Below are 57,671 nucleotides of genomic sequence, written 5' to 3' on the forward strand. Positions count from 1 at the left end.
AGGCACCAGACCCGGTCACGGCCGACAGATCAACGCAAGGACACGCCGGCGATGAGGCCGGCTGTCAATCCCAACACGGGTCAAGCCGCGACCTGGCCTGATGGGTTGATCGTCTCACAGTCCCAACACACGCCCGTGCGACCCATCGAAGAACGCATTCCCAAGCTGGTCACTAGCGCTCGAAACTCAGTCGATGTGTAAACGCTTCCGCGGTCGGAGTGCCAGATCGCGTCTGGCTCGATCAGGGTCGTCGCCGCGGCGTTGCAGAGGGCCTCGGCGACGGGTTCGGTGCGCATTTGATCGGCGATGGACCAGCCGACGACCTTCTTCGAATAGCAGTCGATGACGGTGGCCAAGTAGATGAATCCCTGCCAGGTATGAATGTAGGTGATGTCGCCGACGAACTTCACGCCAGGACGGCTCGCGGTGAAGTCACGTTTGACGAGGTCGGGCATGCTCGCAGCTGCGTCGGCATCGGCCTCGGTTGTGACGCGGAATGGCCGTGGTTGGCAGGCCACGAGGCCGATCTGCCGCATGATCTGCCGTACCAGCTCGGGCGAGCACTCGGTCTGTTCCGCGGCGAGGTCGGCGTGGACTCGGCGGTAGCCGTAGGTGCCGTCGGACTCCTCGAAGAAGTGCTGAATCCGCGCGATCAGGGCCTTTCTGCGGGCAGCGGTCGCTGACTGCGGCCGGAACGCCCAGTGGTAAAAACCGGACGTGGACACCGCCAACCACAAACACATTTTCACCACCGAATTCCGGTTGGTGGGGTCAGATTTTTGGGAGTCGATGTATTCGTACTTGCTCACTACCGCTGCTCCCGCGCGAAGTAAGCGCTGGCTTTTTTCAAGAAGGCGGTCTCCGCCCGCAGCTCGTGAACTTCCCGCTCGAGTGCCTTCAGACGAGCTCGTTCCGGCACCGTCAAGTTTGCTTCCGTGCTGCCATGAGTCTCGCGGTATTTGCCCAGCCAGTTCCGGAGCTTCTCGGGGCCGACGCCGTACGCGGTGGCGAGGTCCTTGATCGGTTTGGACGTGTCGATCACCTCGCGGCTGGCTATGTCAACCCAAATGGGACCCACTGGGGCAATCTAAGCCGGACCCACATGAGGCTGTGAAGGAGGCGTCTACGACCTAACCCTGAAAAATCGCATCGGCCTCAGTTGGCTCGAGATCTGAGAGCGGGGTCACGACTACATCCTCGACTCTGGAGAGCCGCAGGACCCTGATGAGCACTTGAAGTGTGGCTTTCGTTACTGACCCAATGCGGTGATGCGGAGGCGTCGTGAACATTTGTCGTAGACAGCGTGCCGAAGTCCGTGCGTGGTTCCGGGGCACCAACTCGGTGATGAGTTTTCGAACGGTTCAAGGGGCTGTCGGCGACAGGGAGATTTCATGAATCTGTTCTCGCTTAGTAACCGGCGCCCACGGCTGAAGCGTGCGTTCCTTGCGGTGCTTGCCGCGGGTGGCCTGGTTCTAGGAACAGCGCTCCCTGCCCAGGCCACTTACTACTCAGGTGGGTTCGGCACGGGTCTCCTAAACATCAACAACTACAGCTACAACACGACATATCAGCCTGCCATGAACCTGGCCGTGGCGAACTGGAACGCGACGCCGACGCCTGCCGATATCCAGAAGATCGGCGGTGGGAATGTCGTCGCAGCAGGGGCCAATTCCGCTAGCTGGTACGGGTATTATACGCGTTATTCCACAAGCTTCAGGATTGATCTGAACGCTACGAAGATCTCGAGTTCTTGCTCAAATGCTTCGAACTGCATTACTGCGGTCTTGGTGCATGAGTTCGGGCACGCTTTCTACAATGCTGACCAGCCGCCGGTTTGCAGCTCCTGCTCAATCATGCGTGAGGACCGCGATCGGAATTCGACGATTATGCGGTCTCCGCGGACCTACGACATCAACGAGACGAACAACTACCTCTGAGGCAGGTCATTATGCAAAGGATCGCTCCGGTTTTGATGATCATGTGTGCCGCAGTGGGGCTGACGGCTTGCAGCAGTACCGATACTCCAGAAGTTGTGGAGTATGCGGGTGATTACCCGTCTTACTCGAGCGTGGAGGATCTGTGCAATGAGGCGGAGATCGTGGCTCTCGTGTCGCCGCTCGGCAGCGACGTCCGGGAGGTCGATGTCGCGGGACCCGCTGGGGACACGGAGGCGGATAACCCCAGTTTGGGCGTTGATGACTCAGCTGAGGGAGGTAAACCGACGCCCGTGCTTATCGTTCAAACGATCACTACCGTCCGCGTGGATGCAGTGTTCAAGGGGGACATCAAACCTGGATCAGAGCTTGAGGTCGGGCAGCCCGGAGGCGTCCTGGAAGATGTGATCTATGAGGCGGACTCTTTCGATTTTGGCCGCAGTAGCCAAAGTGTTGTCTTCCTCGACGTGTGGCCGAATGACGTACCAGCCAGCCCGCTAAATCCGACCCAAGCGGCTTATAGCGTCTCGGACGGCGGTGCTCTCGTTTCGGATGGATCGATTACTGGGTTGAAGGAATTGGTCGCGACCTCTACCAATTCCAACATCTGTAAATAGTCTCGTTACTGATGTACCCGCCAACTTCTTCTCAGATCAGAGGCTGTTGCTCCGCTGCTGGCGGGTGTGGGCGAGTCGGTAGGAGTCGGTCCCGGTTTCGATGATGGTGCCGTTGAACGTGAGGCGGTCCACGATCGCAGCACACAGTCTGGGGTCGGTGAAGGTCTTCGTCCAGCCGGAGAAGGACTCGTTCGAGGCGATCGCGATGGAGTTGTTCTCCTCCCTCTCAGTCAAAACCTGGAAGAGCAGCTCGGCGCCGCGGCGGTCCAATTCCATATATCCGAGCTCGTCGATCATGAGGAGGTCGACGCGGCCGTAGCGGGCGATGGTGCGAGCGAGGTTCTTTTTTGAACCTACTCACCGCCGCGATCACCCTCTGGAACAACCCCCCGCCAACCCAACGCCGGAAAACTCCGTCCCCTGCGCCGACCCCGAAACCCTCAGCATGTTATTTATTCCGTTTCGTGAGCTGCCCCCTTCTACCGGCCGTCAGCGGGGAATTCTGCGGCCGCCTATGGGCAGCTTCTCATGTCCGCCGACACTCGACGACCACGCCTGTCCCAGGCGCCGCGGCCGCAATCAGCTGGGCACTGCTGACAGGTTGAACAACAATACCGACCTCCCTATAGGGAGATCGGTATTGGACATGCCGCGCGCTCAGCGAGCGAACAGGCCCCGGTAGTACTCGTAGACCCAGCCGGTGAGGGCAATAAGGCCGAGTCCCAGTCCGATGAAGCAGATCCAGATGCCCACGGCCAGACCGAGGAAGAGCAGCGCTGCTGATGCGGCCAGAAAGATCGGCCACCAGCTCCACGGGCTGAAGAACCCCATCTCGGGATCGCCATCGTCAATGTTGCCATCGAGGCGATCTTCTGGGAGCTCACCGCCCTGTGCGGCGTGCACCCTACCGAGGTAGAAGGCAACGAATGCCATGAGCACGGTGGTCAGACCGAGCATGAACGTACCCGCCCATTCGACCCTGCCATGGCTCGTATCCAGCAGGCTCCACACGACGTACACGACCGTGATAAATGCAAAGAATACGGTCAGAACCCAGAGCAGCCTTGCATTGGTCTTCATTTACTTAACCTGATTCGAGTCGATGTCGTAAACCGCCGCGTCGGGAGCATCCTTACCCGGGCCGATACCGACAGGCAAGCCGGCTTCGGGGTGGTTGAGGTCGAAGGCCGGACGCTCCGAGCGGATTCGCGGAATGGACGTGAAGTTGTGGCGTGGCGGCGGGCAGGAGGTTGCCCACTCGAGCGAGGAGCCATAACCCCACGGGTCATTGACCGTGACCTGTGGTGCCTTGCGCGCGGTGACGTAGACGTTGAGGAAGAACGGGATCATCGACACGGCGAGAACCATGGCACCGATGGTGGACACCTGGTTCATCCAGGTGAAGCCATCGTCGGGCGAGTATGTCGCGTAGCGACGAGGCATACCCATTACGCCGAGCCAGTGCTGGATCAAGAAGGTCGTGTGGAAGCCGATGAACAGCAACCAGAAGTGCCACTTACCGAGGCTCTCATTGAGCATCTTGCCGGTCCACTTGGGCCACCAGAAGTAGAACCCGCTGAACATCGCGAAGACGACGGTACCGAACACCACATAGTGGAAGTGCGCTACGACGAAATAGGTGTCCGACACGTGAAAGTCGAGCGGCGGTGACGCCAGGATGACACCGGTGAGTCCACCGAACGTGAACGTGACGAGGAAGCCGATGGCCCAGATCATGGGTGTCTCGAAGGTGATGGACCCACGCCACATGGTGCCGATCCAGTTGAAGATCTTGACCCCGGTCGGCACTGCGATGAGCATGGTCATGAGGGAGAAGAACGGCAGGAGCACCGATCCGGTGACGTACATGTGGTGCGCCCAGACCGAGACCGACAGCGCCGCGATGGAAATGGTCGCGTAAATGAGTGTCTTATACCCGAACATCGGCTTGCGGCTGAACACGGGGAACACCTCGGAGACGATGCCGAAGAACGGCAGCGCGATGATGTACACCTCGGGGTGACCGAAGAACCAGAACAGGTGTTGCCAGAGGATGGCACCACCGTTGGCGGGGTCGTAGATGTGCGAGCCGAAGATGCGGTCGGACGCGGCAGCAAGCATGGCAGCCGCGAGAACCGGGAAAACCATGAGTGCGAGCAGGGACGTGATGAGCGAGTTCCAAGTGAAGACCGGCATCCGCCACATCGTCATGCCCGGAGCGCGCATGGTGATGATGGTCGTGATGAAGTTCACGGATCCCAGAATGGTACCGAATCCGGAAAGTCCGAGGCCGACCATCCAAAGATTTCCACCGACTCCGGGTGAGAACGTCGTGCTGGCCAGCGGCTGGTAAGCGAACCAACCGAAGGATGCCGCGCCCTGCGGGGTAAGGAATCCGGCGACGGCGATCAGGCTGCCGAAGTTGAAGAACCAGTAGGCGAGGGCGTTGAGCCGCGGGAACGCGACGTCGGGAGCACCGATTTGAAGCGGAACCAGGAAGTTCGCAAAGCCGAAGAACAGCGGCGTAGCGAACATCAGGAGCATGATCGTGCCGTGCATTGTAAAGAGCTGGTTGTACTGCTCCTTGGTCTGCACTACGTCGAGCCCCGGAGCGAACAGCTGGGCACGAATGATCAACGCCATGACTCCGCCGAGGCAGAAGTAGATGAACGAGGTGATCAGGTACATGTACCCGATGACCTTGTGGTCGGTGGAGGTGATCCACCGGACGAGTACGTTGCCCTTGCGTTCGGCCGAGTCAGAAACCGGTGCGGCCGGGCGTGACTCAACGGGTGAGATGGTCGTGGTCATGGCTTAGTTGCCCTCCGGTGCCGTCGGGGCACTCGTGCCCGGCTGATTCTGATTGCGGTCAAACTGGTTGTCGAGCTGCCCGACGTTACCCGCGGTGCGCAGGGACTGGATGTACGTCTCATAGTCAGCCTGAGAGACGACCTCGACATTGAACAGCATGAGGGAGTGGTATTCCCCGCACAGCTCGGCACACTTGCCCGCGTATGTTCCGATGCGCTGAGGAGTGACCGACATGTAGTTGGTCTTGCCCGGGATGACATCTTTTTTATAGAGGAAGTCGATGACCCAGAAAGAGTGGATGACGTCGCGAGATTCCAGCGCGATCTCAATCGTCTTGTCGACGGGGAGCACGAGAACAGGAAGTTTGGATTCGATTCGTGAGCCGGGGGCGCCATTGGGGTCATCCTGAGCCTGGATGCCAGGTGAGAAAACGTCTTCGTTGACATAGTTGAAGTCCCAGGCCCACTGCTTGGCCTGTACCTCAATAGTCACGTCAGGGGTGGCGTATCGACTTTCAATCTCGATCTGGTCGCGCACGGTGAAGGCGAAGAAGCCGACGACGAGGATGAGTGGCACGACCGTGTAGAAGATCTCGATCGGCATGTTGTACCGCAGCTGGACTGGAAGTCCGGTCTGGCCCTTGCGGCGCCGATACACGACGATCGTCCAGATGATGAGGCCCCAAGTGATGAGGCCGACGATGAGGAGCACGATCCAGGAGGTGGTCCACAGTCCGGCGATGCGATCGGTCTGGTTGGTCACCGCCGTTTCGCCCTCGTTTTCAAAACCGGGCAGGAAACCGTGGAGCTGGGCTTGCGTGCATCCGGCCAGTACAACGGCTAACGTTGCTGCGAGCGGAACAGCAGCCCAACGAAGGCGGTGATTATTGCGCACCGGGGACCTTTCGGGAGATTCGAGGACACTTCTCAGGAAGCGTTTTGATCGATTTCTAGCTTACTCCGCGACAGCGCACGCGAAGTGCACTCCGGGTCGGGTCGAACATAATTTGTTTGCGGCCAGCCCTGTTGACGGGGGTTGACGGGGTTGATTGGCTCAAATTAGGCACGATCGGGTAGAAAAAAAGCAGGGGCACCATCGAAGAGATGATGTCCCTGCCATTCAGCAGTACACAGAACGGGACTGGTTAGTGGAACGAATCTCCACAGGCGCAGCTCCCGCCAGCGTTCGGGTTGTCAATGGTGAAGCCCTGCTTCTCGATCGTGTCCTCGAAGTTGATCGAGGCACCGTCGAGATAGGGAACACTCATCTTGTCGACGACGACCTCGACGCCGTCAAAATCGACGAGGGCATCGCCATCCAGCACCCGTTCGTCGAAGTAGAGCTGGTAGATGAGGCCAGAGCAGCCGCCCGGCTGCACAGCCACGCGCAGACGGAGGTCCTCGCGGCCTTCCTGGGTCAACAGGCTGCGGACCTTGAGCGCTGCGGCCTCGGTGAGGCCGACGCCATGGGCAGCTGCCGGGGCGTGTGCGGTGTCAGCAGCGCTGACGGTTTCGGTCATGGTGTCGGTCATGCTTCTCCTCGGTTCACGCAGTCACGCTCAATTGCGATGTCATAGATTGCGAACTCATAAAATTCTAACAGCGACAACCAGAAAGTCGATGGGGGCATTCCCCACGATCGCATATTTCCTTGGCTGTGGACTGTTGATGTGGCTGTTTCAGTGGTCGGCGCGCTCGTTCAGACTGCCCAGTAGGAAGGCCTCGCTCAGGACAGCGCGTTTGAAGACTCCGAGGTGCAGGGACTCATTCGGGCTGTGCGCCCGGGAATCCGGGTCTTCCACTCCGGTGACAAGGATTTGAGCGGACGGGAATGTGCGTACCAGGTCGGCGATGAAGGGGATGGACCCACCGACACCGATATCGACCGGCGGCACGCCCCAGGCGGCCGTCATGGCGGCGCGAGCCTCGGTCACGGCCCAGCCGCTGGTGTCAACGAGGAAGGGTTCCCCGGTATCCACATCGTCGATGTCGAGGACCGCTCCAAACGGTGCGTTCTCGCGCAGATGTGCTTCGATCGCGGCGGCGGCTTCGACAGCGGACTGTCCGGGGGCGATGCGGGTGCTGATCCGTACTGTCACCGTCGGGGTGAGCGTGTTGGAGGCGTTGTCGACGGTAGGCGCGTCGATGCCCGTCACGGTCAGGGCGGGCTGCGACCAGATGCGGCTCAGAATGGAGCCGTGGCCGATCGGGGTGACGCCGGGCAGCAGCCCGGTCTCCGCTCGCAATTGCTCCTCGGAATAGTCGGGGGTGGGCATGTCGATGCTGGTGAGACCGGCTACGGCGACGGAGCCGTCGTCGTGATACAGCGTGGACAACAGCTTGACGGTGGCGAGCATGGCGTCGGGGATCGCTCCGCCGAACATGCCCGAATGGGAGGCATGCGCGAGTGTGCGCACTGTCAGTCGCAGGGTGACATTGCCGCGGAGGGCCGTCGTGATGGCCGGCGTGTTGATGTCCCAGTTGTTCGAATCGGCCACGACGATCACGTCGCCGCGCAGGGCCTCCCGGTTCTCTTCGAGGAAGGTCTCGAAGGAGCGGCTGCCGAATTCCTCCTCGCCCTCGATAAACAGGGCCAGTCCCAGGTCAAAGTCGGGGCCGACCGCTACGACGAGGGCGCGGATGGAGGCGATGTGCGCCATGACCCCGGCCTTGTCGTCGGCAGCACCGCGGCCGTAGAGCCGATCGCCGCGCACGGTCGGCGTGAACGGGTCGGATTCCCAGTCCTCGTCCTTGCCGGGGGGTTGTACGTCGTGGTGGGCATACAGCAAGACGGTGGGGCGGCCGTTGCGGGCCGGACGCGAAGCCAGGATCGCAGGCTGGCCCAATTCGGTGCCGCCGGGAATGCCGGCATGCACGATCTCGACCGACTCGAACACGTCGAGGCCCTGCACCAGTGCGGCGACGGCGGCGGCGCTGGCCGCGACCTGCGCACGATCGAACGCTGCCCAGGACACCGAGGGGATGCGCACCAGCGCGCAGAGGTCAGCGATCGTGGTGGGGAGGCCTGATTCGACAGCGCTGCGGAGGGCAGCCCGTGTCTGTGAATTGGCAGTCGAATCGGCGGCCGAGTCGGGCTTCCGGCCATCGGCACGGGAATTTGTCTGTGGGGTACCAGTCATACGGGTAATCTTAAGGCACCCGATTGCAAGGATTTGATGTGGCCAAGCCTCCCGTAAGCCCCGACGCCCAGCCGTCGATCGAAAATTCCGACGAGACCGCAGCGCGCCTCGGAATCACGCCCAACGCGGGCAAGGGTCAGGCGACCCCCACCCGTAAGAAGCAGGAAGCGGCCAACAAACGCCCGTTGGTTCCCGATGACCGCAAGCTGGCCGCGAAGCAGGCGCGCGCCAAGTCGACCGCCGCGCGCGACGTAGCCAGGGCCGGCATGGCTGCGGGTATCGACAAGTACCTGCCCCTCCGTGAACGTGGGCTCCAGAAGCGCTACGCGCGCGACTATGTCGACGCACGCTTCAACGTCGGCGAGCTGATGATTCCGATCATGTTCCTCGTCATCCTGCTCACCACCATTCCCAGCGTCGACGTGTACGCCATCTTCGCGCTTTGGGCCTTCTTCATCCTCGCCATCATCGACTGCGTCGTGCTCGGCTTCATCCTCACCAAGAAGATCAACGCCAAGTTCGGCGCCGATAACGCCGAACGCATCCGCTGGTATGCGGCCATGCGCGCGCTGCAGCTACGGCCGATGCGTCTGCCCAAGCCGCAGGTGAAACGCCGCCAGTACCCGGTCTAGTCGCCGCGGTGACGTTTCGCTCTTCCGGCGCTGATTCAGCGCCGGAAGGGGACAACTATCTCTCGAAGCTGCCCGCGCGGATTAGAGGCACACGCACTTCCTCATCGGTGAGGGAGCCGTGCTGCCCGATCATGCCGCGGGCGTTTTGGTTCACCGGTCGGGAGTCGTAGTACGCGATTGACTTGCGAGCGGCCACGAGCACATCGCCGATGCGGGGCAGAACCTCCTCAGCCACCCGGCCGTACAGACCGGCTGCAACGGCTTCGGCGCGGGTATAGACCCAGGCGCGGTCTCCCTGCGACGCCCGCCAGGCATAGGCCAGCGTGTCAGCGGTCACCGCGGACTGCAGCGGCTCGAGATAGAGCTGCACGCACCGCGGGTCCCCCGCGACATGGCGCACGCCGGTGACGAGGGCGGGTTCGGTGTCGAACAGTACGTGTCGATTGCTCGGTACGTCGATCACACCGTGATCGGCGGTGAGAAGCAGGCCCTCGTCGGAGCGCAGCGTCGCCGCGAAGCGGGTCACTTCGGAATCAAGGTTCTCAAGCTGGGCCAGCCACCGGTCGGACTCCCAACCGTGCGCGTGCGCAGCGACGTCGAGTTCGGCCACATACAGGTAAATCAGCGCGGTCGGGTTCTCGTTCAGGATGCTGCGCGCGGCCGCGAATCGATCGGCCACCTTATCGGCGGGAACATACCGGGCGCCGCGCAGCACCGCCTGCGTGAAGCCGGAGCCCACGAATCGCTTGGGGCCGATGGCGAAGCTCGGCACCCGCTCGTCGGCAGCACGGTCGAACACGGTGCGGGCGCGCTGCCAGGTCGCCGGCTGCATATTGTCGTCCCAGCCGGTGAGCTGGTTCACCACGCGATCGTGGGCCCCATCGACCACCTGGTAACCGACCAGGCCGTGCTGGCCCGGCTCCACCCCGGTGGTGAGCGTCGCGATTCCCGCCGCCGTCGTTGCGGGGAAAACACCGTCAATGATGCTGGATTTATTGAGACGGGAAGACAAGAATCGGGCGTGTCCGGCTCGAGCGCGGATCGAGCTGACGCCGAGCCCATCGGCCAGGATCACCACCGCCCTGCGCACTGCGGGAAGGCCTAGTGGATTCGGCCGGCCGCATATGGCATCGAGGGAACTGGTGAGAACATCGGCCAGGCGCAGGGCACTGAATTGGCGGGCCGGTAGCATGGTGGGCATCGGGTCTTATTCTTTCACAGGCGAAAACCCGAACCTTCCGGTGCTCCCAGGAGCGCTCCCTCCGTAGTGCAGCGACGGCCAGTTCGATCGGTGGCCGCGGCACGCTCGAAGCAGAATTCACCAATGAGCCGCTCAGACAGCACCCCCCCAGCCGCCAGCACAGCCAGCACCGAGCGCATCGAAGATGTCGATGTATCGGTGGAGATGCAGGGGTCCTTCCTCGAGTACGCCTATTCGGTGATCTACTCCCGGGCCCTGCCCGACGCCAGGGACGGCTTGAAACCCGTGCAGCGCCGCATCCTGTACCAGATGAGCGAAATGGGGCTGCGCCCCGACAAGGGCCACGTCAAGAGCGCCCGCGTCGTCGGTGAGGTGATGGGTAAACTGCACCCGCACGGCGACACCGCCATCTATGACGCCCTCGTGCGCATGGCCCAGTCATTTTCGCTTCGGGTGCCGCTTATCGACGGGCACGGAAACTTCGGTTCTCTCGACGACGGACCGGCTGCGCCACGCTACACGGAAGCCCGACTGGCGGCTGCGGCACTGGCAATGACCGAGAATCTCGACGAAGACGTCGTCGATTTCGTGCCCAACTACGACAATCAGCTCACCCAGCCCGACGTGTTGCCGGCCGCCTACCCCAACCTGCTCGTCAACGGCACCAGCGGCATCGCCGTCGGCATGGCGACCAATATGGCCCCGCACAACCTGATCGAGGTCGTCGGGGCCGCCCGGCACCTGCTAGCCCACCCCAATGCGGCGCTCGACGACATCATGGAGTTCGTGCCCGGCCCCGACCTGCCCACCGGCGGCACCATCGTCGGCCTGGCCGGTATCAAAGATGCCTACAGCACCGGCCGCGGCAGCTTCAAGACCCGCGCCCGAGTCTCGGTTGAGGCGATCAGCGCCCGCAAGACCGGACTCGTCGTGACTGAACTCCCCTATCTGGTCGGACCGGAAAAAGTGATCGAGAAGATCAAGGACGGCGTCAACTCCAAGAAACTCAATGGCATCTCAGACGTCACCGATCTCACCGACCGCACCAAGGGGCTGCGCCTGGTGATTGGCATCAAGACCGGGTTTAGCCCCGACGCCGTGCTCGAGCAGCTCTACCGCTACACCCCCCTTGAAGATTCCTTCAACATCAACGCGGTCGCCCTGGTCAATGGTGCCCCGCAGACCCTTGGCCTGCTCGAACTGCTGCACGTGTACGTCAACCATCGCATCGAGGTCGTCACCCGTCGTTCTGCCTACCGACTCGCCCGGCGCAGGGAGCGCTTGCACCTCGTGCTCGGTCTGCTCGTGGCAATCCTTGACATCGACGAGGTCATCCAGGTCATTCGCGCAAGCGACGACACCGAACAAGCCAGGGCCAAACTCATCGATGTGTTCGACCTCAGCCAGATCCAGGCCGAGTACATTCTCGAACTGCGGTTGCGGCGCCTGACCAAGTTCTCTCGTATTGAACTCGAAGCCGAACGCGACCAGCTGCTCGCCGAAATCGCGAAGCTCGAGAAACTGCTCGCGTCCAAGGCCGCCATCCGTTCCCTGGTCTCCGAGGAGTTGGGCGCGGTGGCCGAGAAGTTCGGCACCCCGCGCCGCACGGTGCTGACCGAGGCCAAGCCGAGCATCGCGGGACTGTCGGCGGCCGCCGCCAAACGCCAGGCCGCAGTCCTCGAAGTGCAGGACATCCCCACCCGGGTCTTCCTGAGCGTGACCGGGCGCATTGCCCGTGTCGATCTGGTCGCGGTCGACGACGCCATGCCTCCTCGGATCCAACCGCCGCAGCGCCGCAGCAAGCACGATGCCGTGCTGTCGACGCTCGACACGACGAGCCGCACCGAGGTGGGCGCGGTGACCAGCCGGGGCCGGCTCATCCGCTTCTCCCCCGTCGACCTTCCGGTGATGCCGCCGACGTCCATTCAGTTGGCGGCCGGCGTGCGGATCAGCGAGTACCTCGTGCTGCCCGATAAAAAGGAACATGTGCTGGCCATCGTCTCGCTCGACTCTGATCGGGCAATCGCGCTTGGCACGCGGCAAGGCGTCGTCAAGCGGGTCACTCCCGGCGACTGGGCCAACAAACCCGACTTCGAGATCATCGCGCTCAAGCTGAAGGACGACGTGGTCGGTGCCGTGCAGGGCGCCGAGGACGACGACCTCGTCTTCATCTCATCGGATGCGCAGCTGCTGCGGTTCGCCGCGTCGGGTGTGCGCCCCCAAGGCCGAGCTGCCGGAGGCATGGCCGGAATCAAACTGACGCCGGGCGAAACCGTCGTGTTCTTCACCAGCCTTTCGACTGAGGACGTCACCACCGCCGTCGTGGCCACAGTGGCATCGAGCAGTCAGACGTTGCCAGGCACCGACCCCGGCAGCGCAAAGCAGAGCGATTTCTCGGAATATCCGGCCAAGGGACGCGCCACCGGCGGCGTGCGTGCCCAACGCTTCCTGAAGGGCGAAGACACCCTCGCGGTGGCTTGGGTCGGCCGCTCCCCCGCCCGCGCCGTCGCACCGGACGGTATCCCGCGTACCCTGCCGGAGTCCGGATCCCGCCGCGACGCGTCCGGGGTCATGCTCGACGCCATCATTGGCGCCATCGGGGCCGAAATCTAGCCTTCCGTGGTCGCAAAAGCGACTGGTTAGACGTCGATACGGTCGCGGGAGAGTTTGTCGGAGCTTTCGATGATGAACTCCTTGCGTGGGGCAACGTCGTTGCCCATGAGCAACTCGAACACCCGTCCCGCGGCCTCTGCGTCGTCCACGCGCACGCGCCGCAGGGTGCGGTGGGCGCGTTCCATGGTCGTGGTCGCGAGCTGGTCGGCATCCATCTCACCGAGACCCTTGTAGCGCTGGATCGGGTCCTGATATCGGCGGTTCTTCTTCTCGAGTGCGCGCAACACCGAGTGCAGTTCGCTCTCGGAGTAGGTGTAGATGGTCTCGTTGGGCTTGCTGCCGGGATTCATGACGACGACCCGGTGGAGCGGCGGTACGGCGGCGAAAACGCGGCCCTCGGTAATCATGGGTCGCATGTAACGGAAGAACAGTGTGAGCAGCAGGGTGCGAATGTGTGCACCGTCAACGTCGGCGTCGCTCATGATGATCACCTTGCCGTAGCGCGCCGCTGACAGGTCAAAGCTTCGACCGGAACCGGCGCCGATCACCTGGATGATGGAGGCACACTCGGTGTTGGAGAGCATGTCGGCAACGGAGGCCTTCTGCACGTTGAGGATTTTACCGCGGATGGGCAGCAGTGCCTGGTGCTCGCTGTCGCGGGCGAGTTTCGCGGTGCCGAGAGCCGAGTCGCCCTCCACGATGAACAGTTCGCTCGTGGACACATCGTTGCTGCGGCAGTCGACCAGCTTGGCCGGCAGGGAGGAACTTTCCAGGGCGTTCTTACGTCGCTGGGTCTCCTTGTGCGCCCGGGCCGAGATGCGCGATTTCATCTCGGCGACGATCTTGTCGAGCAGCAACGCTGACTGTGTCTTGTCGTCGCGTTTGGGCGAGGCGTACCGCTCAGCCATGGCCTTCGCGACGACGTTCGCGACGATTGCTCGCACCGCGGGGGTGCCGAGCACTTCCTTGGTCTGACCCTCGAACTGCGGTTCGGGCAGGCGCACGGTGAGCACGGCGGTGAGGCCGGCCATCACGTCGTCCTTGTCGAGTTTGTCGCTGCCGACCTTGAGACGGCGGGCGTTCAGGTCGACCTGCGCTCGAAGAAACTTCAGCAGTCCCAGGTCGAAGCCGGCCTGGTGGGTGCCGCCCTTGGGGGTGGCGATGATGTTGACGAAGCTCTGCACGATCGTGTCGTAGCCGGTGCCCCAGCGCAGCGCGATGTCCACCTCGCAGTCTCGCACGAGCTCGGTCGGGACCATGGCTCCCTTGTCGGTGAGAACGGGGACGGTCTCGCTGAAGGTTCCGCTCCCGGTCAGCCGCCAGGTGTCGGTGATGGGGGCATCCGGTGCGAGGTGTTCGACGAATTCGGAGATGCCGCCGTCGAATTGGAACAGGCTGATCACCGGCTCATCGGTGCGCCGGTCGGCGACCTCGATGGCGAGCCCTGGCACCAGGAAAGCGGTCTGGCGGGCACGATTGAGGACCTCGTCGGTCTGGAACATGGCCCCCTTGGTGAAGATCTGACGGTCGGCCCAGTAGCGGATGCGGGTTCCCGTGACACCGCGCTTGACCTTGCCGATCACCCGCAGTTCGCTTTGATTCTCGAACGGGGTGAACGGGGTGAACGGGGCATCGGGGCTTTTCTCTCCGAGGTCGGCAAACAAGCCCGGTTCGCCGCGGTGGAACGACATCGCCCAGGTCTTCCCGTCGCGGTCAACCTCGACATCGAGACGCTCGGAGAGCGCGTTGACGACGGATGCGCCAACGCCGTGCAGCCCGCCCGACGCGGCATATGACCCACTGCCGAACTTCCCGCCCGCGTGCAGCTTGGTGAAGACGACCTCGACGCCGCTCAGGCCGGTCTTGGGTTCGATATCGACCGGGATGCCGCGGGCCGTGTCGCGCACTTCGACGCTCTGGTCCGGGTGCAGCTCGATATTGATGCTGGCGCCGTGCCCGCCCAGGGCCTCATCGACGGAGTTGTCGATGATCTCCCACAGGCAGTGCATCAGTCCGCGCGAGTCGGTAGAACCGATATACATGCCGGGGCGTTTGCGCACTGCCTCCAGTCCCTCGAGGACTGAAAGATGGCGCGCGGAATAGTCAGAGCTCACAACAACCAAGAATACCGGCCGCAACCGGCAATCTTTCGCGCCGGACTGGTCGGTCCTTACCGAGCGCCGCCCAGTGCACGTCTACGCGGTAAGCGAAATACCGGCCGTTCATCTCGTCATCTGCCCCACGGCGTGTTTACATTAGTTCAGAGGGTTCATGCATTTCAGTTTGGAGGAGGAGAATATGTCCCAAGACGTCACCGAAAATGGTGCGGTAAACAACCAGGGCGGCCCCCACCAGCTCACGGCAGCAGACCGCTGCGACGCGTGCGGCGCCCAGGCTTACATTCGTGTCGTCGTGAAGAACAGCGAACTGCTGTTCTGCGCGCACCACGGCCGGAAGCACCAAGAGAAGCTCGCGAGCATCGCCGAGAGCTGGCACGACGAATCAAGTCGTCTGCTCGAGGATCAGCGCTCCTAGCCGCTTACGACGGTCACGCAGTGACCGCAAAATGATACCGCGCAGGCGGCTGGCCTCGGCCAGCTGGCTGCGCGGTTCTTTCGTATCCGGGATCGTGATCCGGATTCGACATTCATTATGTGTTATTCGGGGCTGTGGCCCACCCGCACGGCGACCTGATTGCGGGCGGCCTGCGCGGTCTCATCGACTGATTCCGCCGCTGTGCCACGTAAATACTCAAGTCCGTGGCGGGTGAACACCGCCCGCAGCAGGTGGTCCGCAAGTGCGGGGTTCCGCGCGAGCACGGGGCCGTGCAGGTGGGTGCAGAACACCTCCCCCATCGTCAGCCCTTCGATCCGTGGGCCGGATGTCCGATCGCCGTTGCCGGTACCGTAGACCACCCGGCCGAGCGGACTGGCTTCGGCGCCGACATAATCGCGCGCGTGGTTTTCGAACCCGATCAGACGCCCGTATTTCGATGCGACGATGATGTCATCGGTGGCGCGGGTCGCCCGGGGCACGGCCTGACCGGCCACAAGACCCAGACCCTCCAGAACGGTGCCGTCGGCCAGGTCGATCCCCCAGCTGAGCAATTCCCAGCCGGTACCGACGGCCAGGATGGGCACGCCGGAGTTGGACCAGACGCGCAGATCCTCAACCAGGGTTCGTAGCGCGTCTCGGGCTGGCACGAGCGCAGCATCCGTTCCGGAACCGATCGACACGGCGTCCACGTGTTCGGGAAGGTCGGCGCGGGAGTGCACGTCGACGACCTGCGCGTCGTGACCGCTCCAGCGAATCCGCTGCGCAAGCACCCGGGCGTTGCCGGCATCACCGTTGGTGTCGAGCAGGCGCGGCAACAACGAAACGACCGTGAACGGACGCTGAAGCGAAGTGACGGTCATTTACGATTCTCCAGCATTCGAGACGAGGCCGAGGTGCGCGCGGGTGCGCCGCATGCCGTCGGCGGAGAAAATAATGGTTTTCACCCCGGATGCGGGATCGGGTAGCGCCAGGAACGCATCGAGTGCGGTCGGGACATCGGGTTCGATGCGGTCCACCGTGACGTTGTCGTAGGCCAGCTGCAGGGCGATGTCGTGTGCCTTGAGCCCGGAGGCAATGAGCACGTGGCCGAGGCCTGAGGTGTCCACCGGCCAAAAATAGGACGGGTCACGGACGTCGGATCCGATGATCACGAGAATCTGCTCGGTGCCGGATTCGAGACTGTCGACGTTCAGCTGAAAGCTCGATGGGTTTTGTACGAGCACGAACTCGATGGTCTTGCCGCCAACGGTGACGACCTCGCCGCGACCGAAGACGGCCGGCATGGCTGACAGTGCGGCGCACGCTCTGGCCGGATCGAAATGCTGCCCCAGCGTTGCCTGTGCCGTGCTCAATGCTGTCAGGGCGTCGACGGCATAGTGGATGCCGCGGGCCGGCAAGCGAATGCTGTGGGCAACAGAGTCGAATTCCACGTCAGCGTCCCGACCGAGAACGCGGGTGAGCTGCATTCCGGTGCCGGGCGGCAGGCGGGTCGATGCGGTCTCGGCATAGCCCAGGCCGCGAGGATACTGGGCGAGAACCTCGGCGGAAACCCCGTACCGGGCCACCGGCACAGTGGGTTCGAGGGCGTCGCCAAGGTCGGCGAGGTATCGGTCATCGGCGTTGATCACGACGGTGTCCGCCGCGCGAGCGGCGATTTTCGCGAGCAGGGCGGCGACCATTTCGGAGTCGTGAAAACGGTCGATCTGGTCGACCATGACATTGGTGAGGGCGACAACTCGCGGAGTCAGTGACGCGGCAATGAACGCCCCGTGTCCTTCGTCCATTTCCAGCACGGCGACATCACCGGTGATTCGCCCGGACAGGGAGACCCGTTCCAGGAGAGCGCTGGTTAGACCTTGGCTGATGTTGGCCGTCGACTGATTGGTGAATACGGCCAGGCCGTGGGCACGCAGGACAGCGACGAGCATCTTGGTCGTCGTCGATTTACCACTGGACCCGGTCACGATAACAAGCCCGAGGGGAAATCCGTTGAGCGTTGTGGTTAGGAAGCCCGGGGCAATGCGGTTGACGACGACCCCGGGAATGGCTGAGCCACCGCCCGGTTTGCGCCAGCGAGCCAGAACCCGTACGCCACGACCGATGAGAATCGCGGGAGCGTACCGCAGGGACCGCACGAACCCGGTGTTGCGATGGGTTGGCCCTGTCACTGTCACGTTTACTCGAGGTAGTCGCGCAGGGACTGCGACCGGGATGGGTGACGAAGCTTGGCCATCGTCTTGGATTCGATCTGGCGGATACGCTCGCGGGTGACACCGAAGGTGTCGCCGATCTGGTCGAGTGTCTTCGGCATGCCGTCGCCGAGGCCGAAGCGCATGCGGATCACGCCGGCTTCGCGCTCAGACAGCGAGTCGAGCAGGCTTTCCAGCTGTTTCTGCAGCATGGTGAAGCCAACGGCATCCGCCGGCACCACGGCTTCAGTGTCTTCGATGAGGTCACCGAATTCGCTGTCGCCATCTTCACCGAGTGGCGTGTGCAGGGAGATCGGTTCGCGTCCGTACTTCTGTACCTCGACGACCTTTTCGGGTGTCATGTCGAGTTCGCGGCTGAGCTCTTCTGGGGTGGGTTCGCGACCAAGGTCCTGCAGCATCTGGCGCTGCACCCGGGCCAGCTTGTTGATGACCTCGACCATGTGCACCGGAATGCGGATGGTGCGCGCCTGGTCGGCCATGGCGCGAGTGATCGCCTGACGAATCCACCAGGTGGCATAGGTGCTGAACTTGAAACCCTTGGTGTAGTCGAACTTCTCCACTGCACGAATGAGGCCGAGGTTGCCCTCCTGGATCAGGTCGAGGAACTGCATTCCACGTCCGGTGTAGCGCTTGGCGAGCGAGACGACGAGACGCAGGTTGGCGCCGAGGAGGTGACTCTTGGCTCGGGCGCCGTCCTTGGCGACCCACTGCAGCTCGCGTCCGAGGGCGTTCTTCTTCTCGGCGTCGGTCATCTCCGACAGCTTGTCTTCGGCGAACAGGCCTGCTTCGATGCGCATCGCCAGCTCGACCTCTTCGGCAGCGTTAAGCAGGGCGACCTTACCGATCTGCTTCAGGTAGTCCTTGACCGGGTCGGCCGTGGCCCCGGTGATGGCGCTGGAATAGACCGGGACTTCGTCGTCGTCGTCGACGAGCGAGAGCACGAGGGCTCCCTTGGGCAGCGGTTCCGTGGACGCCGATCGCTTGGTGCTGTCATCGTCAGAATCGTCGTCGTCGGGTTCAGAGCCGCCCTCGACGTCGGCCTCGTCGTCCCTCTTGACGACCTTGGCCTTGGTAGCGCGCTTCTTCGGTGCCGCCTTCTCGGCGACCACACCGCCAGCTGCAGTCTCCTTCGTCGCGGCGGCCTCGGCCTTTGCCGCTGCGGCCTTTGTGACGGCCTTCTTGGCCGCCGGTACGACGGAAGTCGTGACGGACTCGTCGGTCACCTCGGTCTTGACGGTGGTTACCATTCGAACACCTCTCATGCGGAGTCTTACCTGCTTCTGATACCCGACGGGAGGCAGAAGCGTTTTCGGGCAGAACTTGGACCCATGTCAAGTCCGGGGATGCTCACACCGAAATAAATTCAGCGTTCCCCAGACCAGAACGGGTCCTAGATCTAATTATTGCACGGTTTGTCTGGACGACAAGCCACGTCGCGTACTACTATTGAGGACCTCGCCGTTTCCAGATGCGTGATAGTGCAACCCAGACCGGTGCGACTTCTATTCCCTCGTCGCGGGAGAGTTGGCGCCGGGTTCGCCGCCGGGCCTGCACTAAGAAGCCGACGCCGATTCCGACGACGACGTATTGAACCGAGAACGCCACCCGGAACGCATCGAGCGTATACAGGTCACTCGCCGCTCCCCCCGCGACGCGCCATCCGTTTTGCAGGTCGAGCAGCAACCCGATCAGGTACATCATGACGAAGCTCGCGGTGAAGCCGCCGACATTGACGACGCCATTGGCCGAGCCCTGGCTGCGCTGTGGGTTGAAGGTGCGCGCGAAGTCGAAACCGATGAGGGAGCCGGGGCCGCCGATACCCAGTACCACCAGCAAGAGCACGATCGTCCAGAGAGGTGGAACTCCAGGCCAGAGCAGCACGACCGCCCAGGCGGCGCCGATACCCGTCACGATGCCGAGCACGATGTTGCTGCGGCGCAGCGGGTAGCGCGCCGTCAGCAGGCCCAGGATCGGGCCGAAGACCAGGCCGGCTCCGACCAGCACCGTGAGCATTCCGGCCGCGAACGTCGGTTCATAGCCCAGGCCGAAGACCATGAATGGATAGCCCCAGAGCAGCGTGAAGACGGTACCGGAGGATTGGCTCACGTAGTGGGACCAGAATCCGAGTTGGGTACCGGGGCGTTTGAAACTGTGCCGCAGCTGGGTCAGCGCGATGCCGAGGCTGTTGGCGTGCACCTGCTCGGTGACATTTTTCGGCCGGTCCTGCACAAAAATGATCACCACGATCAGGGCGATCACCGCCACGGATGCCGCCGACAGGAAGGCCGGCGTCCAGCCGCTCGTGTGGAGCAACCAGGCGAGGGGAATCGCGGAGAGCACCTGGCCCAGTTGGCCGATGTTGCCCATCCACTGGGACAAGAGTGGAACGATGCGACCGCTGAACCAGGAGCTGATGAGGCGGATCATCGAGATGAAGATGGTCGCGTCGCCTGCGCCGACCAGAATGCGGCCGATGACGGCGACGGTGATGTCCGGAGCCAGTGCCAGGGCGATCTGACCGGCGACCATCAGCGCTGTGCCGGTGATCATGAGAACCCTCGGACCGTACCGGTCGATCAACACGCCCACTGGAATCTGCGCGGCGGCGTAGACGATGAGTTGGACGACGGCCAAGCTCGAGAGAATGGCGGCCGAGCCCCCGAATTTTTCTGTGGCGGCCACCCCCGCGATGCCCATTGACGTGCGCTGCAGCACGGCCGAGAGGTACGCGAAGGACCCGATGATAAAGATCAGGGTGGAGCGACGAGAGTTCACTCGATCCAACCTATCGCGTCCACCCGACGGGGAACTGGCTGCGCGGCCGCTGGCGATGGACAGCGGGCCTAGCTCGGGGCCCCATCGTCACGGCTGCGACGCAGGGCGAGAAAATTCTCGAGTTCCGCGGCGATCTCGTCGGCCGACGGAAGTTCACCGTCTTCGTCTGTGAGTGGCGACCGTAGCTGACTGCCTTCCATATAGGCGTCGTAGCGTTGTTCGAGGGTGCCGACGAGTTTTGCCAGCTCCGGATTACTCTGCACCTGGTCGTCGATGCGTGCGACGAATTCTCGATTGGCTTCACGCAGGCGATCGGTCGGAAAGATCAACCCGGTCGAAGCACTCGTGCTCTCCAGTGCGCTCAGGGCCGCCGCGGGGAATTCAGTATCGCCCAGATAGTGCGGAATGAGCAGCACGTACCCGACGGTGGAGGCACCACGTTCCTGCAGCCGGAATTCCAGCAGGTGCAGGGCGTTGGCCGCGACTTGGGTGTGCGGCCGCCAAACCGAGCGATTCTCGATGAGATCGGAGCGGTTGCCGCTGACCGTCACGCCGATCGGACGGGTATGAGGAACAGGCATAGGAATAGCATGCACCCAGGTCGTCGAGGCGACCGTAAACCGATCGACGAGCTGCAGCACGGCCGCTGTGAACTGTTCCCAGCGGAAGTCGGGTTCGAACCCGGTCAGGAACAGGAACGGTTGCCCGATCTCGTCGTGGGCCAGGTACAGCTGCAGTGTTGGCGGCTGGTAATCGGTCAGGTGATCCTGATCGAAGTAGATGATCGGGCGCCTGGCGCGATAGTCGAGCAGGGTGTCGGTATCGAACGTCGCCACCACGGTGTGATCCAGTGTGGTCAAGAGGTAGTCGGTGAACTGCGCGACCGCGCCACCGGCATCCGCGAAGCCGGTGAGTCCAGCAATCAGGTGTAGTCCTTCCGGCACGCCATCGGCGTCGGCGGTGAGTGCGTACAGCTCCTCGGGGTCTAACATTCTTTAACTCTAATCCGGGGGCCTCGTTTGTGCTGTGTTCAGGGGCTTTGAATATCGTGCCTAGAGCGAACAGCCGCGACCACGTGCGGGCTGCGGCCATGGTTACCATCGAGACATGACTGTTCCCACGTTGTCCCTGTCCACCGAATCCGCGCGTGACTCTGCCGCCGACATTCTCATCCTCGCTTCACTCCAAACGGATGATGGGGCGCAGCTGCTCGCGGACGTCACGCTCGGCGACGCCCTGATCGCGTCGGTGACAGCTCAACTGCCGTTCTTGAATGTGACCGGAGCGCGTGACGAGGTGGTGCGCCTGGTGGCCGCTGTCGGTACGCCGCGCAGCATCGCCATCGTTGGGCTCGGACGCCGAGTCAGCACCGATTCCCTCCGACACGCGGCCGGTTCGGCCGTACGCCAGCTGACCGGTGCGGTCTCGGTGGCCTTCGCGCTCCCTCTGCCCGACGCAGACCAGGTCGAAGCTGTATTGGAAGGTGCAGCCCTCGGCGGCTACTCATACACGGCGTATCGGCACAATTCGTTGGCCGCAGCCAAGCTGCCAGCCCAGAACGTCGTGGTGCACACCGCGACACCGGCAGCATCCGCTGTAGAACGCGCCCGGATCAGCGCCGAGGCCATTCGTCTGGTCAAGGACCTGGTGAACATGCCGCCGCTCGACCTGTACCCGGCCTCGCTCGCCGACCTGGCAGTCGAGGCCGCGAGCGGCCTGCCGCTCACTGTGACGGTGTGGGATGAGCAGCAGCTCGCTGCCGACGGGTTCGGCGGCATTGCGGGCGTTGGGGCCGGGTCAACCCGCCCTCCGCGCCTGGTCAAACTCAGCTATACCCCGGCCGAAGCCAGCAAGCACCTCGCCCTCGTCGGCAAGGGAATCACGTTTGACACCGGCGGGCTCTCGCTGAAGTCGCCGGCCTCGATGGTTGGAATGAAGTACGACATGACCGGTGCCGCCACGGTGCTCGCGGTTGTGGTTGCCGCTGCCAGGCTCCAGCTGCCGGTGCGCATCACCGCGTGGATGTGCATCGCTGAGAATATGCCGTCGGGGTCAGCCATTCGTCCTAACGACGTGCTGCGCCTGCGCGGCGGACGCACGGTCGAAGTGCTCAATACAGATGCCGAGGGTCGCCTTGTGCTTGCCGACGGTCTCGTCGCTGCGGCTGAAGAACACCCGGACGCCATCATCGACGTCGCCACCCTCACCGGCGCCGCTGTCGTCGCGCTGGGAAACCGGTATTTCGGCACGATGGGTGATGACGCTCTCGTACAACACGTGCTCGCCGCCAGCGCCGCGGTCGGCGAGACTGCTTGGCCGATGCCGTTCCCCGAGGAGTTGCGCGCCACTCTCAATTCCGACGTTGCCGACATCGCCAACGCCAAAATTGGCAGCTCGGCCGGAGGCATGCTGCTCGCCGGGGTTTTTCTTCAGGAATTCATCGGAACGGATGCGGCCGGCCAGAGGATACCGTGGGCCCATCTCGACATCGCCGGACCGGCGCAGAACTCCGGATCCAGCTGGGGATTCACTGCCGCCGGACCGACCGGGGTATCTGTTCGGGCACTTCTGCGACTGGCCGAGGACTTTTCACGCCCGTAGTACAGTCGAAGGGGCAAGAAAAGCTTGTCAAACCACGCGGCCGATCAGCACAATATTGTCGGCCAGCGTGGCGAAGCGTAAAGCGCGAGGGAGTAGCTGAGTGTCGGATCAGAATTTTGACATTGTCGTTCTCGGTGGCGGAAGCGGTGGATACGCAGCGGCGCTGCGATCCGTGCAGCTGGGATTCACCGTCGGTCTGATCGAGAAGGGCAAACTCGGCGGCACCTGCCTGCACGTCGGTTGCATTCCGACCAAGGCCCTCCTGCACTCGGCTGAGGTCGCCGACGTCAGCCGCGAAGCCGCGAAGTACGGCGTCAAGACCGCGTTCGACGGTATCGACATGGCCGCCGTCACCGCGTTCCGCGAGGGCATCGTGGCGAGCAAGTTCAAGGGACTGCAGGGCCTGGTCAAGGCGCGCGGGATCACCGTCATCGAGGGCGAAGGCCGCTTGGTCTCTCCCACCACCGTTCAGGTTGGCGACGACATGATCGTCGGCAAGAACGTGATTCTGGCTACCGGTTCCTACACCCGTTCACTGCCCGGCCTTGAGCTCGGCGGCCGTGTGATCACCAGTGAGACCGCACTCGCCCTGGACTACGTCCCCAAGAAGGTCGCCGTGCTCGGCGGTGGCGTCATCGGCGTCGAATTCGCGAGTGTCTGGAAGTCCTTCGGCGCCGACGTCACGATCATTGAAGCCCTGCCGCACCTGGTTCCCAATGAAGAGGAGTCAATCTCCAAGCAGCTGGAGCGCGCGTTCCGCAAGCGCGGTATTGAATATTCTCTCGGTATCCGCTTTCAGAGCGTCACTCAGTCCGACGCTGGTGTGGTCGTCACCCTGGAGAACGGGGCGACCGTCGAAGCCGACCTGCTGCTCGTGGCCGTCGGCCGTGGACCGGTCACTGCGGGGCTCGGCTACGACGAAGTCGGCGTCACCATGGACCGCGGGTTCGTCATTACCGACGAGCGCCTGGCCACGAACATCCCCGGCGTCTATGCCGTGGGCGATATCGTTCCCGGCCTGCAGCTGGCACACCGCGGTTTCCAGCAGGGCATCTTTGTCGCCGAGGAAATTGCCGGGTTAAACCCGATCATCGTCGAGGACCTGAATATCCCCAAGGTCACCTACTCGGATCCCGAAGTGGCCTCCGTCGGCTACAGCGAAGCCAAGGCCGCTGACAAATTCGGTGCCGACCAGATCTCCACCTACGAGTACAACCTCGGCGGAAACGGCAAGAGCTCCATTCTTGGCACCGCCGGTTCGGTCAAGCTCGTGCGGGTCAAGGACGGCCCCATCGTGGGCATTCACATGATCGGCGCCCGCGTCGGCGAACTCATCGGCGAAGGCCAGCTCGTGGTGAATTGGGAAGCGTACCCGGAGGACATCGCTCCGTTCCTGCACGCGCACCCGACGCAGAACGAAGCGCTGGGCGAGGCTTTCCTAGCTATTGCCGGCAAACCGCTTCACGCGATGTAGACGGTTCCCACAATTTTTATCCAATTTTCAGACAAGCAAACGGTTTTAAAGGAGACATACGCATGAGCGAATCCGTCAGCCTCCCCGCACTCGGAGAGAGTGTCACAGAGGGCACGGTCACCCGCTGGCTCAAGAGCGTGGGCGACCGCGTGGAGGTCGACGAGCCGTTGCTCGAGGTATCGACCGACAAGGTGGACACAGAAATTCCGTCGCCGGTCGCCGGCATCATCGAAGCCATCCTGGTGCAGGAAGACGAAACCGTCGAGGTCGGCACCCCTCTTGTCACGATCGGCGATGGATCCGCCGCCGCCGCTCCCGCGGCTGAGGCGCCCGTTGCTGAAGCGCCGGCGGCTGAGGCTCCGGCCCCGGTCGCAGCGCCGGAGCCCGTTGCGGTCCCGGTCGCAGCGGCCCCCGCACCCGTTGCCGTTCCCGAGCCCGTCGCTGCCGCACCGGCACCGGTCGTTGCCGCACCAGCACCGGCCGCACCAGCACCGGCCGCACCGGCACCCGTCGCGGCTGCACCGGCGCCGGTCGTTGCCGCACCAGCACCCGTTGCCGCACCGGCACCCGCTGCCGCCTCCCCCGCGGTTCGTGGCTCACACGCCGGAACCAGCGGGTACGTCACCCCGATCGTGCGCAAGCTTGCGAATGAAGCCGGCGTTGACCTGTCGAAGATCAGCGGCACCGGAGTGGGCGGACGCATCCGCAAGGAAGATATCGTGCTCGCCGCCTCGGCTGTTGGAACGGCCCCGTCCGCCCCGGTTGTCGAGGTATCGCCGCTGCGAGGAACCACCCAGCCGATGTCCCGCCTGCGCAAGGTTGTCGCCGAGCGCGCCGTCATCTCAATGCAATCGTCCGCTCAGCTCACGACCGTGGTCGAGGTGGACGTCACGCGGGTAGCGATGCTCCGCGACCGGGTCAAGGGCGCGTTTGCCGAAAAGACCGGCAACAAGCTCTCGTTCCTGCCGTTCTTCGCCCTCGCGGCAGCCGAGGCCCTTCGTGCCATCCCGATCGTGAACGCCACCATCGATGGCGACACGATCGTGTACCCGTCCCAGGAGAACATCAGCATTGCCGTCGACACCGAACGTGGCCTGCTGACTCCGGTTGTGCGCAACGCCGGAGAACTCGATCTGGCCGGTTTCGCCGCCCAGATCGCTGACCTCGCCGCCCGCACCCGGGACAACAAGCTCAAGCCCGACGAGCTGAGCGGCGGAACATTCACGCTGACCAACACCGGTTCGCGCGGCGCTCTGTTCGACACGCCCGTCGTGTTCCTGCCGCAGAGCGCCATTCTCGGCACAGGGATCGTCTACAAGAAGCCTCTCGTTGTCACCAATGATGGTCTTGACTCGATCGCGATCCGATCGAGCGTCTATCTCGCACTGTCCTACGATCACCGCATCATCGACGGTGCGGATGCAGCCCGCTTTCTCACCACGATGAAGTCACGGCTTGAAGCCGGCGCGTTCGAGGGCAACCTCGGCATCTAACGGCACTGCATCATCGACACCGAGATCGCTCAGTAGTCGAAAATCTCACGAAGACGCCAGCCGCCCTCGCCCTTGACCACAAGGACCGAGGCCGGCTGGCTTTTTTCTTGTCCGGGTGCCGGGGTCAGGGCAACAACGGCCACATCCCCGCTTCGTTCAGCGAGGGACGGCACGTAGCCCGCATAGTCGATGAGGGTCCGTCCGGATCCGCCTTGCTGACGCTCGCGTGCGGCGTAGCTGTCTGATGCCAGCATGGCCGACCCGGTCTGATCCACGTCGACCAGGCAGACGAGTGACGCAGAGGCCAGGCAGGTCGCTCGACGGGCGAGCAGAGCCAGCACGGCCGACACCGGGTCATCCCCCGCTATCGCCGTAGTGTCGGTGTCCGCGGCGGAACCGCCGCGGACAGGCTGATCGCCCAGGATCGCTGAGCCGGCGGCGTCCACTGGTACGTCGGCCGGAACTCGTGCTGCGGCTGTCGGCTCGTCTGTAGCCCCCTCGTTGACACTGAGTCCTGATTCACCGGCGAGTCCTGATTCACCGGCGCGCCCTGATCCACCAGCAGGTCCAGACCCCGGCAGCAGGGTCAGTGCAAGCACGAGAAGGCTCACGCCGCCGATAATTGCGACCAGAACGGGCCGCTGATGATCGTGCAACCGTTGGCGTAGAGCGTGCCCGGCAGCTTTGATCGGATGCGAGTCGACCACGGCTGCGAGTGCTCGACCAAGCTTCACCAGCGGGTACGGTCCCCGCGCGAGGTCAGTGTCCCGCCCGGGGAGTCCACGCATCGCGTCACTCCCGTGGCCGAAGCGCCCGCGGGGCAACCCGACGGCGAGGTCAGCGGCGAGGTCAGCGTCGAAGTCAGCGTCGAAGTCAGCGTCGAAGTCAGCGTTCAATCGATCGGTAGAACCATCGGCAACGTCATCGTCGGAATGCTTCACGCTGGCCGCCACCACGGGCGCGAACGGATCTGGTTCCCACGCGGTGGGCAGTTCTACTGGGCCGATCAGCCCGTGGCGGAGCCGAGCACCGCTCACGTGCCGAGCTCCCGTCTCAACCGCTTTTTCGGCCTGGTCGTGGGCATCCGGCCGGGTAGCGGGGTAAAAGCCTCGAAGGGGCTCGGCGTCGGCCCAGTCGAAGAGGTCGTGCTCCAGTGTGCCAAGAACGGAACCGACGTGCGCTCCGGCATCGGCCTTTCCTGAGCCTGATCGCTCCACCGTCGGGTTCAGGGCCGCCTGGAATCGACGAAGCAGGGCTGTCCCGCCAGCGTAGAGCGCGTGCGTTGCATCGACCGCGTCGACGAGACTCTCCAGCACCATGCCGAGGCGTTCGTAGTCGGCCCGCAACAGGCGCATCCGTTCTCGGGGCTCGTCCCTAAACTGTCGAACGGCGCCGAGACCAGCCAGCACGGCACGGCCATTACCGTCGAGCAAAATTGTGGCCTGGGTCACGTTCCCATGCGCGAAGCCCGCCGCGTGCATAGCGTCAAGGCCCACGGTGACGGGTGCAAGGAGGGTCACGGCCTCACCGGGCGACAGATTCGGATGGTCGACCAGATACCTGGCCAGTGATCCCCCGGTCAACCGTTCCTGAACCAGGCAGATGCGTCCATCACCGAGCTGCGCAACATCGAGCAGACGCACGAGTCCGAGCGCTGCCGCCGACGAGAGCACGGCGATATCGAGTTCGATGCTCGCCGGCTCGGTGTCGGCGTGGAAAACCTTGAGGGCCACCGGGCTCCCCGTACCGGAATGACCCAGGTACACCACGGCTCGATCCCCCGTGCCAAGCAATCGGATCACGTGGTGTCCGGCGATGACCCTATCGGTGTGCACCATTGGCGCACCTCCGACCTCGTCGGGAACACGGCGTGGAGCCTGCCGGCGGCGGCGGGCCAGCGAGGCCGTTTCGTCGACCGAATTCGAGGTGGGTCCAGTGCGTCGTTTCACGCGACCATGATCGAGCGGGCGCTCAACGGACTGACCCGCGGGCCCCTCATTCGTGCAGTGGCGGAGACGGGCGCCACTGTGGAGGAGAACTCGCCGCGCCCTGACACTCGCTGCGCCCCGAGCAGCTCCCGTGCCCCCTAGACTGAGCAGATGCTCGACTTTGTCGTCGCGGGGCTAAGCGCCAACTCCGTGCCGTATGTTGAGGGCCTTGAGCTCCAACGCGCAGTCCATCGCTCCGTCGTCGCACTGGAGCGACCGGACACCGTCCTCCTTCTGGAGCATCCGGCCGTTTACACCGCCGGAAAACGCACCCTGCCCGACGAACGGCCCGTGGATGCCACGCCGGTCATCGACGTCGACCGGGGTGGCAAAATCACCTGGCACGGCCCGGGACAGCTGGTCGGTTATCCGATCCTGCACCTGCAGGAACCCGTCGACGTCGTTGGCTACGTTCGGTCAATCGAAGGCATCCTGATCGAGGTGTTGATCGAATTCGGTATCGCTGCCATCCGCGTCGCCGGACGCTCCGGGGTGTGGGTCGGTTCAGCCGGCCACGAAGATAAGATCGCCGCCATCGGAATCCGCGTCGCCCAAGGCGTCACCATGCACGGCTTCGCGCTTAATTGCAGCAACTCGCTCGAGCCATACTCTCGCATCATCGCCTGCGGAATTCGCGATGCCGGCGTGACCACAATGTCACGCGTGCTCGGGCGCACCATCGACCCGGGTGAATTAGTCGACCCGATCACGGCCGCCTTCCGCCGCAACACGAGCATGAACCCCGCCAGCATGACCCCCGCCAGCCTCGACACCGTCAGGACGAACGCATGAGCGCAGTACCCGAAGGCCGCAAACTCTTGCGCTTGGAAATTCGTAACGCCGAAACGCCGATTGAACGCAAGCCAGCCTGGATCAAAACGGTTGCCAAAATGGGGCCGGAGTATCAAAAACTACAGGGCCTGGTCAAGAGCGAAAATCTGCACACCGTCTGCCAGGAGGCGGGCTGCCCGAACATTTTTGAATGTTGGGAAGACCGCGAAGCGACCTTCCTGATCGGTGGCTCACAGTGCACCAGACGGTGTGACTTCTGCCAGATCGATACCGGCAAACCCGCCGACTATGACACCGACGAACCGCGCCGCGTGGGCGAATCCGTTGTGACGATGAACCTGCGCTATGCAACCGTGACCGGCGTCGCCCGCGACGACCTGCCGGATGAGGGAGCCTGGCTCTATGCGGAAACGATTCGTCAAATTCACCAGCAAAGCCCCGGCACCGGTGTCGAGATTCTCGTGCCGGACTTCTCCGGTAATCCGGAGCACCTCGCCCAGGTGTTTGACGCCAAACCGGAGGTTTTCGCCCACAACGTTGAAACCGTGCCACGCATCTTCAAGCGCATCCGCCCGGCATTCCGGTATGACCGTTCACTCGACGTGCTCACTCAGGGTCGCAACGCCGGGCTGATCACCAAGTCCAACCTCATCCTCGGCATGGGTGAGGAACGCGCCGAGATCACCCAAGCGCTACACGACCTGCACGAGGCCGGCACCGACATCATCACCATCACGCAGTATCTGCGCCCGAGCGCGCGGCACCTGCCGGTCGCCCGCTGGGTGCGCCCGGAAGAATTCGTCGAGCTCAACGAGGAAGCCAAGGAGATCGGCTTTCTCGGCGTTCTCTCCGGGCCCCTCGTGCGCTCGTCCTATCGTGCGGGTCGACTGTGGGCGCAGTCGATGGTCGCGACTGGACGGGAAATTCCCGCCGAATTGCGCCAGTTGGCTGATGCTCAACTCGGGTTTGCCCAGGCCGTTTCGTGACGCAATTCGGTCACGCGGCATTCGAGTGACTGGGTAGTCTTATACCTATGGCACGCAGCAAGGAAAAGACCCCAAAAAAACCAAAACAGCCCGGCCGCCTGAAGCAAATGTGGCAGGTTTTCCAGATGACGAGACGCTACGACTCGAACATCGTCTGGATTCTGGTTGTGGCCTTCGTCGTACCCATTCTGATCAGTTTGGCACTGGCCCTGTTGATTCCGGGCAGCAACGTTTTCACTGTGGTGCTGTGGATCATCGCCGGCGTGCTCGCCGGTATCCTGGCGATGCTGATCATTCTTGGTCGACGTGCCGAAAAGGCCGCGTACTCACAGATCGAGGGTCAGCCCGGAGCGGTAGGGGCCGTGTTGCGCAGCTCGCTGAAGCGGGGATGGGTCGGCAGTGAGATGCCGGTGGCCGTCAACGGCAAGACGCAGGATGCGGTCTATCGTGCGGTTGGCCGTGGCGGCGTCGTACTGATCAGTGAGGGTCCCAAGACGCGCACTACCCGCATGCTCGACGAAGAAAAACGCAAAATTGTGCGCATCGGCGGGAATGTCGGCGTGACGGTGATCTCGGTTGGCCCTGACGAAGACGCCGTTCCGCTACATAAGCTCGCTCGCCGCCTGACCCGGATCAAGCCCACCCTGACCAAAGCCGAAGTGCTCGCCGTCAACAACCGTCTCAACTCCATGGGCACGAAACTTCCCATTCCCAAGGGCGTCGACCCGATGAAGGCCCGCCCTCAGCGCGGCTGATCACTACGAAACGATGAAGGGCCGGGCGCTGCGCGCCCGGCCCTTCATCGTTCTCGCCCATGTCGCTCTCCCTGCTTCGGGCTATGACCGAATGAGCGCCGTCCCCGCGATTTTGTCGTGGAAACCACGTTGGTCGGAATCCCAGACCAGCGCGGGAAGCGCGATTCCCAGCAGCACCGTGCGCACGAGGGGACGCCACAATCCGACCCATCCCCCGTGGATGGAAATGATCCGCAGCCCCACGAGCCGATGACCGATGCTGGCGCCGATCGTGGGTATGAACGCAATCTGCAGGATCACGAAGATGATCAGGTTCGCGGCCGGGTCGTAGCTGAAGAAGATCGAAGATACCCCGATCGCGATGCCCCAGTCGATGGCGAAACCAAGCAGGCGTCGCCCGGGGCGGCCTATGGAACCGGGCCCGGTCTGGGGCAATCCGAGGCGCTCCCCCGGCCATTTACTCGGTGGAAGCTGACCAAATGTGTTCGGGCGGGAGTTGGAGTCTGGCACCCGATGAGTCTACCGAGAGGGCGTCCCTGTAACATGGGCGAAACATAAGCGTCACGGACAAGTAACGCGGCGCTACTAATCTCAGGGGAGCCGTTGTGTCCGATTCGGCCATTTCCACGCCCTCGTCGTCTGGAGTTATTCCGCATGTTCCGCGATTCGTCCGAAGTGCTTAAATTCATCAAAGAGAATGACGTCAAGTTTCTTGACATCCGTTTCACCGATCTCCCCGGTGTGCAGCAGCACTTCAACATTCCGGCATCCACCGTCGACGAAGAGTTCTTCACCGTAGGCCAAATGTTCGATGGTTCCTCGATCCGCGGCTTCGCGTCGATTCACGAATCCGACATGCAGCTCATCCCCGATGTGTCGACCGCATACCTCGACCCGTTCCGTACCGAGAAGACGCTCATCATGCTCTTCGACATCTACAACCCGCGTAACGGTGAAATCTACTCCAAGGACCCGCGCCAGGTCGCCAAGAAGGCCGAGAAATACCTCGCATCCACGGGCATCGGAGACACGGCCCTCTTCGGTTCTGAAGCAGAGTTCTACATCTTCGACGATGTGCGCTACGAAGTGAACCAGCACACGAGCTTTTACTCCGTTGACTCCGGCGAAGGCGCCTGGAACTCCGGCAAGAAGGAGGTCGGCGGAAACCTCGCCAACAAGACGCCGTTCAAGGGCGGCTACTTTCCGGTCAGCCCGGTCGACCAGCACGTCGATATGCGCGACGACATCTGCCTCAAATTGATTGAATCGGGCCTCATCCTCGAACGCAGTCATCACGAGGTCGGCACCGGCGGCCAGGGTGAGATCAACTACCGATTCGACACGATGGTTCACGCCGCCGACGACCTGCTGAAGTTCAAGTACATCGTCAAGAACACGGCGCACGACTGGGGCAAGACCGCAACGTTCATGCCCAAGCCGCTGTTCGGCGACAACGGCTCCGGCATGCACACGCACCAGTCCCTGTGGGCTGATGGCAAGCCGTTGTTCTACGATGAGGCCGGCTATGGCGGACTGTCCGACGTGGCTCGCTGGTACATCGGAGGCCTGCTCAAGCACGCCCCGGCCGTGCTCGCGTTCACGAACCCCACGGTCAACTCCTACCACCGTCTCGTTCCCGGATTCGAGGCCCCGGTCAACCTGGTCTACTCGGCCGGTAACCGCTCGGCGTCGATCCGCATCCCGATCACCGGAACCAACCCGAAGGCCAAGCGTCTTGAATTCCGCGCTCCCGACGCGTCCGGTAACCCGTACCTCGCCTTTGCCGCACAGCTCATGGCCGGCCTCGACGGAATCAAGAACCGGACCGAGCCGCACGAGCCCGTCGACAAGGACCTCTACGAGTTGCCGCCCGAGGAAGCGAAAAACATCCCCCAAGTTCCCGCGTCACTCGAGGAGGCCCTGCAGGCTCTCGAAGCAGACCACGACTTTCTGCTCGCCGGAAACGTGTTCACGCCCGAACTGATCGAGACCTGGATCCAGTACAAGCGCGAAAACGAGATCAAGCCGCTCGCCCAGCGTCCGCACCCGTTCGAGTTCGAACTGTACTACGGCGTCTAAGCCATAGCAGTCGAAGCCATAGCAGTCCGAGCCCGGTCCGCAGGGGCCTGGCAACGAAGCAGGGACCGCATCCTCGGATGCGGTCCCTGCTTCGTTGCGGTGCGGAGTGTGTGTGGCGTCCGACGGCGGGCGTGCACCAGCCGCCCGGACGATCAACCGACCATGGGCCCCGGACGCTCTACCGGACCGTAGAAGAGGCGCTCGAATACGGCGCGGGCACGTCGGGTCACGGCGAGGTAGTCGTCTTCGAGTTGGTTGCCAGACCCGGGCGGGTATTCCATCACCCGGGCGATGCCCTCGAGGGCCGCCCGATCGCTGGGCAGCACGTTCGAGGTGTGATTCGTCCACAGTGTGATGGCGGAGCGGGCCCGAGACGCGAAGATCCACGAGCTGCGCAAGACCGCGGCATCCGCTGCCGGTATCAATCCGGCGCTGACGGCCTCGGCCAACGCCGACAGGGTGGACGTCGTGCGTAGCACCGGAATTACCGCGGCATGCTGCAGCTGAAGTAGCTGGACCAGCCATTCCACGTCGCTGAGTGACCCCCTACCCAATTTCAGGTGCCGGTTCGGGTCGGCGCCCTGCGGCAGACGCTCGTTCTCGACCCGAGCCTTGATGCGGCGAACCTCGCGCACGGCCTGCTCGCTGATGGCGGCGGGGTACCGCACCTCGTCGGCGACGGCCTCGAAATCCCGCAGCAACGCCGCGTCGCCAGCCACACCACGACCGCGAAGGAGCGCCTGGGCTTCCCAGGTGAGTGACCAGCGGCGGTAGTACGCCTGATAGGAGTCGAGCGACCGAACGACCGGCCCATTGCTGCCCTCTGGCCGCAAGCCGATGTCCAGATCGAGCGGCAAACGCCCGTCTTCGCTGAGTCGGTTCAGTTCGCGCACAATATAACGAGCACGTTCGTTGGCCGCTTCACCGTCGAGAGTGCCGGCGCGAAACACGTACATGACGTCGGCGTCCGAGCCGAAACCGAGCTCGGCGCCGCCAAACCGGCCCATGCCGATCACACCGAATTCAATCCCGTCACCGCCAGACGCGCCATCGTCCGCCCCGTTGGCACCTCCCTGACGTATCAGGTCTCCCCCGCGAATGGCGGCGATAACGCCCTGGATATAGGTCGCGTTGACATCGGTCAATCCGCGCCCGAGCTGATCGAGATCGATCTGACCGAGCAGCGCGGCGAAAGCCAGTCGCAGCATCTCGCGCCGGCGGGCCGCACCCAAGATGGTTGCGGCGGCGTCCGGGCTTTCATGCCGGCCCAGCACCGCGCGGGCCTCGTCCTGCAGGGCTTTCAGCGGCCGTGGCTGCAGGTCGGCCTCGTCTTCAAGCCAGGCCACTGCTTCCGGGATTTTCTCCAACAGCTCGCCGATGTACCGGCTTCCAGACAATACCCGGGTGAGACGCTCGGCGGCACCCGAGGAGTCGCGCAGCATCCGCAGGAACCAATAGGTCGAACCGAGGTTGTCGCTCAGGCGCCGGAAGGCCAGAAAGCCGTAGTCGGGATCGGCTCCCTGTGAGAGCCATTGCAACAGCACCGGGAGCAGATGCCGCTGAATCGCCGCGCGTCGAGACACTCCACCGGAGAGGGCCGCGATGTGCGCGAGAGCGCCCTTGGTGTTGAGAAAACCGATGGCCGCCAGACGAGCCTCGGCCTGCGCACTCGTCAGGTTGAGGCCTTCCGCCGGAAGCGACGCTACCGCCGAAAGCAGAGGACGGTAGAACAGCCGCTCGTGCAAGCCGCGCACCCTGTGCTTGGTCTCCGACCAGCGAACGGTGAGCCCCGCTGCGCTGGTGGCTAAGCCGCTCGACCGGGCCAACACCCGCAGATTTGCTTCGTCGCGCGGCATCAGGTGGGTGCGGCGCAGCTTGTGCAGCTGCAGCCGATGTTCCATCAGGCGCAGCATGCGATAGTCCTGCGCGAATTCGGTCGCTTCGGCCCGGCCGACATACCCGGCGTTGGCGAGAGCGATCAAGGCGGGGAGGGTGCCGGCCTGGCGCACGTCGGGATCGGCCTGGCCATGGACGAGCTGGAGCAGTTGTACCGTGAACTCGATATCGCGCAGCCCGCCCGGGCCGAGCTTGAGCTGCACATCGACCTCATCGTCTGGAATATTCTCGGTGACCCGCTCCCGCATCCGCTGAACGGATTCGACGAAGTTCTCACGACTGGCGCTGCTCCAGACCTTGGGCATGACGGCGTCGATGTAGCGGGCGCCGAGCTCGCGGTCACCGGCCAGTGTGCGGGCCTTGAGCAGGGCTTGGAACTCCCAACTCTTGGCCCACCGGTCGTAGTAGGCCAGGTGTGATTGGATCGATCGCACGAGCGCGCCACTCTTGCCTTCCGGACGCAGATTCGGATCGACCTCCCACAACTCCGGTTCAATGGCGGATTCGCCCAGGCCACGCATGATCAGTACGGCAAGCCGGGTAGCGATTTCAACGGCGCGCGCGCTGTCCAGGCCAGCAGATTCGTCGCCGTCGGCGACGAAAATGACGTCGACGTCGCTCACATAGTTGAGCTCGCTCGCGCCGGCCTTGCCCATGCCGATAATCGCGAAGCGAGTAGCACGTACCTGTTCGGTCGTAAATACGCCGTGCCCGGCAGTGTCGCCGCTGGACATCGTTCGGGCGACCGCGAGGGCGGCTTCGAGCGCGGCGGTAGCGAGGTCGGACAGTGTGCGGGCGATACCGTCGAGCCCTGCTACGGGGTCGGTTTGTTCGAGGTCGTAGGCCGCGAGCTGTGCCAGGCGTCGGCGATAGCGCACTCGGAGGGCGATCCAGGCCGCATCACCGACCAGAAGGGAGAAGCCGTCGGCCGCGCTGACCGAGTTCAAGAGGTCGTTCACCAGATCGTCGACGCCGGGAAGCACAGCGAGCGGTGTCGCCAGGACCGACAATTCGTGCGGGTGCCGGAGGAAGAATTCGCTGAGCCCGCTGGACGCTCCGAGGACTTTGAGCAGCCGCGTGGCCGAGGCGGGTGTCTGCAGGAGTTCGACCAGTTCAGCGGATCCCTGCCGGAGCAGCGCGACCAGCGCGACGAGGGCGGCATCCGGGCTTGCCGTTGCGGTGAGCAGCGGTAACAGCACGCGCGTATCGGTCAACCGACCGGTCGGCCCGGACGCGCTGTGCGGGATGGCCGCCCCGAGCGTGGCAACCTCGTCGAGCCGGCCACGCACCTCCCCGAGGTCAACGAAACCGACCCGCACAAGTTCGGTCAGGGACAGTTGCAAACGCTCCATCGCGGGCGATCCCTTCGACTGGTCGGGTCTGGTTTTTGGAGCTGTGTGCGTCTGCCGAATCGTCCTCAAACGCGGATGACGCGCTAGAGCATCTCCAGGTTCTTTTCAAGTTCGAACGGGGTGACCTGCGACCGATAGTCACGCCACTCCTGCCGCTTGTTCAGTAGAACGTAGTTGAAGACCTGTTCGCCGAGCGTTTCTGCGACCAGCTCGGACTCTTCCATGAACTGGATCGCATGATCGAGGCTGGCCGGCAGCTGCGTGTAGCCGAGCGCACGGCGTTCGGTGTCGCTGAGGCTCCACACGTTGTCTTCAGCCTCGGGTGGCAATTCGTAGCCCTCATCGATCCCCTTGAGGCCGGCAGCCAGCATGAGCGAATACGCGAGGTAGGGGTTGGCCGCAGAGTCAATGGCGCGGTACTCGACGCGGGCGCTCTGGCCCTTGTTGGGTTTGTAGAGCGGCACGCGCACCAGAGCTGAACGGTTGTTGTGACCCCAGCAGACGAAGCTCGGGGCCTCGTCGCCGCCCCACAGCCGCTTGTACGAGTTCACAAACTGGTTGGTCACGGCCGTGATCTCGGGGGCGTGTTTAAGCAACCCGGCGATGAACTGGCGGCCGATCTTGGAGAGCTGGTATTTAGCACCGGGCTCATAGAACGCGTTTGCGTCACCCTCAAACAGCGACATGTGCGTGTGCATGCCGGAACCGGGGTGCTCCGACATGGGCTTGGGCATAAACGTCGCATAGACGCCCTGCTCGATCGCGACTTCCTTGACAACGGTACGGAAGGTCATGATGTTGTCGGCGGTGGTGAGCGCGTCGGCATAGCGCAGGTCGATTTCGTTCTGGCCGGGACCCGCCTCGTGGTGGCTGAATTCCACGGAAATTCCGAGGTCTTCGAGCATGCGCACGGAGCGACGACGGAAGTCATGGGCGGTTCCGCCGGGAACGTTGTCGAAGTAGCCGGCCGAGTCGACCGGAGTCGGACCGTTCTTGCCATACTTCGACGACTTGAGCAGATAGAACTCCACCTCGGGGTGGGTGTAGAACGTGAAGCCGCGGTCGGCCGCTTTGGCCAGGGTGCGCTTGAGCACGTTGCGAGGGTCGGCGACGGCGGGCTGGCCGTCGGGTGTGGTGATGTCGCAGAACATGCGGGCGGTGGGATCGACTTCCCCGCGCCAGGGCAGAATCTGGAACGTGGTGGGATCCGGGTGAGCCAGGACATCCGCTTCAAAGGAGCGGGTGAGGCCCTCGATGGCGGAACCGTCGAAGCCGAGGCCTTCGTTGAACGCGCCCTCGACCTCGGCGGGTGCAATGGCCACCGATTTGAGGGTGCCGACGACATCGGTGAACCAGAGCCGAATGAACTTGATTCCTCGCTCCTCGATGGTCCGAAGAACGAAGTCGCGCTGCTTGTCCATTCACGCTCTTTCTGATTGCTCCAACACGTACCTACCTGGGTAACTACTGTCTAGGGTACTGGCTTCAAGCACGAGTGCTTGCCTGACTACACTTGTCGCATGCCAAAGTTGACAGCACCCGAGCCGGACCGCGCGGTTTCTCCCCCTGATGCTGCGGGGCAGTATCCCTTCAATACGGCGGCCGGGCCCAAGCGGGTGCGTACCCGCCACTTTCAGACTGCCAAGTCGCAGGGCATCCCGATTACGGGCCTGACCAGCTACGACATGCTGACCGCCCAGATCTTCGACGAAGCAGGGATCGATTTTCTGCTGGTGGGCGATTCGGCTGGCAACAACGTGTTCGGGTATGAGACGACCCTCCCGGTCACCGTCGACGAGCTCATCCCACTGTCGCGTGCCGTTGCTCGCGCGGTCAACCGGGCACTCGTCGTCGCCGACATGCCGTTCGGTTCGTACGAGAGCGGGCCGGATCAAGCCCTGGCGACCGCCGTGCGCTTCATGAAGGAAGCCCAGGTACACGCCGTCAAGCTCGAGGGCGGCCAGCGCAGCCACAAGCAGATCAGGCGCATCGTCTCGGCCGGCATCCCTGTGATGGGGCATGTGGGATTCACTCCGCAAAGCGAACACGGTTTGGGGGGCCACATCATTCAGGGGCGGGGGGAAGCCGCCGAGGAACTCCTCGCGGACGCTCTTGCCGTGCAGGACGCCGGGGCGTTTGCCGTCGTGCTGGAGATGGTGCCGGCGAGCGTCGCCGCACGCGTGACGGAACAACTGGCGATCCCGACCATCGGGGTCGGGGCGGGGCCATCCGTTGATGGACAGCTGCTGGTGTGGACGGACTTTGCCGGTATGACGAGCGGGCGGGTGCCCAAGTTCGTGCGTCAGTACGCCGACGTGCGGGCGGTGCTGGCGGATGCTGTGCAGCGGTTCACCGCGGACGTCAAGTCCGGCGCCTACCCTGCTCCCGAGCACAGCTACGAGTAGCTCCTGCCGCGGGCTAGGCCGGAATCAGCGGGCGTCGCGCGCGTCGTCTTCAGACCACTTGGCGCTGTTCGCGCGCAACTTGTCGAGAGCATGGGCGGCCTCGTCACGCGTTGCGAACGGCCCCACCCGATCCAGCGACGTCGATTGAAGTCCCTGCTCCACTTCGCCGGTGCGCATGTTGTACCAGAATGCGTGTTCTTTGTCCTCGGCCATAAGCTTGATCCTATGCCTAAGGATTCAACTGGTCACCTCATCCCGGGAACGGTGTCATCGACGCGTTTCGTTCCGTCACACATCGTTCGCCCGGAGTATGTGGGCAAGAAGGGCCCGAGCACCTTTACCGGCTCGGACGTCTACTCGAGCGAGAAGATCGATCTCATACGGGAGTCCGGTCGCATCGCTGCCGAGGCCATTGCCGCTGTGGGACGGGCAATTGTTCCCGGCGTCACAACCGAGGAGCTGGACCAGATCGGTCACGACTACCTCGTGGCCAACGACGCCTACCCCTCCACACTCGGTTACCGCGGCTACCCCAAGTCGTTGTGCAGTTCGGTGAATGAGGTCATCTGCCACGGAATCCCCGACAATACGGTGCTCGACAATGGTGACATCGTCAACATCGACATCACGGCGTACAAGCACGGTGTGCACGGCGACACCAACGTGACGTTCATCGTCGGCGACGCCAGCGCGGAGGTGACACTGCTGGTCGAACGAACCCGGGAGGCGCTCACCCGGGGTATCAAAGCTGTCGCCCCCGGTCGTGAGGTCAACGTCATCGGACGCGCCATCGAGTCCTATGCCAAACGGTTCGATTACGGTGTCGTGCGCGACTACACCGGCCACGGTGTCGGCGAGGCTTTTCACTCCGGTCTCATCATTCCGCACTACGACGCGCCACAGTACAACACGGTCATGGAGGTCGGGATGGTCTTCACTATCGAGCCGATGCTCACCCTCGGAACGAGCGATTGGGATATCTGGAGCGATGACTGGACGGTGCTCACCCGTGACCGCAGCGTGACCGCGCAGTTTGAACACACCCTCGTGGTGACCGAGCGCGGCGCCGAGATCCTGACCCTGGCCTGACAGACTTTGTCTTACGGATAGGGTCAAGTCATGACTGCAACGACGGCAATCGGCATCGACATCGGCGGCACGGGAATCAAAGGAGCGGTGGTCGACCTGTCGACCGGCGCGCTCCTCTCCGAACGGGTGAAGCTGCCCACGCCCAAGGGCGGTCGGCCGCAGGACATTGTCGAGACCACCCGCACCCTGCTCGACACCGTCTCGAAGGACGTCGGCGAGCTGCCGGTCGGCGTCTGCTTTCCCGCCGTCGTGAAGAACGGACACACCATGTCGGCGGCGAACGTATCGTCGAAGTGGATTGGCCTGGCCGCCGAAGCCCTCTTTGAAAAGGCTCTCAATCTGCCGATTCACTTCGTCAACGACGCGGATGCCGCCGGTTACGCGGAATCACAATTCGGTGCGGCCAGGGGCGTAGCCGGCGTCGTCCTGCTGACCACCCTCGGCACCGGCATCGGCTCGGCGCTGCTCAACGACGGCGTCCTGGTGCCCAACACAGAACTGGGACACCTCGAGATTGACGGCCAGGATTACGAGACTCGCGCGGCCTACTCCGCCAAGGAGCGTGAGGACCTCAGCTGGGAAAAGTGGGCCACACGCCTGCAGAAATATTACTCGACGCTGGAACGGCTCTTCTCCCCCGATCTGTTCATCGTTGGCGGCGGTGTATCCAAGCACCACGAGAACTTTCTGCCCCTGCTCAATCTGAGGACGCGGATCATCCCCGCGGTGCATCGCAATAACGCCGGAATTCTCGGCGCAGCGGCTTTAGCAGCCCGGTTCCCCGGCTGATTCAAACGCCCCGGCCCGGCTGGCCCGGTGTGCGGTGTGCGGTGTGCGGTGTCAAGGGCATTACGGGGTGGAATGGGCCAGCTAGTACGCCGGGTTCTGTCCAGGTGTTTGCACACCGTCGACGGCCATCTATCTCGTGACTACGTTGCCGCAGCCCTCTAGCGGTCTACCCGAAAGCTCGGCGAGCCGCCTCAACGCTTTCTGTCTGACCTTGCTCCGGACGAGGTTTACCAAGCCGACCAGGTCACCCTGGCCTCTGGTGGTCTCTTACACCACCGTTTCACCCTTACCACCAGCCGGGCCCGAAGGCTCGACGTCGTGGCGGTCTACTTTCTGTGGCACTGTCTCGCGGGTTGCCCCGGGTGGGTGTTACCCACCATCCTGCTCTGTGGAGCCCGGACGTTCCTCGGCATCCGCTTGGCCCGAAGATCAAACGAATGACGCGACCGTCTTGCCGACCCATTCCGAAGGATGAGTCTACAGGGCGGGCGAGACAGCGCTGAACCCGGGTTAGATTCCCGACTCTTCGGTGCGCACCAGTACGGCGCCACAGTCGGGGCAGAAGATGACGTCGTCGGTCGGCGCCTGGCGGGCATCAGCGAGGTCGCTGCCGGTCAGGGTCATCGTGCATCCGCTGCAGGTACGAGCCCGAAGCAGGGCTGCGGCGTTGCCGTGGCCAGTGATGCGCAGGCGCTCGTACAGTGTCGCGAGGTCTTCGGGGATGGTTGCGGCCACGGTGGCACGGTCTCGAACGAGTTCGTCGAGCTGACGCGTGAGGTCTACCAGCACCTCGTCGCGCGCGGACTCGGTCGATTTCACTCGGTCGACGATGGCATCACGTTCCTTTTCCACTACGGCGACGGCCGCTTCGTGCTCTTCCTGACGCTCCAAAACAGCGATCTCGATCTCTTCGAGATCAAACAGGCGTTTCTTGAGCGAGGCGATTTCTGAGTCCAGAGCCTGGATGTCCTTAATCGAGGAGGTGTGCTGCAGACGGTCTGTATCGCGGGCGATGCGCTTCTCGACGACCTCGACGTCGCTCTCAATGCGTCCCAATTCGGTGCGCACATCGTCGAGTTCGCCCGACCGACCGAGCAGCTTCATGCGGCTGGCTTCCGCCTCACGATTGAGCGAGGCCAGCTCGGTGTGCTGAACGAGCGACTTGGACTGGTGGTTGAGCTGAAGAACCTTGATGTCGAGGGCCTGAAGCCGCAGAAGTTCCTTCTGCTGGAGTGGTGATGCCTTCACGATGTCCTGACCTAACGCTGGAAGTGAGATGGAGTGCGGGAAAATGGGTGTCTCGGATATCAGTGCACGACCGCGAAGTCCCACGGGTCGGTATTCAGCTCGCTCACTGTGACCATCATTCCCGGCAGCGCCTCACGCAACTGCGCCGCGGCCGGTTCCAGCCAGAGCCATTCGCTGGCCCAGTGCGACACATCCATGAGCGCGGGACCGCCCGAACAGAGCGCCTGCTCGCGAGCCTCGGAGGCCGGGTGATGGCGCAGGTCGGAGGTGATGAAGACATCCGCCATGCGTACCTTGGGCTGACGCAACAACGAGTCGCCCGCGCCGCCGCAGAGGGCGACAGTGGTGACCGGTGTGGAGTAGTCGCCGGCGACACGCACTCCCGACGCCGTCGCCGGCAATAATGCCAGCAGGGTATGCGCGAGATGTCCGAGGGTCGTCGAGTGTGCAAGTCGACCGACACGGCCGATGCCGGTGCCGGGCGCGGCGCTGTTGGTGATGGGGGCTGTATCGAGCAGACCAAGTCGGGTGGCGATAATGTCGGACACCCCATCAGCAACGACGTCAGCGTTGGTATGCGCGGCCAGCAGCGCGCATTCGGCCCGGATCAGCCGACTGAGAAGCGCCCCCTTGTAGCGATCTTCGGCAACGCTCGTGATGCCGCGAAGGAGAAGGGGATGATGCGTCAGGAGCAGGTCGGATCCGCTCGCGATCGCCTCGTCGACGGTGAGGGCGACGGCGTCGACAGCAAGGTGGATAGTGCGAATCGGCTGCGACGGATCGCCACTAATCAGGCCCGGACTGTCCCAGTCCTCGGCACCGTCCAGGGGCCACAGGGTGTGGGCGACGCGGGTAACGTCTGCTAGCGAGAATGGCACTCGATCAGCCTACCGGGAGACCGGCGACGGTACTTCGCCGGACACGGTGCAACCCGATGCCCGGCGCCCGGCAGTAAATGTGTCAGAAATCGTAGTCGTCGAGCAGCACGGTGGCCGACTCTTCCCTGGTCCAGGCCGCGGGGATCATGGCACCGGTTTGGGCTTTGCGGTGCAGAAAATCCGTGGTTTCCGGTTCGATCAGTTCCGGCGACAGGCTCTCGGCGGTCACACTCATCAGCTGGCTCGCCGACCCGATCAAAAACTGAGCGCGCAGGAGGCACCCCTTGTCACCCATCACGGGGATGTCCACGACATCTACTTGGCGACGATTGCAGAGTGCCTCGGCGTAGAGCAATACTGCATCAGCGAGATCGCTGCCGGTCACTACGGAACCGCCCGGGTAAAATATTCGTTTCATGGTCGCCCCTCCAAAGCTCACGGAAATTTCACGTGCGTCCAGGGTCCGGGGTCGCCGTAGCAGTATATGCCGGGTCTACCCCAAAGCAATGGAATCTCGGCAATCTCGCATGTTGAACCGATGCGACCGACGGAAGCCGCCGACCCGTCTGATTCAGGCGACGGAGCGAACTCAATGTGGGCCCTACCGGGCTCGAACCGATGACATCCACGGTGTAAAGGTCCGGTCGCACACAAATTCAATGAGGATCCGCAAGAACACGGGCTCTCGAGAGACTGCGCATTTGCGGTACCTTGCCCGACAATCCGGGATTGTGGCGAATCCTGCTGCTGGAAAACCAACGCCTCAACAACTCAAAACACCCAGCAGATTTGTTCTGCCGGTACACAACACTAGCCGAGCATTACGAGCTCGGCGGCACCGAACACCGGCGGTGCCGCTGGTCGTGACCCGGGGCTCCCGCGGACCGAGGGCGTCAGGCCCTCATGAGGCCACAGAATGCAAGAGTCCATAGGACTTTCCCCCACGGGTTCTGGTCGCGCTCTCGGCCGTCCTGCTGTCCGTTGACCCACGCTTTCGATTAACAAACGTCCGGCAGAAATGCGGTGAGTTCCGAGTCACACTCGAACCCGCCGACAGCGTGACAGCCCGCGCCCCCGCAACCCGCGAAGCTGTGTCCCGAGCACAGACGCGCTCTCCAACCACCTGTGAGCGCTGCGGCCGCACCCCGGGCACGATTGATTGGTCACAGGAGTGGATCGAAACCCTGTGCCGCTGGCACCACGAGTCCCGGCGCACGTATAACCCCGAGGTCTAACGCCCGCGCCGGTTCAGGGCATCCAGCCGCACGCACGGCAGCGAGCACACATCGTCGACCGGAAGCCACGCTCGAACAAAACGAAGCGCCTGCACGATGCGCGTCGGATCGTAGAGAATCACCCGCCATGGTCCCTCGCCGTCCATAGCTGACCTCCAAAAGTGTCCCCATTGCGCTCGATGCACACGGCCCGCGGCGAGGGGGTGATTTCCGCGAGGCGCAGTTCATCGCCCGACAGAGAATTCGGTTCGAAGGCCACCGCGAGGGGTAGGCCATGGCGACGCATGCGCACCGCGTCGCCGTGGCGGCCACATCCTGGTCGATTTGTACTTCCTTGCCAAAGCGTGTATGGGCGGACTACGGTTCGAACATTCGATTTAAAATTCCGCACCGAAGGAGTGTCATGGTCAAATCACCTGCCATTCGCGCTGGACTGACGCTGGTGTCCGTCGCAGCGTTGATCCTCGCCACAACATCCGTTGCATCGGCCCGACCCGGGAACGACGGCGCGCTATCGACCGCCGACGGCGCTCGCGACGCCCACCAGCACGGCGAAACGGCCGGTCATCTGCCGGCAACACAGTCCAATATCAACGTAGTCTCCAAACTGAAGATGAAGAACGCGGTGCCCGAGAAGATCGCCGATGTGGGCGTCTTCAAGGACTATGCCTACCTTGCTGCGTGGGGCGTCGTGTCGTGCACCTACAACGGGGTGCACGTCGTGGATATCAAGGACCCCGTGAAGCCGAAGGAGGTCGCGTTTATCCAGTCCAAGGAGGGCAGCTACCCGGGCGAGGGTGTCCAGGCCCTTCAACTCGATACGCCAGCCTTTACCGGCGACGTGCTCGTCACCAATAACGAGAAGTGCAAGGACAAAGCAGGGTTCGGCGGCATGAATCTCTATGACGTGACGAATCCCGAGCACCCCACACCACTCGCCGTGGGCATTGGCGATTCAACAGCCGATGGTCAGGGCAAGAAGACCTCCAACCAGACCCACAGCGTCTTCGCCTGGGATGCCGGCGACAAGGCGTACGCGGTCATCGTTGACAACGAAGAGGGCACCGATGTCGACATCATGGACATCACCAACCCGAAGAAGCCGTTCCTCACCGCCGAATACGATCTGGACAAGACCTTCCCGCAGATCCTCCAGAACGCACCGTCGAACCTGACCGAGGTGTTTCTCCACGACCTCGTCGTCAAGCAGATCGCCGGAAAACAGGTGATGCTGTTGTCCTACTGGGACGCCGGATACGTCACCGTCGACATGACCGACGTGCACAACCCGATCTATGTCGGCGATACGGACTTCACCAACCCCGACCCGCAGCTTCAGGAGTCGGCAGGCCTGATCGAGAAGCCTGAAGGCAACGGCCACCAGGGCGAGTTCACCCTAGACAACAGGTTCGTAATCGGTGCCGACGAGGACTTCGCGCCCAACGGCGCGGAGGGCACCACGGATGACTCCGCGACACCGTTTCAGATCTCGCAGGGCAGCGACACACCGCAGCTGCAAGGCGGGGAGTCGCTGACCGGTGATGCCGTCTACGCGGGACAAGCATGTTCCGGTGATCCGGTTGTGCCACCGGCGCCGGTCACCGCAAGCGGCAGCCAGATCGCGATCGTCACCCGTGGTCTCTGCGCGTTCACCGAGAAGGTGGCGAACGTTGAAGCGGCTGGCGGCTATGACGGAATCGTCATCATCAACCGCGAGGGTACCGACGGATGCGGCGCATTCGGGATGAGCGTCGCCGGCAACATCCCGACCTCTTCGGTCGACCGTCAAACCGGATTCGGTTTCTTCGACCTCGAGGCCTCCTACGATAACGCGGCCTGCCTCGCCGGTGCTGCCAGCCTGATTCCCGGCCTGAGTCTGGGTGCCGTCGGAGACCTCGTTTCCTTGCGCGCGTTCTTCGACGGTTGGGGTTATGTGCACCTCTTCGACAACTCGACGGGAAAGATGTCCGAGCTGGACACCTATGCAATTCCCGAAGCCATGGACCCTGCCTACGCTGTGGGCTTCGGCGACCTCTCGGTTCACGAGGTGGCCACGTCCAAACAGCGGGCCGACCTGGCGTACTTCTCGTATTACGCGGGAGGATTTCGAGTGACCAAAATCATCGACGACAAACTCGTCGAGACCGGTCGCTTCATTGACGAGGGCGGCAACAACTTCTGGGGTGTGGACGTGTTCGAGAACAACGGCGTCGAATACGTTGCGGCCAGCGACCGTGATTTCGGGCTCTACATCTTCCGATACACGGGCAACTGACCCGACAGCCTGATCTGAATTACCCACACGAAATCGCTCCTGAGAACCCCCTCAGGAGCGATTTCGTGCGTCCCGGTGGCGCCGTAGGACGCGCCGGGCGATCTCGCCCCGCCGGGTCAGCGGGGCAGCACCAGGGCGCCGTCCATGTGACGGGGAATCGTCTCGTGGTGCTGAGCCCATGACAACCGAAACCCCCGTCGGGAAGCTGTTGAAGACCAGACGACCCCTGGTCGGTGCGAGCGTGTCGCTGATCTGAGGCACGAGATCGGGCTCGTTGCTGCCGCGGTGCACGCTCACCGACGCCTCACCACCTGACAGGTCGATTTGCGAGCCGACTCTGCGAGGCGGTACCCCAGATATTCTTCCTGATCAGGCATTTTACTTGTGGGCCCTACCGGGCTCGAACCGATGACATCCACGGTGTAAACGTGGCGCTCTACCAACTGAGCTAAAGGCCCCGACGACGAGTCGGTCGTGGGTTCCCTCAGTATAGGACAGACTCGGCGCGCGTTTGGCGACCCATCGACTTCAGAGGACCGGTGTGAGTTGCCCGAGTGCGGCTCGGTAGGCGTCGATCGATCGCGCTTCACCCGGGGCGGAGATGAAACTGGCGCGAATAATGCCGCTCGGATCGATCAAGAATGTCGCACGGTTGGCGAAACCCTTCTCCTCGAGAAAGACGCCGTATTCTTTTGCGACCGCGCCGTGGGGCCAAAAGTCCGCAACCAGGTTGAAGGTGTATTTTTCCTGCTCGCCGAAGGCACGCAGGGCGTGTCGCGAGTCGACCGAAATTCCGATGAGTTCGACGCCGCCGTCCTCGAACAGAGACAGGTTGTCGCGCAGTTCGCAGAGTTCGCCACTGCATATTCCCGAAAAGGCGAGGGGGAAGAAGACCAGCGCGACAGATTTCACTCCCCGGTATTGGCTGAGCTGCACGCTTTCGCCGAACTGGTTGATGAGCTTGAAGTCGGGTGCCTGGGTGTCGTTCTCGAGAGCCATATGGGCTCCTTTCCTAGTGCTGCGGTGGCGCGCGGTTGGGCCGGTGACATACTCTAGCCCGGCAATGTGCGCGAAGTCACAAAACCCGCAGCTTGTCGGCGGCGGGCACCCGTACGCGGACAACGGGCGAAATCTGTAGGCTTACGTCGTGCCGCTGGTTGCAATCCAACCTGCTCATTTACGGCACGTGCCACCGTGGCGCCGCACCATGTCACCGCGGAGCACCATCGCTGCACGAACCCCAGAGAGAGGTCGACTGTGACGGTCAACGACCAGGACCCATACTCGACGAACAACGCCGACTCCGATCCGGAGGAAACTGCGGAGTGGTCGCAATCCCTCGATTCGCTCGTTGCCGAACACGGGCACGAACGCGGACGCGAGATCATGCTCAGCCTGTTGAAGCGGTCGAAAGAGCTGCATCTGGGCGTTCCCATGGTTCCGACAACGGACTACATCAACACCATTGCGCCGGAGAACGAACCCGATTTTCCCGGCGACGAAGACATAGAGCGCCGCTACCGCGCCTGGATTCGCTGGAACGCTGCCGTTCTGGTGCACCGCGCTCAGCGCCCCGGCATCGCCGTTGGTGGCCATATCTCCACCTACGCGTCATCCGCTGCCCTGTATGAAGTTGGTTTCAACCACTTCTTCCGCGGTCAGGACCACCCGGGCGGTGGCGACCAGATTTTCATTCAGGGTCATGCCTCCCCCGGCACCTACGCGCGCGCCTTCCTCGAGGGCCGGCTGACAGAGAACCAGCTCGACGGTTTCCGTCAGGAAAAATCGCACGCTCCTCATGGCATCTCTTCATATCCGCACCCGCGCCTCATGCCGGAATTCTGGCAGTTTCCCACCGTATCCATGGGTCTCGGTCCGATCAACGCGATCTATCAGGCGCAGCTCAACCGCTACCTGACCCACCGGGGCATCAAGGATGCCAGCGACCAGCAGGTCTGGGCATTCCTCGGCGACGGTGAAATGGATGAGGTGGAAAGCCGCGGCCAGTTGCAGGTCGCGGCCAACGAGGGCCTCGACAACCTCAACTTCGTCATCAACTGCAACCTTCAGCGCCTCGATGGCCCGGTGCGCGGTAACGGCAAGATCATCCAGGAGCTTGAAAGCTTCTTCCGTGGTGCTGGCTGGAACGTCATCAAGGTGGTTTGGGGTCGGGAGTGGGACAGCCTCCTCAAGAACGACGTAGACGGCGCCCTGATCAACCTGATGAACGTCACGCCCGATGGTGATTACCAGACGTACAAGGCCGAAAGTGGCGCCTATGTGCGCGAGAATTTCTTCGGACGCGACCCGCGTGCGCGGGCGCTCGTCGAGCACCTCAGCGATGACGAGGTCTGGAACCTCAAGCGCGGTGGACACGACTACCGCAAGGTCTACGCCGCATTCAAGGCCGCGTCGGAGCACACCGGCCAGCCGACCGTCATCCTGGCGAAAACGGTCAAGGGCTACGGCCTCGGTCCCAGTTTCGAAGGCCGCAACGCGACCCACCAGATGAAGAAGATGACCCTCGACAACCTCAAGTCGTTCCGTGACAGCATGCACGTGCCGATCACGGATGCCCAGCTCGAGGAAAACCCCTACTTGCCGCCCTACTACACCCCCGGCGACAAGGACGAGGCGATTGAGTATATGCACGAGCGTCGGCGTGCGCTCGGCGGCTACCTGCCGGAGCGACGCACCACACACACCAAGCTCAACCTGCCCGGAGATGAGACCTACGCGGTCGCCAAGAAAGGGTCCGGAACGCAGGAGATCGCCACGACCATGGCGTTCGTGCGACTGCTCAAGGAGCTGTTGCGCGCCAAGGACTTCGGAAACCGCATCGTTCCGATCATCCCCGACGAGGCTCGCACCTTCGGCATCGACGCGTTCTTCCCGAACGCGAAGATCTACAACCCCAACGGCCAGCACTACACCTCGGTCGACCACGCCCAGCTGCTGGCCTACAAGGAGAGCCCGCAGGGCCAGATTCTGCACGTCGGCATCAACGAGGCCGGCGCCGCCGCTGCTTTCACCAACGTGGGCACGTCCTATTCCACGCAGGGCGAACCGCTCATTCCGGTCTACGTGTTCTACTCCATGTTCGGTTTCCAGCGCACCGGAGACGCTTTGTGGGCCGCCGGTGACCAGATGAGCCGCGGGTTCATCGTCGGTGCCACGGCCGGTCGCACGACGTTGACCGGGGAAGGTCTGCAGCACGCCGACGGTCACTCGCCGTTGCTGGCGTCGACCAACCCGGCCGTCGTCTCCTACGACCCGGCATACGGCTATGAGATCGGTCACATAGTGCGTGCCGGACTCGAGCGCATGTATGGCGGCACCCACACAGATCCGAACGTCATGTACTACGTGACGGTCTACAACGAGCCGGCCGTGCAGCCGGTCGAGCCCGCTGACGTTGATGTGGACGGCATCCTGCACGGCATCCACCGGGTGAGTGAATCCGCTGCGAGCGGACCGAAAGCACAATTGCTCGCCTCCGGCGTTGCCGTACCGTGGGCACTGGAGGCCCAGCAGCTCCTCGCCGACGACTGGGGCGTCTCGGCCGACGTCTGGTCGGTCACCTCGTGGACCGAACTGCGCCGCGATGGTCTGGCCGCCGAGGAGCACAACTTCCTCAATCCCGACGACGTGCCCCGCATCCCGTACGTCACCACGAAGCTCGAAGGCGCTGCCGGCCCCTTCGTCGCCGTGTCTGACTTTATGCACGCCGTTCCGGACCAGATCCGACAGTTTGTTCCGAGCGACTTCGCGACGCTCGGTGCCGACAGCTTCGGCTTCTCGGACACCCGCCCGGCCGCACGCCGATTCTTCAAGATCGACGGTCCGTCGATGGTCGTGCGCACTCTGGAGCTGCTCGCCCGTCGCGGCGAAGTAGACCGCAGCCTCGCCGGCCAGGCGATCGCCAAGTATCGCCTGCACGATGTGAGCGCGGGCACCACCGGCTCTGCCGGGGGCGAGAGCTAAGAAACCGTGGCACCGGCGCCCAAAACGAAGGAACAGACCCTCAACTGGCTGCGCACCATTTCTGGTGAGCTGTCGACCCAGACGCTCAAACGACTCGAAGACACGCTGTCCTGGTATGGCGATATGCCACCAGGGCGGCGGTCGGCCGTCGGCCTGGTCGCCCAGGCCGGGATCACGAGTTTCATCTCCTGGTTTGACGATCCACGGTCAACGCCGTGGATCGCCGCGGACGTCTTCGGTGCTGCCCCGCGAGAGTTGCTGCGCTCGGTGAGTCTGCAGCAGACGCTGCAGCTCATCCGCGTGACGGTTGAGGTCGTCGAGGAACGCGTCAAGGACGGTGGCGAGGCGCTGCGCGAAGCGATTCTGCTCTATTCGCGAGAGATCGCCTTCGGGGCAGCAGATGTCTATGCTCGTGCTGCCGAGGCACGCGGCCTCTGGGACGCGCGGTTGGAAGCTCTCGTCGTTGACTCTATTCTCAGTGGGGAATATGACGACGAACTGCCTAGCCGAATTGCGGCTCTCGGCTGGCATGGCCACGGTGAAGTCTGCGTACTGGTCGGCACCACCCCGCAGATGCTCGACGTCGACCAGTTGCGCCGCGCTGCCCGGCATATGGCCGCCGACGTGCTCATCGGCGTCCAGGGGAACCGCCTCGTGCTCGTGATCGGTCGCGCACGCCCGGCCCAGGCGGACAGCGAGGACGTCGGCACCGCTGCGGCGCTCACGTTCATGGAGATCGCCATGCAACTCGAACCGATATTCGGGCCCGGGCATTTGGTGCTCGGTCACGAGGTTCCCAATCTCGTTGACGCATCCAAGAGCGCGAAGGCCGCCCTAGCCGGGTTCGCCGTCGCGCGGTCGTGGCGGAATGCGCCCCGGCCCGTCCAGGCCGACGATCTGCTCCCCGAGCGCGCCCTCGCCGGGGATCCGCTCGCCCGCGCGACGCTGATACATCGCATCTATCGGCCGCTGCAGGCGCACTCGACCGAGTTGCTCACCACCCTGTGGTGCTATCTCGACAATGGCCGCTCGCTCGAGGCCACCGCGCGCGAATTATTCGTGCACCCCAACACCGTGCGGTATCGCCTGAAACGAGTATCCGAAGTCATCGGCTACGACGCCACGGGAGCCCGAGAGGCGCTCATTTTGCAATCGGCCCTGATCATCGGCTCGATCAGCGACCACGACGGTTCCACCCGCCGTCGTTGATGGGGTCCGAGGCCAGGGATTGCCCGCGCGATGTCTAGGGCCGGCGGCGTAGAGGGTGTAATTCGGCCGTCACGTCGTCGTGACGCTCCTCTCACAACGACCTGGTGTGTCGTCGCTGCACCGGCATCCATCGGCACGGCGGTCACACGTCTCGCGGGATCAGACCCGCCCTATTCAGACTTGGAGCGTGTCATGCCCACATCCCGGAAATCCGCCACAGAAGGCGCCGCGGAACCGGATGTCGACGTCAGCGTCGCCCCGCAGCCTAGAGAGCTGACCCGCAGCCTCAAACCCCGCCACCTCTCGATGATTGCGATCGCGGGAGTCATCGGGGCTGGCCTGTTCGTTGGTTCTGGTGCGGCGATCCAGCAGGCCGGTCCTGGAATTCTCGTGGCCTACGCCGCCGCTGGCCTTGTCGTCATCCTGGTGATGCGCATGCTCGGCGAGATGGCGGCGGCGAGTCCGGAGACCGGGTCGTTCTCGACCTACGCCGACCGCGCGCTCGGCCGCTGGGCCGGGTTCAGCATCGGCTGGCTCTACGCCTGGTTTTGGATCATCGTCCTTGGAATCGAAGCAACTGCGGGCGCGGCGATCGTGCATCGCTGGGTACCCGAGGTCGATCAATGGGTGTGGGCCCTCCTGCTCATGGTGCTACTCACGCTTACGAACGTGGCCTCGGTGAAATCATTCGGGGAGTTTGAATTTTGGTTCGCCTCGATCAAGGTCGCGGCCATTGTGGTCTTCCTCGTCCTCGGGATCGCGGCGATCCTGGGCTTCATGCCCGGTGTGACCGCGCCCGGCCTCGACAACCTCACCAATCGCGGCGGATTCTTCCCCAACGGTGCCGGAGCGGTGCTCGGCGGAGTCCTCGTGGTGGTTTTCTCTTTCTTCGGCGCCGAAATCGCCACGATCGCCGCGGGGGAATCGCAAAACCCGGTAGCCGCTGTTCGCCAGGCGGTGCGGTCCACCGTGTGGCGAATCCTGATCTTCTACATTGGCTCGATCGCCATTGTCGTCACCCTGCTGCCCTGGGACAGCACCTCCGTAGCAAAGAGTCCGTATGTGGCGGCCATCGAGCTCTACGGCATTCCCGGTGCCGGCACGATCATGGATGTGATCGTGCTCACCTCTGTGTTGTCCTGCCTCAACTCGGGACTCTATACCGCCAGCCGTATGCTGTTTTCCCTGTCGACGCGCGGCGACGCTCCCCGCTCCTGGGGAACGATCTCCGCCAGGGGCGTGCCGCGCAGCGCTGTGCTCGCGTCGACCATCGTAGGGTTTGTGACCGTCGGCCTCAACTACGTCGCCCCGGACACCGTGTTCCTGTTCCTGGTGAACACCTCCGGCGCCATTGCCCTGTTCGTCTGGCTCGTGATCGCGGCCTCGCAGTTGATCCTGCGTCGCCGCATGGGACCGGACGCCGCAAGGGCACTGTCACTCAGGATGTGGGTCTTCCCCTACCTCACGTGGTTCGCCATCCTCAGCATCCTCGGCCTGCTCGTGGGAATGTTGATCGTCCCCGAAACGCGGGAATCCCTCGCGCTGTCCCTCGCGCTGGCCGGGCTGCTCGTGGGCGTGGGCCTGTGGCGTTACCGGGGCGGGCGTGGCTCGAGCGGCGAAGCTGCGATCCAACCGGTGATCGGTTCGGCGCATTCTAAATCAAGCCAACGCCAGGATTGATCCCGCCAGCCGCCACGAGTTGAGAAATCGGGATTCGTCCCGAGGAGTTTTTCTGCAGGACTCTACAAAGGAACCCGGAATACTCAGTGCGATTTGTACACTCATTTCCGCCATCAGGTTGGAAGACTGAATAAATGATCGTTGTCGTCTGCCCGGGTCAGGGCTCCCAAACTCCCGGATTCCTTGAACCCTGGCTGGCTCTGCCCGCCTTCTATGCCGGCCTCCGGCATATCTCCGACGACGTCCACCTAGACCTCGTCGCTCACGGCACGGTCAGTGATGCCGACACCATTCGCGATACGGCGATTGCCCAGCCCCTCATCGTGGCCGCCGGCATCCTCACGCTCGAAGCGCTGCTCGCGGATGGCCGGCGAGACCGCATCTCCGGGATCGCCGGGCACTCGGTCGGTGAGCTGACTGCCGCCGCGGGCGCTGGCATCCTGAAAACCACCGATGCGGTGCGTTTCGTCCGAGAGCGTGGCGTGGCGATGCAGGCCGCCGCCGCCCTCGTTCCCACCGGCATGAGCGCCGTGATCGGTGCCGACGAGACCGAGCTGCTCGCCCGAGTGACCGAGCTCGGCCTCGAACCCGCCAACTTTAATGGCAGTGGTCAGATCGTCGTCGCCGGTGCGCTCGACGCTCTCGCCGAACTCGCCGCGGCTCCCCCGCATCGCGCCAGGGTCATCCCACTGCAGGTCGCGGGTGCATTCCACACCCGGTATATGCAGCCTGCCGTTGAACGGATGACCGTGGTCGCCGACTCGCTCAGCCCCACCGATCCGACCCTCCCGATTTGGACCAACCGTGACGGAGACCGCGTAACCGAGGGCATCCGATTTGTGGACCTTCTCGTCGGCCAGGTGTCGTCGCCGGTACGGTGGGACAGGTGCATGGAGGCCTTCGCAGCCGCGGGAGTCACCGGAATCATCGAGGTCGCGCCGGCCGGCGCGCTCGTCGGTCTCGCAAAGCGCGCCCTCAAGGGCGTTCCCACCGTGGCTATCAAGACCCCGGACGACCTGCCCGCCGCCTGGGCCATGATCGACCAGCAGTCCTGAATCTGATAAGAGAGACAATGACCAAGCCAACACTGAAGCAGTCCCACGGGTCGCAGTACACCCGCATCCTCTCGATCGGCGCCGCCCGCGGTGACCTCATCGTACCCAACGACGAACTGGTCGCCGCGATTGATTCCTCCGACGAGTGGATCCAGCAGCGCACCGGAATCATCACCCGCACGCGTGCCAGCGAGGACATCGGCGCGGTCGACATGGCAACGGATGCCGCCCGCGAGGCCATCGAGAAAAGCGGCATCGCCCCGGCACTCATCGATGCCGTGATCGTGGCCACCATCAGCAACGACCGCCAGACACCCTCAATGGCCGCCGTTTTGGCCGACCGCGTTGGCAGCAATCCGGCCGCCGCCTACGACATCAATGCGGCCTGCGCCGGCTATGCCTACGCCATCGCCCAGGCCGATGCCCTCATACGCACGGGGGCTGCGCACTATGCACTCGTCGTCGGCGCGGAGAAGCTCTCTGACCTCGTCGACCCGGCCGACCGGAGCATCTCGTTCCTGCTCGGCGACGGTGCCGGCGCCGTCGTCATCGGCCCGAGTGACTACCCGGGCATCTCCACCACCGTGTGGGGATCGGATGGATCCAAGGCCGACGCGATTCACATGAATCACACCCTGCAGGAATACCGTCGCGGCGACGCCGACTGGCCAACCCTGCGTCAGCAAGGACAAACGGTCTTTCGCTGGGCCGTCTGGGACATGGCCAAGGTCGCCAAGAAAGCCCTCGAAGTCGCGGGGATCGAAAGCTCCGACCTGGCCGCATTCATTCCGCACCAGGCCAACATGCGCATCATCGATGAGTTCGCCAAGCAGCTCAAGTTGCCAGAGTCCGTTGTCATTGCGCGCGACGTCGCCACGACTGGCAACACCTCCTCGGCGTCTATTCCCCTCGCCACCCACCGCCTGCTCGAGGAACATCCAGAGCTCAGCGGCGGACTCGCGCTACAGATCGGCTTCGGTGCCGGACTTGTGTTTGGCGCGCAAGTCGTTGTGCTGCCCTAACCAACCCACCCCCTAAACTAGGTCTCGGTCAACCGAGACACCCTCAAGGAGAAATAACATGGCATTGTCCACCGCAGAAGTTCTGACCGGCCTGGCCGAGCTCATCAACGACGAAACCGGAATCGCAACCGACACGGTTGAGCTGGGCAAGTCGTTCACCGACGACTTGGACATCGACTCCATCTCGATGATGACCATTGTCGTCAACGCAGAAGAGAAGTTCGACGTGAAGATCCCCGACGAAGAGGTCAAGAACCTCAAGACTGTCGGCGACGCTGTCGAGTTCATCGTGAAGGCACAGGACTAGGCCCAAGCCGGAACCAGGTCGGCCGGAAGTCGGCCGACCTGTTCACTGGGCTGGTGCCACAACGCGCCGGCCCATACGTTTGTCGTCCCATGGAGAGTTGACTTATGACCAAGAAAATCGTTATCACCGGTATCGGTGCGACTACGCCGCTGGGCGGCACGGCCGTGGAGACCTGGACGGCCCTCCTGGCCGGCGAATCGGGCGCTACCACCCTCGAGCAAGCCTGGGTCGCTGAAACAGCGATCCCCGTAACCTTCGCCGCACAGGCGCGCGTCAAGACCGCGGATGTGCTGCAACGATTCGAGGTCAAACGCCTCGACCCGTCCAGCCAGTTCGCCCTGATCGCCGGCCGTGAAGCCTGGGCAGATGCCGGCTCTCCCGAGGTCGAGCCAGAGCGCCTCGCCGTGGATTGGGCGACCGGAATCGGCGGAGTGTGGACCCTGCTGGACGCTTGGGACACCCTGCGCGAGCGGGGCCCGCGCCGCGTACTGCCCATGACCGTGCCGATGCTCATGCCGAACGGCCCGGGAGCGGCCATCGGAATGGACCTGCACGCCCGTGCTGGCATTACCACGGTGGTCTCCGCGTGTGCGTCGAGCACCGAAGCGCTGGTCAACGCGTACAACCGGCTGCAAGCTGGGCTCGCTGATATCGTCATTGCCGGGGGTTCCGAGGCCGCAATCCACCCGCTGCCGATCGCTTCCTTCGCGGCGATGCAGGCCCTGTCGACTCGCAACGACGACCCGGCGACCGCAAGTCGCCCCTACGACGTGACCCGGGACGGTTTCGTTCTCGGCGAGGGCGCCGCAGCCCTCGTCATTGAAACCGAAGAACACGCGAAAGCGCGCGGGGCCCACATCTACGCCGAACTGCTCGGCGGCGTCGTCAACAGCGATGCCTATCATGTGACTGCACCGGACCCGGAGGGGTCCGCCGCCGCCCGCGCAATGGTGTCGACCATTGAGAACGCCGGTGCGTCCCTGGCCGACGTGTCCCACATCAACGCCCACGCCACGAGCACCCCGGTCGGGGACATTGCCGAGTACAAAGCCCTCAGGCGCGTTTTCGGGGATCTGCTCGACGGCATCCCGGTGTCGGCGACAAAGGCTTCCACCGGCCACCTGCTCGGTGGCGCCGGCGCCCTCGAAGCGTTCTTCACGGTCAAGGCACTTTCTGAGCGCATGGCACCGCCGACGATCAACCTCACGTCTCAAGACCCGGAAATCACGCTCGACGTGGTCACCACTCCGCGGGCGCTACCGGCGGGAGACCTGCTCGCACTGAGCAACTCCTTCGGCTTCGGCGGCCACAACGCCGTCGTGGCATTCCGGTCGGTCTAGCGTTCGGTTCTATCTTTGCCGATTGTGAATGACCCCGTCCGGTTTGGACGGGGTCATTCTTGTGAGGTGATCAGGCGCATCTGGCTGTCTCTGACATCGACTGTGACGCGTGGGATTGCCGCCGGCACGGTCACCGGTCGACAGCCCACACTCCCATGCGGGAACGGCACGGGTTGGAGCAGTGCCGATCAGCCCACCTGGTGCAGCCAGACGACGGCGTTCAGATCGCTCGCCTGCCGGAACGGTTCTAGTTCGTCGTCCCAGGACTGCCCGAGAGCCAGGCGCAGGTGCCGGTGCAGTTCGATGGTATTGGCCCCCGCACTGTCCATCGCGAATCGAATGCGATCTTCCGGCACGACCATATTGCCCACGCTGTCCGTTTGAGCATGAAAAATACCCAGCTCCGGCGTATGCAACCAGCGACCGCCATCTGATCCGGGCGCTGCATCTTCGGTGACTTCGAAACGCAACTGCTCCCAGCCGCGCAGAGCGGATGCCAGTGCGGCGCCAGTACCCAAGGGACCCTCCCAGTAGTATTCGGCGCGGTATGAACCGGGCAGGGCCGGCTGTTCCGACCAATCGAAATTAACGGCCTCGCCGAGCGTACGTCCAGCCGACCACTCGATATGTGGGCACACAGCTCGCGGAGAAGAATGCACGAAAAGCACCCCCCGCGCAATCGGCGCTCGACGGTCGTATGTTGCATCCATCGTGATTCTCCGTTCCTAGTAGGTGCGTCTTCCCCAACGACCTCGGAACAACCGGACTCGCACAGTACAAGACTGTGAGCACGATGGCAGATATGAAGTTATGCGACCACTCGTCAGCACCCCTGAGTTGGTACTGGCCCGGCCGATAGCGCAATTATGCCCCAGGGTCCTGCCGATTGACAAGCGGCCGAGGCATGAGAACGCCGGTGGAACAGATGAGGTTGCGGCTTGGGCAGCGGGGTCAGCGTTTGCTGGCCGATATTCTGGCGGCGAGTTCGCCCAGCGCGGTGAGGGTGTAATCCGGTGCCGCAAAGTAGCTCGGGTAGGCCTCGCCGGTGCGGTTCAACCAGGCGGTGCTCAAGCCCGCTTGCGCCGCGCCGTGGATGTCCCAGGGGTGCACGGCGACCAGGAGCATATCGCTCGGCGGCACCCCACAGACATCCGCGGCATAGTCGTAGGCAGCCCGTACCGGTTTCCACGCCGGGGCGTCTTCAACCGTGAGCAGAGCTTCGAATTCGTTCTGGAGCCCTGCCCTGGTCAG

Annotated in this window: 47 protein-coding genes, 1 tRNA gene, 1 other RNA gene and 2 pseudogenes (1 of these 51 running past the window's edge); 23 read left to right on the forward strand and 28 right to left on the reverse strand. The window is 63.3% G+C overall.

The features are described 5' to 3' along the window. Nucleotides 1-119: 119 nt before the first annotated feature. A pseudogene (locus E3T50_RS03115) lies at nt 120-1,087 on the reverse strand (IS3 family transposase); the annotation flags it as partial. Between the two features lie 304 nt (nt 1,088-1,391). Here E3T50_RS03115 and E3T50_RS03120 point away from each other — a divergent pair. Together E3T50_RS03120 and E3T50_RS03125 are read left to right on the forward strand one after the other, a co-directional pair. Then, nucleotides 1,392-1,937, forward strand: a complete 546-nt coding sequence (locus E3T50_RS03120; RefSeq protein WP_134550545.1) for a hypothetical protein — start codon at nt 1,392-1,394, stop codon at nt 1,935-1,937. A gap of 11 nt (nt 1,938-1,948) precedes the next feature. Continuing rightward, nucleotides 1,949-2,551: a hypothetical protein gene (locus E3T50_RS03125; protein ID WP_134550546.1), complete on the forward strand. Its 603-nt coding sequence runs from the start codon at nt 1,949-1,951 to the stop codon at nt 2,549-2,551. 36 nt (nt 2,552-2,587) lie between these two features. On the opposite strand, the pseudogene E3T50_RS03130 reads toward E3T50_RS03125, so the two are convergent. The 6 genes and pseudogenes from E3T50_RS03130 to E3T50_RS03155 all read right to left on the reverse strand — a co-directional run. After that, nucleotides 2,588-2,899: pseudogene (locus E3T50_RS03130) on the reverse strand (ATP-binding protein); the annotation flags it as partial. Nucleotides 2,900-3,208: 309 nt separating this feature from the next. After that, complete coding sequence (locus E3T50_RS03135; protein WP_134550548.1) at nt 3,209-3,631, reverse strand: cytochrome c oxidase subunit 4; 423 nt, start codon at nt 3,629-3,631, stop codon at nt 3,209-3,211. Next, nucleotides 3,632-5,362 (reverse strand): aa3-type cytochrome oxidase subunit I, encoded by a 1,731-nt coding sequence (ctaD, locus tag E3T50_RS03140; protein ID WP_134550549.1) that lies wholly within the window; start codon nt 5,360-5,362, stop codon nt 3,632-3,634. A gap of 3 nt (nt 5,363-5,365) precedes the next feature. Next, nucleotides 5,366-6,256 (reverse strand): aa3-type cytochrome oxidase subunit II, encoded by an 891-nt coding sequence (ctaC, locus tag E3T50_RS03145; RefSeq protein ID WP_134458325.1) that lies wholly within the window; start codon nt 6,254-6,256, stop codon nt 5,366-5,368. A gap of 250 nt (nt 6,257-6,506) precedes the next feature. Beyond that, nucleotides 6,507-6,893 (reverse strand): HesB/IscA family protein, encoded by a 387-nt coding sequence (locus E3T50_RS03150; protein WP_134550550.1) that lies wholly within the window; start codon nt 6,891-6,893, stop codon nt 6,507-6,509. Between the two features lie 147 nt (nt 6,894-7,040). Beyond that, a complete protein-coding gene (locus E3T50_RS03155; RefSeq protein WP_134550551.1) occupies nt 7,041-8,501 on the reverse strand; it encodes a dipeptidase in 1,461 nt (486 codons plus the stop codon). Nucleotides 8,502-8,539: 38 nt separating this feature from the next. On the opposite strand from E3T50_RS03155, the gene E3T50_RS03160 reads away from it, so the two are divergent. Continuing rightward, nucleotides 8,540-9,133, forward strand: a complete 594-nt coding sequence (locus E3T50_RS03160; RefSeq protein ID WP_134550552.1) for a DUF3043 domain-containing protein — start codon at nt 8,540-8,542, stop codon at nt 9,131-9,133. Nucleotides 9,134-9,188: 55 nt separating this feature from the next. Here E3T50_RS03160 and E3T50_RS03165 read toward each other — a convergent pair whose 3' ends face one another. Then, nucleotides 9,189-10,334: an alkaline phosphatase family protein gene (locus tag E3T50_RS03165; RefSeq protein WP_174844720.1), complete on the reverse strand. Its 1,146-nt coding sequence runs from the start codon at nt 10,332-10,334 to the stop codon at nt 9,189-9,191. A 123-nt stretch (nt 10,335-10,457) separates the two neighbouring features. On the opposite strand from E3T50_RS03165, the gene E3T50_RS03170 reads away from it, so the two are divergent. After that, nucleotides 10,458-12,947 (forward strand): DNA gyrase/topoisomerase IV subunit A, encoded by a 2,490-nt coding sequence (locus E3T50_RS03170; protein ID WP_134550553.1) that lies wholly within the window; start codon nt 10,458-10,460, stop codon nt 12,945-12,947. Nucleotides 12,948-12,973: 26 nt separating this feature from the next. Here the strand turns inward: E3T50_RS03170 and E3T50_RS03175 are convergent, their stop codons facing one another. Next, nucleotides 12,974-15,061 (reverse strand): DNA gyrase/topoisomerase IV subunit B, encoded by a 2,088-nt coding sequence (locus tag E3T50_RS03175; RefSeq protein WP_134550554.1) that lies wholly within the window; start codon nt 15,059-15,061, stop codon nt 12,974-12,976. A gap of 184 nt (nt 15,062-15,245) precedes the next feature. On the opposite strand from E3T50_RS03175, the gene E3T50_RS03180 reads away from it, so the two are divergent. After that, complete coding sequence (locus E3T50_RS03180) at nt 15,246-15,482, forward strand: DUF7455 domain-containing protein (RefSeq protein WP_134550555.1); 237 nt, start codon at nt 15,246-15,248, stop codon at nt 15,480-15,482. A gap of 122 nt (nt 15,483-15,604) precedes the next feature. Here E3T50_RS03180 and E3T50_RS03185 read toward each other — a convergent pair whose 3' ends face one another. The 5 genes from E3T50_RS03185 to E3T50_RS03205 all read right to left on the reverse strand — a co-directional run bounded on the left by E3T50_RS03185 (nt 15,605) and on the right by E3T50_RS03205 (nt 21,480). After that, nucleotides 15,605-16,363 (reverse strand): type 1 glutamine amidotransferase, encoded by a 759-nt coding sequence (locus E3T50_RS03185; protein WP_134550556.1) that lies wholly within the window; start codon nt 16,361-16,363, stop codon nt 15,605-15,607. Next, nucleotides 16,364-17,671 (reverse strand): MurT ligase domain-containing protein, encoded by a 1,308-nt coding sequence (locus E3T50_RS03190; RefSeq protein ID WP_134550557.1) that lies wholly within the window; start codon nt 17,669-17,671, stop codon nt 16,364-16,366. It lies immediately after the preceding gene. A gap of 8 nt (nt 17,672-17,679) precedes the next feature. Further along, nucleotides 17,680-18,960, reverse strand: coding sequence for an RNA polymerase sigma factor (locus E3T50_RS03195; RefSeq protein WP_134550558.1), 1,281 nt, complete (start codon nt 18,958-18,960; stop codon nt 17,680-17,682). Between the two features lie 196 nt (nt 18,961-19,156). Further along, the gene (locus E3T50_RS03200) at nt 19,157-20,488 is read right to left on the reverse strand and encodes an MFS transporter (protein ID WP_134550559.1); all 1,332 of its coding nucleotides are present in this window, start codon (nt 20,486-20,488) and stop codon (nt 19,157-19,159) included. 68 nt (nt 20,489-20,556) lie between these two features. After that, nucleotides 20,557-21,480 (reverse strand): proteasome assembly chaperone family protein, encoded by a 924-nt coding sequence (locus tag E3T50_RS03205; RefSeq protein ID WP_134550560.1) that lies wholly within the window; start codon nt 21,478-21,480, stop codon nt 20,557-20,559. A gap of 115 nt (nt 21,481-21,595) precedes the next feature. On the opposite strand from E3T50_RS03205, the gene E3T50_RS03210 reads away from it, so the two are divergent. From E3T50_RS03210 to E3T50_RS03220, 3 genes are all read left to right on the forward strand, one after another. Continuing rightward, entirely contained in the window at nt 21,596-23,089 is a 1,494-nt protein-coding gene (locus tag E3T50_RS03210) for a leucyl aminopeptidase (RefSeq protein WP_134550561.1), read from the forward strand. Nucleotides 23,090-23,189: 100 nt separating this feature from the next. After that, nucleotides 23,190-24,563 (forward strand): dihydrolipoyl dehydrogenase, encoded by a 1,374-nt coding sequence (gene lpdA / locus E3T50_RS03215; RefSeq protein WP_134550562.1) that lies wholly within the window; start codon nt 23,190-23,192, stop codon nt 24,561-24,563. A gap of 62 nt (nt 24,564-24,625) precedes the next feature. Continuing rightward, nucleotides 24,626-26,056, forward strand: coding sequence for a 2-oxo acid dehydrogenase subunit E2 (locus E3T50_RS03220; RefSeq protein WP_134550563.1), 1,431 nt, complete (start codon nt 24,626-24,628; stop codon nt 26,054-26,056). Nucleotides 26,057-26,085: 29 nt separating this feature from the next. Here the strand turns inward: E3T50_RS03220 and E3T50_RS03225 are convergent, their stop codons facing one another. Continuing rightward, on the reverse strand, nt 26,086-28,005 hold the full coding sequence (locus tag E3T50_RS03225; protein WP_134550564.1) for a protein kinase domain-containing protein: 1,920 nt from the start codon (nt 28,003-28,005) through the stop codon (nt 26,086-26,088). A gap of 150 nt (nt 28,006-28,155) precedes the next feature. Here E3T50_RS03225 and lipB point away from each other — a divergent pair, with 150 nt between their 5' ends. From lipB to E3T50_RS03240, 3 genes are read left to right on the forward strand one after another with little or no spacing between them, the layout of a single operon-like run. After that, nucleotides 28,156-28,836, forward strand: coding sequence for a lipoyl(octanoyl) transferase LipB (lipB, locus tag E3T50_RS03230; RefSeq protein WP_134550565.1), 681 nt, complete (start codon nt 28,156-28,158; stop codon nt 28,834-28,836). Beyond that, the gene (lipA, locus tag E3T50_RS03235; protein ID WP_134550566.1) at nt 28,833-29,822 is read left to right on the forward strand and encodes a lipoyl synthase; all 990 of its coding nucleotides are present in this window, start codon (nt 28,833-28,835) and stop codon (nt 29,820-29,822) included. The genes lipB and lipA overlap by 4 nt, the downstream gene beginning before the upstream one ends. A gap of 47 nt (nt 29,823-29,869) precedes the next feature. Continuing rightward, complete coding sequence (locus E3T50_RS03240) at nt 29,870-30,577, forward strand: DUF4191 domain-containing protein (protein ID WP_134550567.1); 708 nt, start codon at nt 29,870-29,872, stop codon at nt 30,575-30,577. 81 nt (nt 30,578-30,658) lie between these two features. Here E3T50_RS03240 and E3T50_RS03245 read toward each other — a convergent pair whose 3' ends face one another. Beyond that, the gene (locus E3T50_RS03245) at nt 30,659-31,087 is read right to left on the reverse strand and encodes an RDD family protein (protein WP_134550568.1); all 429 of its coding nucleotides are present in this window, start codon (nt 31,085-31,087) and stop codon (nt 30,659-30,661) included. Nucleotides 31,088-31,231: 144 nt separating this feature from the next. On the opposite strand from E3T50_RS03245, the gene glnA reads away from it, so the two are divergent. Beyond that, nucleotides 31,232-32,656, forward strand: a complete 1,425-nt coding sequence (glnA, locus tag E3T50_RS03250) for a type I glutamate--ammonia ligase (RefSeq protein WP_134458285.1) — start codon at nt 31,232-31,234, stop codon at nt 32,654-32,656. Between the two features lie 152 nt (nt 32,657-32,808). On the opposite strand, the gene E3T50_RS03255 is transcribed toward glnA, so the two are convergent. Both E3T50_RS03255 and E3T50_RS03260 read right to left on the reverse strand, forming a co-directional pair. Beyond that, nucleotides 32,809-35,904, reverse strand: a complete 3,096-nt coding sequence (locus tag E3T50_RS03255) for a bifunctional [glutamine synthetase] adenylyltransferase/[glutamine synthetase]-adenylyl-L-tyrosine phosphorylase (protein WP_134550569.1) — start codon at nt 35,902-35,904, stop codon at nt 32,809-32,811. 83 nt (nt 35,905-35,987) lie between these two features. Then, nucleotides 35,988-37,325 (reverse strand): glutamine synthetase family protein, encoded by a 1,338-nt coding sequence (locus E3T50_RS03260; RefSeq protein ID WP_134458281.1) that lies wholly within the window; start codon nt 37,323-37,325, stop codon nt 35,988-35,990. 99 nt (nt 37,326-37,424) lie between these two features. On the opposite strand from E3T50_RS03260, the gene panB reads away from it, so the two are divergent. Further along, nucleotides 37,425-38,309 (forward strand): 3-methyl-2-oxobutanoate hydroxymethyltransferase, encoded by an 885-nt coding sequence (gene panB, locus E3T50_RS03265; protein WP_134550570.1) that lies wholly within the window; start codon nt 37,425-37,427, stop codon nt 38,307-38,309. A 24-nt stretch (nt 38,310-38,333) separates the two neighbouring features. Here the strand turns inward: panB and E3T50_RS03270 are convergent, their stop codons facing one another. Beyond that, a complete protein-coding gene (locus E3T50_RS03270; protein ID WP_134550571.1) occupies nt 38,334-38,522 on the reverse strand; it encodes an SPOR domain-containing protein in 189 nt (62 codons plus the stop codon). Nucleotides 38,523-38,534: 12 nt separating this feature from the next. On the opposite strand from E3T50_RS03270, the gene map reads away from it, so the two are divergent. Together map and ppgK are read left to right on the forward strand one after the other, a co-directional pair. Then, nucleotides 38,535-39,398: a type I methionyl aminopeptidase gene (map, locus tag E3T50_RS03275; protein ID WP_134550572.1), complete on the forward strand. Its 864-nt coding sequence runs from the start codon at nt 38,535-38,537 to the stop codon at nt 39,396-39,398. A gap of 30 nt (nt 39,399-39,428) precedes the next feature. Next, nucleotides 39,429-40,187 carry a polyphosphate--glucose phosphotransferase gene (gene ppgK, locus E3T50_RS03280; RefSeq protein WP_134550573.1) on the forward strand — a complete coding sequence of 253 codons (759 nt, stop codon included), beginning with the start codon at nt 39,429-39,431 and terminating at the stop codon, nt 40,185-40,187. Nucleotides 40,188-40,256: 69 nt separating this feature from the next. On the opposite strand, the gene rnpB is transcribed toward ppgK, so the two are convergent. The 5 genes from rnpB to E3T50_RS16110 all read right to left on the reverse strand — a co-directional run bounded on the left by rnpB (nt 40,257) and on the right by E3T50_RS16110 (nt 43,694). Next, nucleotides 40,257-40,649, reverse strand: an RNA gene (rnpB, locus tag E3T50_RS03285) — RNase P RNA component class A. A 48-nt stretch (nt 40,650-40,697) separates the two neighbouring features. Then, nucleotides 40,698-41,435: a zinc ribbon domain-containing protein gene (locus E3T50_RS03290; protein WP_134550574.1), complete on the reverse strand. Its 738-nt coding sequence runs from the start codon at nt 41,433-41,435 to the stop codon at nt 40,698-40,700. A gap of 59 nt (nt 41,436-41,494) precedes the next feature. Then, the gene (locus E3T50_RS03295; RefSeq protein WP_134550575.1) at nt 41,495-42,313 is read right to left on the reverse strand and encodes a Nif3-like dinuclear metal center hexameric protein; all 819 of its coding nucleotides are present in this window, start codon (nt 42,311-42,313) and stop codon (nt 41,495-41,497) included. 82 nt (nt 42,314-42,395) lie between these two features. Continuing rightward, a complete protein-coding gene (locus E3T50_RS03300; RefSeq protein WP_134550576.1) occupies nt 42,396-42,731 on the reverse strand; it encodes a hypothetical protein in 336 nt (111 codons plus the stop codon). An 813-nt stretch (nt 42,732-43,544) separates the two neighbouring features. Beyond that, entirely contained in the window at nt 43,545-43,694 is a 150-nt protein-coding gene (locus tag E3T50_RS16110) for a hypothetical protein (protein WP_158251892.1), read from the reverse strand. A gap of 257 nt (nt 43,695-43,951) precedes the next feature. Between E3T50_RS16110 and E3T50_RS03305 the strand changes: the two genes are divergently transcribed. Continuing rightward, nucleotides 43,952-45,823 carry a PA domain-containing protein gene (locus tag E3T50_RS03305; RefSeq protein ID WP_134550577.1) on the forward strand — a complete coding sequence of 624 codons (1,872 nt, stop codon included), beginning with the start codon at nt 43,952-43,954 and terminating at the stop codon, nt 45,821-45,823. Nucleotides 45,824-46,208: 385 nt separating this feature from the next. On the opposite strand, the gene E3T50_RS03310 is transcribed toward E3T50_RS03305, so the two are convergent. Together E3T50_RS03310 and E3T50_RS03315 are read right to left on the reverse strand one after the other, a co-directional pair. Continuing rightward, nucleotides 46,209-46,281: transfer RNA gene (locus tag E3T50_RS03310), tRNA-Val, on the reverse strand. Between the two features lie 70 nt (nt 46,282-46,351). Then, nucleotides 46,352-46,822: a peroxiredoxin gene (locus E3T50_RS03315; RefSeq protein WP_134550578.1), complete on the reverse strand. Its 471-nt coding sequence runs from the start codon at nt 46,820-46,822 to the stop codon at nt 46,352-46,354. A 258-nt stretch (nt 46,823-47,080) separates the two neighbouring features. Between E3T50_RS03315 and aceE the strand changes: the two genes are divergently transcribed. The 7 genes from aceE to E3T50_RS03350 all read left to right on the forward strand — a co-directional run bounded on the left by aceE (nt 47,081) and on the right by E3T50_RS03350 (nt 56,420). Then, complete coding sequence (gene aceE / locus E3T50_RS03320) at nt 47,081-49,807, forward strand: pyruvate dehydrogenase (acetyl-transferring), homodimeric type (RefSeq protein WP_134550579.1); 2,727 nt, start codon at nt 47,081-47,083, stop codon at nt 49,805-49,807. A gap of 6 nt (nt 49,808-49,813) precedes the next feature. Then, a complete protein-coding gene (locus tag E3T50_RS03325) occupies nt 49,814-51,016 on the forward strand; it encodes a PucR family transcriptional regulator (RefSeq protein WP_134550580.1) in 1,203 nt (400 codons plus the stop codon). 192 nt (nt 51,017-51,208) lie between these two features. Next, a complete protein-coding gene (locus tag E3T50_RS03330) occupies nt 51,209-52,696 on the forward strand; it encodes an amino acid permease (protein WP_134550581.1) in 1,488 nt (495 codons plus the stop codon). Between the two features lie 134 nt (nt 52,697-52,830). Then, a complete protein-coding gene (locus E3T50_RS03335) occupies nt 52,831-53,751 on the forward strand; it encodes an ACP S-malonyltransferase (RefSeq protein WP_134550582.1) in 921 nt (306 codons plus the stop codon). 17 nt (nt 53,752-53,768) lie between these two features. Beyond that, a complete protein-coding gene (locus tag E3T50_RS03340; RefSeq protein WP_134550583.1) occupies nt 53,769-54,773 on the forward strand; it encodes a beta-ketoacyl-ACP synthase III in 1,005 nt (334 codons plus the stop codon). 58 nt (nt 54,774-54,831) lie between these two features. Beyond that, entirely contained in the window at nt 54,832-55,080 is a 249-nt protein-coding gene (locus E3T50_RS03345) for an acyl carrier protein (protein WP_104129202.1), read from the forward strand. 104 nt (nt 55,081-55,184) lie between these two features. After that, nucleotides 55,185-56,420: a beta-ketoacyl-[acyl-carrier-protein] synthase family protein gene (locus tag E3T50_RS03350; RefSeq protein ID WP_134550584.1), complete on the forward strand. Its 1,236-nt coding sequence runs from the start codon at nt 55,185-55,187 to the stop codon at nt 56,418-56,420. A 188-nt stretch (nt 56,421-56,608) separates the two neighbouring features. Here the strand turns inward: E3T50_RS03350 and E3T50_RS03355 are convergent, their stop codons facing one another. Then, entirely contained in the window at nt 56,609-57,130 is a 522-nt protein-coding gene (locus E3T50_RS03355; RefSeq protein ID WP_134550585.1) for a DUF3145 domain-containing protein, read from the reverse strand. A 241-nt stretch (nt 57,131-57,371) separates the two neighbouring features. Then, on the reverse strand, nt 57,372-57,671 hold the 3' portion of the coding sequence (locus tag E3T50_RS03360; protein ID WP_134550586.1) for a haloacid dehalogenase type II. It continues 387 nt past the right edge of the window; only the last 300 of its 687 coding nucleotides appear in the window; its start codon lies off the right edge, out of view — the gene reads right to left on this strand; the stop codon is at nt 57,372-57,374.

Origin of the sequence: Cryobacterium gelidum, from assembly GCF_004403985.1 — a bacterium.
Taxonomy (GTDB): Bacteria; Actinomycetota; Actinomycetes; order Actinomycetales; family Microbacteriaceae; genus Cryobacterium; species Cryobacterium gelidum.

Bases quoted from the DNA above. Each gene is read 5' to 3' on its own strand.
- E3T50_RS03120 (WP_134550545.1), top strand. From the start codon at position 1,392: ATGAATCTGTTCTCGCTTAGTAACCGGCGCCCACGGCTGAAGCGTGCG.
- E3T50_RS03125 (WP_134550546.1), top strand. From the start codon at position 1,949: ATGCAAAGGATCGCTCCGGTTTTGATGATCATGTGTGCCGCAGTGGGG.
- E3T50_RS03135 (WP_134550548.1), bottom strand. From the start codon at position 3,631: ATGAAGACCAATGCAAGGCTGCTCTGGGTTCTGACCGTATTCTTTGCA.
- ctaD (WP_134550549.1), bottom strand. From the start codon at position 5,362: ATGACCACGACCATCTCACCCGTTGAGTCACGCCCGGCCGCACCGGTT.
- E3T50_RS03150 (WP_134550550.1), bottom strand. From the start codon at position 6,893: ATGACCGACACCATGACCGAAACCGTCAGCGCTGCTGACACCGCACAC.
- E3T50_RS03155 (WP_134550551.1), bottom strand. From the start codon at position 8,501: ATGACTGGTACCCCACAGACAAATTCCCGTGCCGATGGCCGGAAGCCC.
- E3T50_RS03165 (WP_174844720.1), bottom strand. From the start codon at position 10,334: ATGCCCACCATGCTACCGGCCCGCCAATTCAGTGCCCTGCGCCTGGCC.
- E3T50_RS03170 (WP_134550553.1), top strand. From the start codon at position 10,458: ATGAGCCGCTCAGACAGCACCCCCCCAGCCGCCAGCACAGCCAGCACC.
- E3T50_RS03180 (WP_134550555.1), top strand. From the start codon at position 15,246: ATGTCCCAAGACGTCACCGAAAATGGTGCGGTAAACAACCAGGGCGGC.
- E3T50_RS03185 (WP_134550556.1), bottom strand. From the start codon at position 16,363: ATGACCGTCACTTCGCTTCAGCGTCCGTTCACGGTCGTTTCGTTGTTG.
- E3T50_RS03195 (WP_134550558.1), bottom strand. From the start codon at position 18,960: ATGGTAACCACCGTCAAGACCGAGGTGACCGACGAGTCCGTCACGACT.
- E3T50_RS03205 (WP_134550560.1), bottom strand. From the start codon at position 21,480: ATGTTAGACCCCGAGGAGCTGTACGCACTCACCGCCGACGCCGATGGC.
- E3T50_RS03210 (WP_134550561.1), top strand. From the start codon at position 21,596: ATGACTGTTCCCACGTTGTCCCTGTCCACCGAATCCGCGCGTGACTCT.
- E3T50_RS03220 (WP_134550563.1), top strand. From the start codon at position 24,626: ATGAGCGAATCCGTCAGCCTCCCCGCACTCGGAGAGAGTGTCACAGAG.
- lipB (WP_134550565.1), top strand. From the start codon at position 28,156: ATGCTCGACTTTGTCGTCGCGGGGCTAAGCGCCAACTCCGTGCCGTAT.
- lipA (WP_134550566.1), top strand. From the start codon at position 28,833: ATGAGCGCAGTACCCGAAGGCCGCAAACTCTTGCGCTTGGAAATTCGT.
- E3T50_RS03240 (WP_134550567.1), top strand. From the start codon at position 29,870: ATGGCACGCAGCAAGGAAAAGACCCCAAAAAAACCAAAACAGCCCGGC.
- glnA (WP_134458285.1), top strand. From the start codon at position 31,232: ATGTTCCGCGATTCGTCCGAAGTGCTTAAATTCATCAAAGAGAATGAC.
- E3T50_RS03255 (WP_134550569.1), bottom strand. From the start codon at position 35,904: ATGGAGCGTTTGCAACTGTCCCTGACCGAACTTGTGCGGGTCGGTTTC.
- E3T50_RS03260 (WP_134458281.1), bottom strand. From the start codon at position 37,325: ATGGACAAGCAGCGCGACTTCGTTCTTCGGACCATCGAGGAGCGAGGA.
- panB (WP_134550570.1), top strand. From the start codon at position 37,425: ATGCCAAAGTTGACAGCACCCGAGCCGGACCGCGCGGTTTCTCCCCCT.
- E3T50_RS03270 (WP_134550571.1), bottom strand. From the start codon at position 38,522: ATGGCCGAGGACAAAGAACACGCATTCTGGTACAACATGCGCACCGGC.
- map (WP_134550572.1), top strand. From the start codon at position 38,535: ATGCCTAAGGATTCAACTGGTCACCTCATCCCGGGAACGGTGTCATCG.
- ppgK (WP_134550573.1), top strand. From the start codon at position 39,429: ATGACTGCAACGACGGCAATCGGCATCGACATCGGCGGCACGGGAATC.
- E3T50_RS03300 (WP_134550576.1), bottom strand. From the start codon at position 42,731: ATGAAACGAATATTTTACCCGGGCGGTTCCGTAGTGACCGGCAGCGAT.
- E3T50_RS16110 (WP_158251892.1), bottom strand. From the start codon at position 43,694: ATGGACGGCGAGGGACCATGGCGGGTGATTCTCTACGATCCGACGCGC.
- E3T50_RS03305 (WP_134550577.1), top strand. From the start codon at position 43,952: ATGGTCAAATCACCTGCCATTCGCGCTGGACTGACGCTGGTGTCCGTC.
- E3T50_RS03315 (WP_134550578.1), bottom strand. From the start codon at position 46,822: ATGGCTCTCGAGAACGACACCCAGGCACCCGACTTCAAGCTCATCAAC.
- E3T50_RS03330 (WP_134550581.1), top strand. From the start codon at position 51,209: ATGCCCACATCCCGGAAATCCGCCACAGAAGGCGCCGCGGAACCGGAT.
- E3T50_RS03335 (WP_134550582.1), top strand. From the start codon at position 52,831: ATGATCGTTGTCGTCTGCCCGGGTCAGGGCTCCCAAACTCCCGGATTC.
- E3T50_RS03340 (WP_134550583.1), top strand. From the start codon at position 53,769: ATGACCAAGCCAACACTGAAGCAGTCCCACGGGTCGCAGTACACCCGC.
- E3T50_RS03345 (WP_104129202.1), top strand. From the start codon at position 54,832: ATGGCATTGTCCACCGCAGAAGTTCTGACCGGCCTGGCCGAGCTCATC.
- E3T50_RS03350 (WP_134550584.1), top strand. From the start codon at position 55,185: ATGACCAAGAAAATCGTTATCACCGGTATCGGTGCGACTACGCCGCTG.
- E3T50_RS03355 (WP_134550585.1), bottom strand. From the start codon at position 57,130: ATGGATGCAACATACGACCGTCGAGCGCCGATTGCGCGGGGGGTGCTT.